67 protein-coding genes and 3 pseudogenes are annotated in these 50,832 nt (G+C 51.0%); 9 read left to right on the top strand and 61 right to left on the bottom strand.

Annotated features, from left to right (window positions below; genetic code table 11):
- From BH712_RS24245 to BH712_RS24210, 8 genes and pseudogenes are all read right to left on the bottom strand, one after another.
- Window positions 1-953, bottom strand: a 953-nt coding sequence (locus BH712_RS24245; protein ID WP_071850083.1) for a phage terminase large subunit, incomplete at its 3' end; no start/stop codon positions are given.
- A 2-nt stretch (window positions 954-955) separates the two neighbouring features.
- The gene (locus BH712_RS24240) at window positions 956-1,597 is read right to left on the bottom strand and encodes a hypothetical protein (protein WP_006812517.1); all 642 of its coding nucleotides are present in this window, start codon (window positions 1,595-1,597) and stop codon (window positions 956-958) included.
- A gap of 195 nt (window positions 1,598-1,792) precedes the next feature.
- Window positions 1,793-2,059, bottom strand: a complete 267-nt coding sequence (locus BH712_RS24235; protein ID WP_006812518.1) for a hypothetical protein — start codon at window positions 2,057-2,059, stop codon at window positions 1,793-1,795.
- A gap of 9 nt (window positions 2,060-2,068) precedes the next feature.
- Window positions 2,069-2,959 carry a hypothetical protein gene (locus BH712_RS24230; RefSeq protein WP_002211789.1) on the bottom strand — a complete coding sequence of 297 codons (891 nt, stop codon included), beginning with the start codon at window positions 2,957-2,959 and terminating at the stop codon, window positions 2,069-2,071.
- Between the two features lie 5 nt (window positions 2,960-2,964).
- Complete coding sequence (locus BH712_RS24225; RefSeq protein ID WP_001113021.1) at window positions 2,965-3,219, bottom strand: hypothetical protein; 255 nt, start codon at window positions 3,217-3,219, stop codon at window positions 2,965-2,967.
- Window positions 3,212-3,850 (bottom strand): ATP-binding cassette domain-containing protein, encoded by a 639-nt coding sequence (locus BH712_RS24220; RefSeq protein ID WP_006812519.1) that lies wholly within the window; start codon window positions 3,848-3,850, stop codon window positions 3,212-3,214. Before BH712_RS24220 ends, BH712_RS24225 begins: the two co-directional genes overlap by 8 nt.
- Window positions 3,847-4,515 carry a ParB/Srx family N-terminal domain-containing protein gene (locus BH712_RS24215; protein WP_006812520.1) on the bottom strand — a complete coding sequence of 223 codons (669 nt, stop codon included), beginning with the start codon at window positions 4,513-4,515 and terminating at the stop codon, window positions 3,847-3,849. The genes BH712_RS24220 and BH712_RS24215 overlap by 4 nt, the downstream gene beginning before the upstream one ends.
- A pseudogene (locus tag BH712_RS24210) lies at window positions 4,515-5,218 on the bottom strand (ParB/RepB/Spo0J family partition protein). The gene BH712_RS24215 and the pseudogene BH712_RS24210 overlap by 1 nt, the downstream one beginning before the upstream one ends.
- A gap of 59 nt (window positions 5,219-5,277) precedes the next feature.
- Here BH712_RS24210 and BH712_RS24205 point away from each other — a divergent pair.
- From BH712_RS24205 to BH712_RS24180, 6 genes are all read left to right on the top strand, one after another.
- The gene (locus tag BH712_RS24205; RefSeq protein ID WP_006812522.1) at window positions 5,278-6,837 is read left to right on the top strand and encodes a DEAD/DEAH box helicase; all 1,560 of its coding nucleotides are present in this window, start codon (window positions 5,278-5,280) and stop codon (window positions 6,835-6,837) included.
- Window positions 6,838-6,839: 2 nt separating this feature from the next.
- Window positions 6,840-7,118 carry a hypothetical protein gene (locus tag BH712_RS24200; RefSeq protein WP_001291547.1) on the top strand — a complete coding sequence of 93 codons (279 nt, stop codon included), beginning with the start codon at window positions 6,840-6,842 and terminating at the stop codon, window positions 7,116-7,118.
- A 59-nt stretch (window positions 7,119-7,177) separates the two neighbouring features.
- Complete coding sequence (locus BH712_RS24195) at window positions 7,178-7,600, top strand: hypothetical protein (protein ID WP_000683475.1); 423 nt, start codon at window positions 7,178-7,180, stop codon at window positions 7,598-7,600.
- A 4-nt stretch (window positions 7,601-7,604) separates the two neighbouring features.
- Entirely contained in the window at window positions 7,605-8,132 is a 528-nt protein-coding gene (locus BH712_RS24190; protein WP_006812523.1) for a transcriptional regulator, read from the top strand.
- A gap of 322 nt (window positions 8,133-8,454) precedes the next feature.
- On the top strand, window positions 8,455-9,105 hold the full coding sequence (locus tag BH712_RS24185; protein ID WP_006812524.1) for a hypothetical protein: 651 nt from the start codon (window positions 8,455-8,457) through the stop codon (window positions 9,103-9,105).
- Window positions 9,106-9,155: 50 nt separating this feature from the next.
- Window positions 9,156-9,359 (top strand): hypothetical protein, encoded by a 204-nt coding sequence (locus BH712_RS24180; protein WP_006812525.1) that lies wholly within the window; start codon window positions 9,156-9,158, stop codon window positions 9,357-9,359.
- A 644-nt stretch (window positions 9,360-10,003) separates the two neighbouring features.
- On the opposite strand, the gene BH712_RS24170 is transcribed toward BH712_RS24180, so the two are convergent.
- The 6 genes from BH712_RS24170 to BH712_RS24145 form a co-directional block, all read right to left on the bottom strand.
- Window positions 10,004-10,486, bottom strand: a complete 483-nt coding sequence (locus BH712_RS24170; RefSeq protein WP_006812526.1) for a hypothetical protein — start codon at window positions 10,484-10,486, stop codon at window positions 10,004-10,006.
- A 205-nt stretch (window positions 10,487-10,691) separates the two neighbouring features.
- Window positions 10,692-10,973 carry a hypothetical protein gene (locus BH712_RS24165; protein WP_023180884.1) on the bottom strand — a complete coding sequence of 94 codons (282 nt, stop codon included), beginning with the start codon at window positions 10,971-10,973 and terminating at the stop codon, window positions 10,692-10,694.
- 126 nt (window positions 10,974-11,099) lie between these two features.
- A complete protein-coding gene (locus BH712_RS24160) occupies window positions 11,100-11,495 on the bottom strand; it encodes a hypothetical protein (protein WP_006812529.1) in 396 nt (131 codons plus the stop codon).
- Window positions 11,496-11,623: 128 nt separating this feature from the next.
- Window positions 11,624-11,935: a hypothetical protein gene (locus BH712_RS24155; protein ID WP_006812530.1), complete on the bottom strand. Its 312-nt coding sequence runs from the start codon at window positions 11,933-11,935 to the stop codon at window positions 11,624-11,626.
- Between the two features lie 140 nt (window positions 11,936-12,075).
- Window positions 12,076-12,291: a hypothetical protein gene (locus tag BH712_RS24150; RefSeq protein ID WP_160859106.1), complete on the bottom strand. Its 216-nt coding sequence runs from the start codon at window positions 12,289-12,291 to the stop codon at window positions 12,076-12,078.
- A gap of 7 nt (window positions 12,292-12,298) precedes the next feature.
- A complete protein-coding gene (locus BH712_RS24145) occupies window positions 12,299-12,520 on the bottom strand; it encodes a hypothetical protein (RefSeq protein WP_032655918.1) in 222 nt (73 codons plus the stop codon).
- Between the two features lie 145 nt (window positions 12,521-12,665).
- On the opposite strand from BH712_RS24145, the gene BH712_RS24140 reads away from it, so the two are divergent.
- Window positions 12,666-12,908: a hypothetical protein gene (locus BH712_RS24140; RefSeq protein WP_006812532.1), complete on the top strand. Its 243-nt coding sequence runs from the start codon at window positions 12,666-12,668 to the stop codon at window positions 12,906-12,908.
- Between the two features lie 1,434 nt (window positions 12,909-14,342).
- On the opposite strand, the gene BH712_RS24135 is transcribed toward BH712_RS24140, so the two are convergent.
- From BH712_RS24135 to BH712_RS24120, 4 genes are all read right to left on the bottom strand, one after another.
- A complete protein-coding gene (locus BH712_RS24135; RefSeq protein WP_006812533.1) occupies window positions 14,343-15,533 on the bottom strand; it encodes a hypothetical protein in 1,191 nt (396 codons plus the stop codon).
- A 138-nt stretch (window positions 15,534-15,671) separates the two neighbouring features.
- A complete protein-coding gene (locus BH712_RS24130) occupies window positions 15,672-16,508 on the bottom strand; it encodes a GIY-YIG nuclease family protein (RefSeq protein WP_006812534.1) in 837 nt (278 codons plus the stop codon).
- 83 nt (window positions 16,509-16,591) lie between these two features.
- On the bottom strand, window positions 16,592-16,909 hold the full coding sequence (locus BH712_RS24125) for a DUF5983 family protein (RefSeq protein WP_006812535.1): 318 nt from the start codon (window positions 16,907-16,909) through the stop codon (window positions 16,592-16,594).
- A gap of 84 nt (window positions 16,910-16,993) precedes the next feature.
- Entirely contained in the window at window positions 16,994-17,260 is a 267-nt protein-coding gene (locus BH712_RS24120; protein WP_006812536.1) for a hypothetical protein, read from the bottom strand.
- A 186-nt stretch (window positions 17,261-17,446) separates the two neighbouring features.
- Between BH712_RS24120 and ydfZ the strand changes: the two genes are divergently transcribed.
- Complete coding sequence (gene ydfZ, locus BH712_RS24115) at window positions 17,447-17,650, top strand: putative selenium delivery protein YdfZ (protein WP_006812537.1); 204 nt, start codon at window positions 17,447-17,449, stop codon at window positions 17,648-17,650.
- Window positions 17,651-17,705: 55 nt separating this feature from the next.
- On the opposite strand, the gene BH712_RS24110 is transcribed toward ydfZ, so the two are convergent.
- The 30 genes and pseudogenes from BH712_RS24110 to BH712_RS23965 all read right to left on the bottom strand — a co-directional run bounded on the left by BH712_RS24110 (window position 17,706) and on the right by BH712_RS23965 (window position 42,438).
- The gene (locus tag BH712_RS24110; protein ID WP_006812538.1) at window positions 17,706-18,404 is read right to left on the bottom strand and encodes a lysozyme inhibitor LprI family protein; all 699 of its coding nucleotides are present in this window, start codon (window positions 18,402-18,404) and stop codon (window positions 17,706-17,708) included.
- A gap of 97 nt (window positions 18,405-18,501) precedes the next feature.
- Entirely contained in the window at window positions 18,502-18,858 is a 357-nt protein-coding gene (locus tag BH712_RS24105) for an HD domain-containing protein (protein WP_006812539.1), read from the bottom strand.
- Window positions 18,859-18,949: 91 nt separating this feature from the next.
- On the bottom strand, window positions 18,950-19,321 hold the full coding sequence (locus BH712_RS24100) for a hypothetical protein (RefSeq protein ID WP_006812540.1): 372 nt from the start codon (window positions 19,319-19,321) through the stop codon (window positions 18,950-18,952).
- Window positions 19,322-19,323: 2 nt separating this feature from the next.
- Window positions 19,324-19,605, bottom strand: coding sequence for a hypothetical protein (locus tag BH712_RS24095; RefSeq protein ID WP_006812541.1), 282 nt, complete (start codon window positions 19,603-19,605; stop codon window positions 19,324-19,326).
- Window positions 19,602-20,291 carry a hypothetical protein gene (locus BH712_RS24090; protein ID WP_006812542.1) on the bottom strand — a complete coding sequence of 230 codons (690 nt, stop codon included), beginning with the start codon at window positions 20,289-20,291 and terminating at the stop codon, window positions 19,602-19,604. The genes BH712_RS24095 and BH712_RS24090 overlap by 4 nt, the downstream gene beginning before the upstream one ends.
- 58 nt (window positions 20,292-20,349) lie before the next feature.
- Window positions 20,350-22,035 carry a DUF4942 domain-containing protein gene (locus BH712_RS24085; RefSeq protein WP_006812543.1) on the bottom strand — a complete coding sequence of 562 codons (1,686 nt, stop codon included), beginning with the start codon at window positions 22,033-22,035 and terminating at the stop codon, window positions 20,350-20,352.
- A gap of 141 nt (window positions 22,036-22,176) precedes the next feature.
- Complete coding sequence (locus BH712_RS24080; protein ID WP_006812544.1) at window positions 22,177-22,749, bottom strand: hypothetical protein; 573 nt, start codon at window positions 22,747-22,749, stop codon at window positions 22,177-22,179.
- A gap of 108 nt (window positions 22,750-22,857) precedes the next feature.
- A complete protein-coding gene (locus BH712_RS24075) occupies window positions 22,858-23,700 on the bottom strand; it encodes a Rha family transcriptional regulator (RefSeq protein WP_000462606.1) in 843 nt (280 codons plus the stop codon).
- 108 nt (window positions 23,701-23,808) lie between these two features.
- Window positions 23,809-23,997, bottom strand: a complete 189-nt coding sequence (locus BH712_RS24070; RefSeq protein WP_000872126.1) for a hypothetical protein — start codon at window positions 23,995-23,997, stop codon at window positions 23,809-23,811.
- 9 nt (window positions 23,998-24,006) lie between these two features.
- Window positions 24,007-24,501 (bottom strand): hypothetical protein, encoded by a 495-nt coding sequence (locus BH712_RS24065; protein WP_032666383.1) that lies wholly within the window; start codon window positions 24,499-24,501, stop codon window positions 24,007-24,009.
- A gap of 142 nt (window positions 24,502-24,643) precedes the next feature.
- Window positions 24,644-25,322: pseudogene (gene rnhA, locus BH712_RS24060) on the bottom strand (ribonuclease HI).
- Window positions 25,323-25,846: 524 nt separating this feature from the next.
- On the bottom strand, window positions 25,847-26,077 hold the full coding sequence (locus BH712_RS24055) for a hypothetical protein (RefSeq protein ID WP_000262979.1): 231 nt from the start codon (window positions 26,075-26,077) through the stop codon (window positions 25,847-25,849).
- A 202-nt stretch (window positions 26,078-26,279) separates the two neighbouring features.
- Window positions 26,280-26,873, bottom strand: a complete 594-nt coding sequence (locus BH712_RS24050) for a phage N-6-adenine-methyltransferase (protein ID WP_004109976.1) — start codon at window positions 26,871-26,873, stop codon at window positions 26,280-26,282.
- A gap of 185 nt (window positions 26,874-27,058) precedes the next feature.
- Window positions 27,059-27,901, bottom strand: coding sequence for a hypothetical protein (locus BH712_RS24045; RefSeq protein WP_032666382.1), 843 nt, complete (start codon window positions 27,899-27,901; stop codon window positions 27,059-27,061).
- Window positions 27,902-28,029: 128 nt separating this feature from the next.
- Complete coding sequence (locus BH712_RS24040) at window positions 28,030-28,587, bottom strand: 3'-5' exonuclease (protein WP_000208226.1); 558 nt, start codon at window positions 28,585-28,587, stop codon at window positions 28,030-28,032.
- A 9-nt stretch (window positions 28,588-28,596) separates the two neighbouring features.
- Window positions 28,597-29,016 (bottom strand): hypothetical protein, encoded by a 420-nt coding sequence (locus BH712_RS24035; RefSeq protein ID WP_004109992.1) that lies wholly within the window; start codon window positions 29,014-29,016, stop codon window positions 28,597-28,599.
- Window positions 29,017-29,079: 63 nt separating this feature from the next.
- On the bottom strand, window positions 29,080-29,724 hold the full coding sequence (locus BH712_RS24030; RefSeq protein ID WP_000386471.1) for an AAA family ATPase: 645 nt from the start codon (window positions 29,722-29,724) through the stop codon (window positions 29,080-29,082).
- A complete protein-coding gene (gene dfrA51, locus BH712_RS24025) occupies window positions 29,724-30,200 on the bottom strand; it encodes a trimethoprim-resistant dihydrofolate reductase DfrA51 (RefSeq protein WP_000781812.1) in 477 nt (158 codons plus the stop codon). The genes BH712_RS24030 and dfrA51 overlap by 1 nt, the downstream gene beginning before the upstream one ends.
- Window positions 30,197-30,592 carry an HAD family hydrolase gene (locus BH712_RS24020; protein ID WP_160859100.1) on the bottom strand — a complete coding sequence of 132 codons (396 nt, stop codon included), beginning with the start codon at window positions 30,590-30,592 and terminating at the stop codon, window positions 30,197-30,199. The genes dfrA51 and BH712_RS24020 overlap by 4 nt, the downstream gene beginning before the upstream one ends.
- Before the next feature lie 19 nt (window positions 30,593-30,611).
- A complete protein-coding gene (locus BH712_RS24015) occupies window positions 30,612-31,715 on the bottom strand; it encodes a thymidylate synthase (protein WP_032666381.1) in 1,104 nt (367 codons plus the stop codon).
- 189 nt (window positions 31,716-31,904) lie between these two features.
- The gene (locus BH712_RS24010; protein ID WP_032666380.1) at window positions 31,905-32,774 is read right to left on the bottom strand and encodes a pyrophosphohydrolase domain-containing protein; all 870 of its coding nucleotides are present in this window, start codon (window positions 32,772-32,774) and stop codon (window positions 31,905-31,907) included.
- A gap of 82 nt (window positions 32,775-32,856) precedes the next feature.
- On the bottom strand, window positions 32,857-33,999 hold the full coding sequence (nrdB, locus tag BH712_RS24005) for a class Ia ribonucleoside-diphosphate reductase subunit beta (RefSeq protein ID WP_002231164.1): 1,143 nt from the start codon (window positions 33,997-33,999) through the stop codon (window positions 32,857-32,859).
- A gap of 107 nt (window positions 34,000-34,106) precedes the next feature.
- Window positions 34,107-36,422, bottom strand: coding sequence for a class 1a ribonucleoside-diphosphate reductase subunit alpha (gene nrdA, locus BH712_RS24000; protein WP_006812551.1), 2,316 nt, complete (start codon window positions 36,420-36,422; stop codon window positions 34,107-34,109).
- Window positions 36,423-36,499: 77 nt separating this feature from the next.
- Window positions 36,500-37,069 (bottom strand): RuvC family protein, encoded by a 570-nt coding sequence (locus BH712_RS23995; protein WP_002214145.1) that lies wholly within the window; start codon window positions 37,067-37,069, stop codon window positions 36,500-36,502.
- Window positions 37,070-37,080: 11 nt separating this feature from the next.
- Window positions 37,081-37,827, bottom strand: coding sequence for a hypothetical protein (locus BH712_RS23990; RefSeq protein WP_006812552.1), 747 nt, complete (start codon window positions 37,825-37,827; stop codon window positions 37,081-37,083).
- Window positions 37,817-39,733: an AAA family ATPase gene (locus tag BH712_RS23985; protein ID WP_006812553.1), complete on the bottom strand. Its 1,917-nt coding sequence runs from the start codon at window positions 39,731-39,733 to the stop codon at window positions 37,817-37,819. The genes BH712_RS23990 and BH712_RS23985 overlap by 11 nt, the downstream gene beginning before the upstream one ends.
- Window positions 39,730-39,966 (bottom strand): hypothetical protein, encoded by a 237-nt coding sequence (locus BH712_RS25315; RefSeq protein ID WP_000107766.1) that lies wholly within the window; start codon window positions 39,964-39,966, stop codon window positions 39,730-39,732. Before BH712_RS25315 ends, BH712_RS23985 begins: the two co-directional genes overlap by 4 nt.
- A complete protein-coding gene (locus BH712_RS23975; RefSeq protein ID WP_006812554.1) occupies window positions 39,963-41,048 on the bottom strand; it encodes a metallophosphoesterase family protein in 1,086 nt (361 codons plus the stop codon). Before BH712_RS23975 ends, BH712_RS25315 begins: the two co-directional genes overlap by 4 nt.
- Before the next feature lie 175 nt (window positions 41,049-41,223).
- On the bottom strand, window positions 41,224-41,679 hold the full coding sequence (locus tag BH712_RS23970) for a GNAT family N-acetyltransferase (protein WP_223831801.1): 456 nt from the start codon (window positions 41,677-41,679) through the stop codon (window positions 41,224-41,226).
- A gap of 114 nt (window positions 41,680-41,793) precedes the next feature.
- Entirely contained in the window at window positions 41,794-42,438 is a 645-nt protein-coding gene (locus BH712_RS23965) for a hypothetical protein (RefSeq protein WP_006812555.1), read from the bottom strand.
- A 744-nt stretch (window positions 42,439-43,182) separates the two neighbouring features.
- On the opposite strand from BH712_RS23965, the gene repA reads away from it, so the two are divergent.
- A complete protein-coding gene (repA, locus tag BH712_RS23960; RefSeq protein WP_001293470.1) occupies window positions 43,183-44,238 on the top strand; it encodes a replication protein RepA in 1,056 nt (351 codons plus the stop codon).
- Window positions 44,239-44,443: 205 nt separating this feature from the next.
- Here the strand turns inward: repA and BH712_RS24965 are convergent, their stop codons facing one another.
- The 13 genes and pseudogenes from BH712_RS24965 to BH712_RS23895 all read right to left on the bottom strand — a co-directional run.
- A complete protein-coding gene (locus BH712_RS24965) occupies window positions 44,444-44,584 on the bottom strand; it encodes a hypothetical protein (RefSeq protein WP_154080930.1) in 141 nt (46 codons plus the stop codon).
- A 222-nt stretch (window positions 44,585-44,806) separates the two neighbouring features.
- Window positions 44,807-45,019: a hypothetical protein gene (locus tag BH712_RS23950; protein WP_006812558.1), complete on the bottom strand. Its 213-nt coding sequence runs from the start codon at window positions 45,017-45,019 to the stop codon at window positions 44,807-44,809.
- Entirely contained in the window at window positions 45,019-45,354 is a 336-nt protein-coding gene (locus tag BH712_RS23945; protein ID WP_004110033.1) for a hypothetical protein, read from the bottom strand. The genes BH712_RS23950 and BH712_RS23945 overlap by 1 nt, the downstream gene beginning before the upstream one ends.
- Window positions 45,351-45,482 (bottom strand): hypothetical protein, encoded by a 132-nt coding sequence (locus tag BH712_RS25275; RefSeq protein WP_255248576.1) that lies wholly within the window; start codon window positions 45,480-45,482, stop codon window positions 45,351-45,353. Before BH712_RS25275 ends, BH712_RS23945 begins: the two co-directional genes overlap by 4 nt.
- An 88-nt stretch (window positions 45,483-45,570) precedes the next feature.
- Entirely contained in the window at window positions 45,571-45,846 is a 276-nt protein-coding gene (locus BH712_RS23935) for a hypothetical protein (protein ID WP_032666376.1), read from the bottom strand.
- Between the two features lie 68 nt (window positions 45,847-45,914).
- Entirely contained in the window at window positions 45,915-46,325 is a 411-nt protein-coding gene (locus BH712_RS23930; RefSeq protein ID WP_006812560.1) for a DUF7238 family protein, read from the bottom strand.
- Window positions 46,309-46,680, bottom strand: a complete 372-nt coding sequence (locus BH712_RS23925) for a DUF2591 domain-containing protein (RefSeq protein WP_004110046.1) — start codon at window positions 46,678-46,680, stop codon at window positions 46,309-46,311. Before BH712_RS23925 ends, BH712_RS23930 begins: the two co-directional genes overlap by 17 nt.
- 162 nt (window positions 46,681-46,842) lie before the next feature.
- Complete coding sequence (locus BH712_RS23920) at window positions 46,843-47,673, bottom strand: SPFH domain-containing protein (RefSeq protein ID WP_004110049.1); 831 nt, start codon at window positions 47,671-47,673, stop codon at window positions 46,843-46,845.
- A gap of 3 nt (window positions 47,674-47,676) precedes the next feature.
- Window positions 47,677-47,877 (bottom strand): hypothetical protein, encoded by a 201-nt coding sequence (locus tag BH712_RS23915; RefSeq protein WP_000589750.1) that lies wholly within the window; start codon window positions 47,875-47,877, stop codon window positions 47,677-47,679.
- Window positions 47,878-47,967: 90 nt separating this feature from the next.
- On the bottom strand, window positions 47,968-49,044 hold the full coding sequence (locus BH712_RS23910; RefSeq protein WP_001051805.1) for a recombinase RecA: 1,077 nt from the start codon (window positions 49,042-49,044) through the stop codon (window positions 47,968-47,970).
- Window positions 49,045-49,046: 2 nt separating this feature from the next.
- Window positions 49,047-49,313 carry a hypothetical protein gene (locus tag BH712_RS23905; protein ID WP_000920226.1) on the bottom strand — a complete coding sequence of 89 codons (267 nt, stop codon included), beginning with the start codon at window positions 49,311-49,313 and terminating at the stop codon, window positions 49,047-49,049.
- Window positions 49,313-50,257 carry a 5'-3' exonuclease family protein gene (locus BH712_RS23900; protein ID WP_032666374.1) on the bottom strand — a complete coding sequence of 315 codons (945 nt, stop codon included), beginning with the start codon at window positions 50,255-50,257 and terminating at the stop codon, window positions 49,313-49,315. Before BH712_RS23900 ends, BH712_RS23905 begins: the two co-directional genes overlap by 1 nt.
- Before the next feature lie 60 nt (window positions 50,258-50,317).
- Window positions 50,318-50,832: pseudogene (locus tag BH712_RS23895) on the bottom strand (regulator); the annotation flags it as partial.

Here is a 50,832-nt window from a genome sequence, read left to right as displayed (position 1 = left end):
GATTCACCGCGTGCGTGCTGGCGATACGCACCTGCCGGGTCAGGGAAGATAGTGACCTGAGACTTCCAGCGCCAGAAACGACGCTCCAGCTCATCACACACTTCAGCCGTGTTGGATGAGAACAGCACAACCTCGTCCACGGCCCACAGCTCACCATTTGGCTGCGGCTGCAGGATGACCGATGACATAGGGTCGATGTTGAAGTCCTGACCAACCCAGATCGGCAGTTTCGGATTGAACTGGAGTGGCTTCACATGCACATTGCGGTCGAACGGGTAGTAAACGCGTCCGGACATGTTTTCGAAGCTGGCCAGGTATTCCTGCGCGAACGATTTAGGGTCCATATCGTTCTTCGCCGCTTCGATTTCCGCGCTCGGTACGAACGGAGAATCGGCCGTAACGAACTGCCAGCTCTTCCACTGCCCTTTGCGTTGCAAATCTTTGTTCTGACCGATAGTCCACAGCTTGTGGAACTCGGAGAAGCCTTTTGGCGTACCGATGATCAGCGCACCGCCACGGGTAGAGGACAGTGTCGGACGCAGTACCTTGTACCAGGTGTCAGGCTTCATATCCTGAAATTCATCGAGCACCACGAAGTGCAGTGCCACACCACGAAGCGTATCGGGCTTATCCGCACCTTTCAGCGCGATTTCAGAGCCGTTCTTCAGCACGATGGTCATCGTGGTGTCGTTTTTCTTACGAACCCATTTACGAGGCAGAACTTCCTGCAGGTCATCCCACAAGATCTGGCGAGCCATCTGGTAAGTCGGTGCGACGTACCAGACACGTTGCTTTTTCTCTTTGGCTGCCGCGCGGATGATGGTGGAGATCGACAACCGGGATTTACCCCAGCGTCGACCCGCACACACCACTTTGAAACGATGTGGCGACTGGAAGACTTGCATCTGCCCAGAATGCAGCTGTACGAGACTCAGAGACGACGGGATGGCCATAGTTAGACGCTCCCATCACTTTCATCACCAGACGCGTCAGAATCGCCCTCTGCTTCGCTCAGTGCTTCCTCTTCGAGTGACTCAAGCAGATCGTCATCAATCAGATCCGGCTCATCATCTTCCTTACGCAGCTGCGCCACCTGGGAAGGCGTAAGTTCGCCAAATACCAGGTTCGGGATTTCGTCTTCTTCGTTCTCAGCGCGATCCATACCGAGCGCTTTCGAGGATATTTCGAAGCACTTAGCGAGTGTGCCGCTGGCACGCTGGAGACTCTTCAGGTCATCTTCGATGGTTGCGAGTGGCTTGCCGTCCTTCTTGGCTGTGGCCACCTCATGCATCACCATCCGACCGAGTGCGAATGCCCAATCGTCGTAACGAGTCCGGCGCTCTTCGATTTTCTCTGCACGCGCCTTCGCACGCAGCTCTGCGTCGGATTTGAGCGACTCGCGCACCATCTTCCCAACGGAGTCCGCGCCTTTCTCTAATCCACGCTTTTTGAAATGTCTGGAGAGCGTTTCACGACGAATGCCGTACTCTTCCTCCAGCTTGGAGAGTGTGTATTCGCCGGAAGTCCACTTTGCTTCGGCTTCTGCCCACTCAGCTGGCGTCAGGCGAGTTTTGCTCTCGTCTTTTTCTACAGTCATAGATCCCTCTAAAACACTCAGAGCGCATCCTTGCGCTCCTAAACAACTTGTTTAATTCTGTGCCTAACCAATTTGTTTTCTGGGTGTTTAAAACCGGGCTGGGGAGTATTCAGAACCTGCTTCCGTATATATTTAATAAGTCACTTAGTATTTATATATACGGAAGCAGGCTCTCAAACTGGCTCCCAGACCGACTTACATCACCAGTAATTTGGCTCTGGCACGACCTAAAGTGGTCAGTCCCAGCGTGCGACGGTGGTAGCCGGAATCACCGCGCTGGCGGCACATTCCTTTCTCCACCAGCCCCTTTTTCACCAGTGCGCGGATAGAGAACTGCATACTCTGTTTGGTCGTTTTGTACGGCAGCACTTCAAGCAGCTCGTCCAGATCGAGCAGATACCCACGCTCATGGCCTAAATTGATGGTTTTGATGATGTCTTTTTGTTTGTCGGTCAACGTCATGGCAAATCCTTATGCCGGTAATGCAATTTCAAGAGGTTTATTCAAAGGCTGTTTGTCGAATGCCAGCAGTGGCAGCGTGTCCGGCAGCTGACGACCAAAGTCCGGGTTTCGGTACACGCCATACAGCGGAGACGTGAAGCTCAGGTTGTGAATGTCCTTGAGCAGCTTCACGATGCTGGCCTCGTCCACCAGACTGTCGGCAATGTCCTGAATCGTCGTGCCACGATTACGCCCGGCTTTGGCCAGGGAACTGTTCTTGTGGTAGTCAGCGACCAGATCACGCAGCGCACGACGACGGCGAGACTCGCTCATGGCGAACAGCTCTTTGACGATCGCTTCGTTGTCGCCAGGGTCGGAACGGAAATGACGCTGGAAGACGCGCAACGCACTCTCATAGCTCTTCGGACGCTCCGGACGGATGAACTGGAACCCTGCTTTCATGGCGAACGGGTTGTATTTGCTCATCGACGACTGGATCTCGATGATTGGCCGGTCGTGCATCCTGCTAACCAGGTTAATCATTCGATAGGAGACGCCGACGCCGCGGTACTGAGTGTCCACAACGGAACGGCTGATCACCGCAAAGTTGTTGTTCACGTACCGCCCCCAATACTGGTTGGCCACGGTGGTATTGGTGGTTGGCTTCAGCTTAGGAAACATGCGATGGCGAGGCGCCAGCAGCAGTTTCGGGTAAGCCATAACCACGACGCCCACCAGCCGGTCGTCCAGTTCGCAGCGATAATACGTTGGCGCGAACGGCTTACCATCCGTCTTGTAGTGCAGCGACTTCAGCGCGTGCCAGTCTTCAACCGTGCCTTTGGTAACGGTCATACGCTCCAGAAAGTCCAGATGACGCGGGAACTCTTCCGGGCGGTAGCGTTTGATGATGATGTCTGTCATGTCGATCACCTGCGCTCGATATTGGCATTGATGAAGTCCAGGCGAAGCGATTCCATCGCCCCAACCATGACGTATGGACGCCCACCGTTATGCCAGCAATCCAGAACACTGCCGTCGTTGTTGATCATCAGCAGCGCCAGGCTCTGGCTTTTGCCTTCTCTGGCGTACTGGAGTGCTTCTTCCAGCAGGCGGATGACTTCAACGTTGTTGTTGTCAGCCTCTTTCGATGGCTTCAGCTCTACGATCTTCAAATCAGGCATATTCCACCTTCACGCGTTCTTTGTAGTGCTTGGTGATCTGCATATCCGGGCGCAGCGCGTTCTTCAGGTCTTCGTGGGTCGTCGCCACCATTACCGTCGCACCAACCTTACGGGCGGCACGCTGGAGGTTCGACGCCACAACCTGAGCGGTTACACGGTCGAGAACAGCGCCAAATTCGTCGGCCGCCCAGACTTTCGCGCCGGACTCGATCAGCTTGGCGATCTTGAGACGGTATTTCTGGCCGTCAGACATCTCGGATGGCTTGCGCACAAAGAGATAGGCGTCATTCAATCCGGCCATAGACAGCAGCCCCAGCGCTTCGCTGGTGGTTTTGCCCAGCTGGTCGATGACGTTAACCTCATTGTCGAAGGTAAAGTCATCGATGGAGGCTACAGAAAGCCCTTCATCCTTCATCTGGCGTTGCAGCTCGCGCAGCACAACGGATTTACCGGAACCGGATTGGCCGGTGATGTACACCACATCGCCCTGCTTCACTTCCAGCTCCAGATTGTCGTAAAGCGTCCACTCTTTTTCGTCCAGGCCAAGACCGAACGATTCGGCAATCTCCAGCGTGCGCGTGGTTTTGTTCACGCGGGTCTGAAACGATACGTTGATGGTGTATTTGCTCATGCAGCCAGCTCCCCAGAAGAAACTTTCTCCGCATACGCCACGAAAGCGTCTACCCCGCTCTCTCCCGTGATTTCTTCCATGTGGGCAAGCAAATCCCCAACCACAATGGCAGAGCCTGCCGGGAGCGTTTTAAAGCCCAATACGTCGATGACGCGGACTTCTTCAGCGGCCACTTCGCGACTGATCTCGGTGTGCTCTTCTTTCTGACGTTCCGTCTCTTCGCCCAGATCGAGCACCAGAGAGCCGGTTTCCATCTCTTCGGTCATGCTACCGACAAGCACGTTCAGCTCGCGCTCTTCAAAACCGAAGACCTCGACCTCTCCCAGCACCAGGGATTCCAGTTCCTGCTGCAATTTGATGGCGTCGTAGTCAATACTGGCCAGGCGGTTGTCTTCCAGACGCTTCGCCTTCACTTCTTCTTCGCTCAGATCGTCGCGAACGATGACCGGCACACGCTCCAGACCAGCCAGAAGAGCCGCCTCGCGACGACCGTGGCCAGTAATGATGACGTCGTGCTTGTCGACCGTGATCGGCTGGTCAAAACCGCGCTTTTTGATGGCGGCCGCCAGGTCGCGGATCTGCTGTTCGTCATGTTTTTTGGCGTTCATCTCATACGGGATGAGTTCTGCCGGGTTTCGATAGACGATTTCAAAGTTTTTGGTCATTACATACGCTCCTTGTAGTAGTCGACCAGCCACACCAGGGCTTCCCCGGCGTTCTCCATTTCGTTACCGGTATTGATTCCCTGCTCTTTGATGATGGTTTTGATGGTGTCGGCGACGCGATCTGACGCATCAAACGTCACTTTGAAGCGCATCGTCTGGTGTTCAGCGCCGACTCGCTCGGTTTTATCGCGTTTGTCCTCATCGACCGGCTCGTCATCGCCACGGGAGAGCGCTTCCAGCGCTTCAAGATCGATAACGGACGCTTTGGCGAGTGTTGCCGCCATTTCGTCGTCATATGGGGCGATATCGGACAACCGGTAGTCGATTTCAGACTGGATTTCTTCGATTAAGCGCTGCAAAGCGACCTGATCGTCTTCGCCGTAGCGCTCGTTATCGACGAGGGACATCTGTTTGGCCACCAGGTCGTTAATTTTGCCCACGGAGATGACGGGAACCGTTGAAATGCCCTGCTCCATCGCGGCACGCCAGCGGTGTTCGCCACCGAGGATCTCAAAAACGCCCCCGTCCAGCTCCCGCGCCAGAATTGGCTTAAAAAAGCCCAATTTTTCGATAGAGCCTTTCAGTTTTTCGAAGTTTTGCGCCCCAACGGAGTTGGTATTCCAGGGATTCGGACGCAGGTTCGCGACTTCCACCTGCAGAATCGTAATTTTCACATCCATAATTCTGATACAATCCATTGTATAAGTACTTACTTACTATAATAGCCAATTACCATACAAAAGGCACGAAGGAAAGAGGTTTATGACAGTTCGGATTGTATCGAATGCAGTCAATGCGCTGATTTCTGGCGCTGATGACAACGTGAAACGGCTCGTTCAGGAGATGTTGAGCTATGAAGTGGAGGCTGGTGACTGGAAAGGAACCAGCACGATGTTCAACTGGAGCAAAAACGCATTCCCGGCTGGGTTTGCGAAGCCAGTAGCAGCCAACCTTCTGAAAGCTGGCATAAAATGCGTGCATGTGCGTAAGGAAAAAGCCCCCGCGCTGGGCAAGCCGAACCCGGTAGTTAACCCATTCCCGTATAACCCGGACTATGCGTATCAGGATCAGACTGTGGAAACACTGGTGCGCGAAGGGATGATGATTGCCCAGATTGCGACGGGTGGCGGTAAATCGAACGTAGCGTGTAAGGCAGCTGCTCGCATTGGTCGTATGACGCTGTTTTTAACCACGCGCTCGGTTCTGATGTTCCAGATGGCAGAGAACTTCCAGAAATCCATCGATTACCGCGCGGAGAATGGCGAGCCGTGGCTGAAAGGCCAGAAAGTTGGGGTGATTGGATCTGGTGAGTTCCAGGTCTCGCGCCATATCAACGTTGCCACGGTGCAGACCCTGGCCAGTTTTCTCGAAGAGCCACCGCGCGACGCATCACCGGAGAAAAAACAGTACCACCTGAAGCGCCGGGAACTGGTTAAGCGCTTTCTGTCCAGCGTTTCTCTGCTGATTCTGGAAGAGGCACACGAATCATCTGGTTCAAACTTCTACGATATCGCCCGGTTGTGCATCAATGCCGATTACCGTCTGGCGCTGACAGCTACGCCGTTCATGAAGGACTCGACCGAGGCAAATATGCGTCTCATGGCCGTTGCCGGCCGCATTGAGATAAAGGTAACGGAGAAATATTTGATCGATCGAGGTATTTTAGCGAAACCATACTTTCTATATCATAAAATCGCGTACACTCCAGACGAGGTGCGGATTAGGGCTGAACTTGCTTCGAAACACCTGAACTTTCGGGTTGGAATGAGTACGGCTTACCAGAAAGCCTATCAGTTAGGCATCGTTTACAATCTGGGCCGCAACGAGGCTATTGTGCGCGAAGCGTTAATGTACAAAAGTCACGGTCTGAACTGTATGACGCTGGTTCGTTTGAAGCGTCATGGTCAGATTTTGATGGAAATGATGAAGGAAAGCGGCCTGAAGGTCGATTTCATCTACGGAGAATCAAACCAGACTACCCGACAAGCAAAGCTCAACAGTCTGGCGGCAGGCAAGATAGATGTTCTGATTGGTTCAACCATTCTGGATGTTGGTGTCGACGTTCCAAGCGTAGGGGCGGTGATTCTGGGTGGTGGCGGCAAAGCCGAAGTTGAGATGCGCCAACGTGTTGGTCGCGGTCTTCGAGCCAAAAAGAATCAGGCTAACGTGTGCTTTATTACCGACTTTATCGACGTGAGCAACAAATATCTCATGTCGCATTCATATGAGCGGAAGCACATTATCGACACGACGCCTGGGTTTGCCGAGGGCGTTTTGCCGGTGGGTAGCACATTCGATTTCACTGTTTTGAATAGAGAGTAAGCATGAGCGAGAAACGCGCTATACACTGCCAGGTTCAGTTAACCGAAAAAGCAAACGACAAGCTGGAAACCTTTCAGAATCGACTGCGTGAACGCAATATTAAGCTGTCAAAGGCAGACATCATCAATCTGGTGCTGTCCAACATGACGATGGCTGATTTTGATAAGGCAGCTACGTCATTAGAGGCTTCTGCAAAGGCCCGTGAAAAGGTCATGAAGATTTACGAATCCTCTGGCATGACCAAAGAAGATCTGGCCGATATTCTCAAACGTCTCGATTAAGCATTAAGGGCGTCGCAAGACGCCTTGTTCGTTGAAGTGATAAGGATTTAGTTCAAGCCATGAAACACGTTCTACTTCCACTGATTACCATCCCCGTTTTACTCCTGAGTGCATGTTCATCCCGCCCTGTGTCTGTAGCCGATGCAAAACCGGCGCCGCAGGCCAGAGTTTTCAAATACCAGACGTCTGCACCAACCACGCTGGTGGTTATGAGGGACAAAGGTATGATAGGTGCGGGCTGTGACGCGTCCATCTTCATCAATGGTGAGACGGTTGCAAAGCTGGAGACCGGTGAAAAAGCGACGTTCCATCTGGATGCCGGGCAATGGATTGTTGGCGCTTCACTGGAAGGCGCCGGACTGTGCGCACTGAACCCTGCTCGTCAGGAACGCGAGACCATCACCAAAGCTGGCGAGACGAAAGTCTTCCGGGTGTTCACCAGCAACGCAGGTGACATCGATATCCTACCAACGACACTGTGACGATATGACGAATATTACTGACATCACCTACGGGATTCCTGCAGAAGTCTGGCCGCGCGATTACACCAACGTGGAGAAGGCGCTGATGTTCTGGCGTAAGTCTCTCATTCCTGTAAGGGTCACGATGGAAGATGGTCAGGTGTTCTGCATGTACGTTCAGGGTCTCATGTCGTCGCGCAACAAAGTCGATCTTTGCCCTGCCCCGTTCGACAAAGAAAATCGTATAAGGCTCCCACTTGAGCGAATCAGTACGATTGAATCAGGTGTGACAGAAGGCATTGCGCACGATTTCACGGGTCGGACAACGGTACACCCAGACTATGTGGACAATCGGCCATCTCGCCGTGATTTCTTCAAAATTTGTCGCCAGGCTCATGAGATGCAGAAGTCTATAAGGGTCTACATGGCGGATGGCCGTGAAATTGAGGGTGTGTCTTCAGGCGTTGACGCTTGCCAGGTCACGCTCAACATGGGGGACGGACGGAAGACAGTCGTCATGTTCGATTGGGTCGAACGGATTTTACCGTTTTAAATCTATAAGGGTAATAACCGGCTAAGTCCGGTTATTATTTTATGTGTCACTTCCCGTTATATTTATTTCCCCTAATCCCTATTCCATTTTAAATATATAAGGGTGAATGACCGAATAGGGAATTTATTTAGGCAACACCTTCGAGAAAACGCGTTTTATTTCTAAGACTTTGATTTTTATTGAAGAAAAATTTTTTCGTTCCCGCGTAAAAAACTCTTGATTTTAATTTCTGTATATCGATAATTAGTCACATCGAAAGCGAACACGCTAACGATAAACAAATAACAAATTAAGTTATCAATATTACATAAGGATTAAAATCATGTCTAACGTTGCTATCTCTAAAAAATCCATCATCGACGCTGCTGTAGTTATCGCTAATGAATTACAAGTTGCAGCCAATAACGCTACTCAGACTTATAACAATCATTATCAGAATGGTACGCACACAAAAGCAGATAAAGCTAACATGCTTGCAGCGACTACCAAACTTGCATACTTCACCAACAACGTTTTAAACGCTGTTAATGATGAGAAATTAGCTGGTGTCTTTTACTACGCGATTAAAGCAAGCAAACAAGCGCCAGAAGTGTTTTTCCGCGAAGCTATGACCAATAGCTATTCACTCGAAAAATTGGTTTATCTGGTTAAGTCTATCAAGTCTGGTAAATGCGTTTATTCCGTCGCTGATATGTCCGGATCTCGCGTATTCGCATTAATCGAAATGATTAATGATGAATTAGAAACATTCACAAATGGCGCTGTATTCGATTTAATGAATGAAGCTAAAAAAGCATGTGAGATTAAATTAGACGCTGGCTACACTCAAGCCAATCAGCTTATCAATTTGTGTGAACGTCTCGGACTGGTCGAGAAAATAAAAGGAATGGGCGCTGCTAAAAACGGATCGCAACAATATCGCTTTATCAAGAATGATTTTTATAACTATCTGGCTGATGCTTTCAAAGCGTAATTAGATGGATATAGCGCCCACTATGGGCGCTAGTTTTAAGGATAAAAATCATGATTAGTTATGACCAGATCCGCGCGGAATATCGCGCAAAATATCGCGCTTATAAACTTGAATTAATCGGCGACTTAAAAGCGCAACGTGACAAATTAAATTTTACGTTTTCTGATTTGCTTAACAGCAAAAGAGACTGTAAACGCAAACGTGAATATTTGCGCTTGTCTGAAATGATCGGAAAACTGCAAAACAGCATTTAAGCAATAGCGCCCATAGTGGGCGCTTTTTTCGTTTCAAGATCCGCACATCATAACGCGCCATTGTTGGCGCGTTTTTTATTGTCTGAAGTCAGCCAAAACAGACCCAAAATAAGCGCCATAAACGCGCCAATTTAACGCGTTTTTATGTGTGGTGGTCATACCCATTACCCACAATAAAAAACACGTTATAGCGCGTTTTACAGCGTTTTAGCGCGTGGTTTATTTTGTCGTGTCGTGGGCGTGATCGTCTGGCGATAGCTGGCGACGTGATCCGCGCTATCCTTCGGGACGTGTCGGCAATGTTGGCGCTATCCGTGGGCGCTCGCGTATCATTGGCACGTTGGCGCGACGTGTACGCGCTTGCAGTGGTTTACCCACGGATTCACATAATCACATAGCGAAAGCTATCTGGATGGCTCAGGGGCTGAAACTCCACCAGCGTTACCCCAGCGCCCCTGCGATATTTTCTGGCAGGATTCTGGACTTCTCCCGCTCTGTTTTCTACATAAAGGCAAACCCAGCCGTTTCCCGAAAATTCCCTGGCCGTTTCCCTTCGGTTCCCCGGACAGCCCTCTGGCCGTTTCTGAATATCCCTGCGGCAGCTGGTGGACGAAAAGAAAGGGGCGTTTCCAGCCCCTCCCCTCTTACTTGCCAGTCAGGATGTGAATGCGGTTCTTTCCGTACACCTCTTTCACGTATTCCCCGCACGAGACACTCCACGAGTCGATTCCTGCTTCGTAGGTGACGTTTTTGCACTTGATGGCATTGTTGGCGATACGCATCCCCTCCCCCACTGCTTCCTGTTCGCTGAAGTCGAACCCGGATTCTGTTTTAACCCATAGCGCGATCTGCGTGGCGAACTCGATGAGTTTTGACTGGCAGAAGCGACCGCTGCGTACCGGGAAGATGAATACGCCAAATCCCGAAGTGGAGACATACGCTTTTTCAAATACGCGTTTATGGCGACGGTTGCAGATAATGTCATTGGTGATCTGCTGTTTCTCTTTCCCGGACAGCTCGATGGTTACATTGTCACGCCAGGCGCCCAGCACGCTTTTCTCGTTATCAGAGAACGTCACAGAAATATGGCCATGCGCAGGGGTGTTAACAGTAGCGATAAAGTTCATGGTGATAATCCTTTAAACAACTTGTTTTCTTGTTGGTTTAATTATCGCTACGCGCATAAGGCGTCCAAGCGTTCTGTTCCGGCAGCTGGTGGCCGGCAGGGAGTCGGAGGGTTGTTCGGTAGCCTGGCGACAAGAGGTGGGTGTTTTTAGCCTGCGGGAAACAGGATGGTCATTTAAGGCCACCGGCGTGGGTGGCCTCGTTCTCTTAGTGGAGCAGACCGACGTCGATGGTATCGCCGGAGCCATCCACGCGGATCATCAGCATGGCGAAGGCATTTAATGGGTAGCCTGCGTGCCAGTCCGGGAAGCGGTCATCGCGCATGAAGTCGGCAATATCATAAACGCTGTCCTCAAAGCGGAAGAAGCGGGCATCACATTGTTCGTCCTGTTCAACGTGATCCATTTCCTGCTGTTCTTCCGGCGACAGGTCGAGCCAGGATTCCAGCCATACGTTTTCAGCTTTAGGGGAGATAGTGAAATCGGTCATGTGCATATCCTCAATGCGTAAACATCTTGTTTTCTTGTTGGTGTAATTATCGCACTGTGGATAAGGCAAAAAACATTTTGTTATCGGGGATAAGAAAATGGCGCGGGGTACGCGCCATTGGAGGGATTAAGCGAATACGCTTTCCGGGATGTAGTTTTCAACCGGTTCGTTGGACACGATGCGCAGACCGTATTGTCCAAGCCAGGTGTTGCTCGGGTTCAAGTAGGAGGTGTACAGCTCGTCTGCTTTCACCATCATCTTCTCAAACATCTCTTTGTCTACGCCGCGGAAATACGTTTCCAGTTTCAGCAGCATTGGTTCGGATGCGTCGCTGATGCTCTGGAAGCCTACGGTGTACACCCAATCCTCTTCTGTCCCGGTGCGGATCAGGGTGGTGGTGAGCACTTCAGTCCCGTTCGTGCTGTCACGCAGAATAGCGGTCAGTTTTGCAACTTTTCCGCCTGAGGTTGTTTCTGACGCATAGTACAAATCAAGAACCAGGTTTTCACGAATTACAGTCATTTTTGGTCTCCCTGTTGTTGACCTGATTATATTATTGTCATAGGTAAGCACTTACAATACGGGTAAGCAAAAAAGCCCCGAAGGATGGACGGGGCTGTCGTAGTGACGACTAATCGCTTTTGCACATGTCAGGCTGTCGCCAGGAGAGAGGCACGCTGGATTTCTTGCTGGGCTACTTTGTTCGCTTCCAGTAGCGCCTGTTCCAGCTCTCCTTCCGGCCAGATGATCTGTTTTGCCATCCACCCTCTCCCACTCTGGCGACGCACACTCATTACGTAACGCGTGCGGGAACCATTGTCGAACGAGACCAGCGTCTCTTTGAACAGGCGAATGGCAGTGCCGTTGGCGATGATATCGAGCAGGGTCAGCTGGCTCATTACGGTTGGTTTTTCTTTACGTGGCTGGCCCGCGCTCAGTTTGGTGATCATCGCGTTTTTCATAATTCACTCCGTAAACAACTTGTTTTCTTGTTGGTGTAAACAATACCAGCGAGAAAACGGCTACAAAGCATAGCGTTACGGTGCTGCGCTGCCCCGGAGGTTGCAAACAGCAAAAAGCCACCGTGCTGGTGGCCTCACTCTTAATCTTCGTCGTCCGGGAACTCGATGTGTACCGCGTCCACCAGCTCCCGCTGTTCATCTTCACTGAGCAGATGCCAGATATCCTTCCCTTTGGGTGATTCCCCTTCAGCCGGGACGAAAGACCACAACTTGCGGTACAACTCCGGCCCCACAGCATCCAGACACTCAGCCAGGGAATCCACGCTCCACACCTCAACCATCACAGGCATCTTAATCATCTCTTCACCCTAACTTCGTTTCTGACGTCGTGCAGTTCCACGCGACGGACATTGGGTTGTCCTCGATATGGAAATCAAACGTCCCTTTTCTATATCCTTCAGAGATGAGCGTCGCCACGCGACCAGCAACATCCTGGGAACGGATAACGTCATCGAGGGAGATCTCACACTCGGGGGACTCTTCCTCGCCACAGAGGGTGATGCTGATATTCAGATGCTTGTACATGTGTTTCTCCATTGTCTAAACATGTTGTTTTCTTGTTGGTGTTATTATCGCAATAAGAAATCGGGGAAAAAGAATTCCTTAAAGGCTGATGTGCTTGTGCCGATTTATTGCTATGTATGTATCTGGCTAACTCAGAGGGAATGTGATGAGCACTAAAGACTACACAGACGGGTACTTCAGCATCGACGCCGAAAGAGGCGAGTTGCTACATGGCGGCATCGCTGTCGGACGCGTCGTTTTGGTTAACGGTCAGATTTACACAGAGCTGGACGATACCAGTTCAAGCGCACCTGTCGTCTCCGGCCCCTTCGGGACAAGAGAAGAGGCGCTCGATGATTTGTGGGACAACAGGGACGATGCGAATCAGGGCAGTGAGATTTTCGAATAAACGTCCTCGGCGATTTCACCACCAAAACCCGTAACCCTTTACACTAGATCTAGCTTCCCGATATGAGCGTGCGAAGCTGATCTGGTCCCAACGCTCAACTGCGGGATTCACCAATTCCCGCACTCTTCAGGTGAATGAGGAAAAGGCATACTCCCGCAGCCGTCCCTCGCTCTGTACCGGGATGTACCCGTTTCCCGACCGGCAGCCAGCCTTTTCCCGGTTCGTATAGCGGGATTCCCACCGTTTCCCTGAAAACCTCCAGCCTTTACCCTGCGGCGATGCTCCCGTTCGTGAAAAGGGAAACGGCCTTTTCCCTGGATGGCCCGAAGGCTGACCGAAGGGGTGGAGAGAGACATTACGGGTGACAAAAACTATGGCTTGAATTTCTACGAAGAAAGTAGCGATACCTCTCTTCCCCTTCCCACTTATACCTCCAGTTAAATCTCTACGTATTTTCTCTCCTATGAACGTGCAAACCTTCCCCCTGATAACGCTCTATACGGCGAGTATTCCTTTGGGTGAAATGGGTGGTTTGTTCTCTCTACCGGCGTATGTGGTTTCGTTGTTCTTGAGGCGGTTTTTCTCTGTGTTTTCGTCTGGGTTGTTCTCGTCGTTTTGGTGAGTGTTCTTCTCCGTGTATGGAGTAATGGCAGGTGCGCTTTTCTCTTCGTTTACGTGAAATGATGGAAGTGTGGGTAATGGCAGTAGGGCGCTTTTGCTGTTCTCCGCATGTGAAGTAATGGCGTTCCCTGCTATTCAGGAATTTGCGCTCTCTTTCGGGGTAATGGTGGGTAAACGAGATGGCGACGGTTCCTGTTCTGGTCTGGGGTTGTACGGGGTTTCGTTCTGACTGTTCTTCTCCGTGTATTGGGTAATGGCGTGTAGAGGTTTACGTGCGCGAGCTGCGTTCTCGGTAGCCTGGGAAGATTAGGTGGGTGGTCTGTAGCCTGTGGCAAAGAGGTGGGTCTTTTCGGTAGCCTGACAGGAAGAGGTGGGTGTTTCCGGGATTGCGGCTAATGGCGTCTCTGAGTTTCCTGTGGGTGTGGTTAACTTGTTTTCTTGTGCATGAAAACAACTTGTTTAGACGTCCAATATAACGCAACGGGAGCGCTTCTGAGCGTGTTTGTTTTTGGGTGGTATCACTAGTCGTTTTTGACGTTTTGTCGCAGGGAGATGGATTCTGGTGCGCAGGATTTTGCGTATAAGAGATGGCGTGTGAAAACGTCAACTTTTTAGACCAAATCAGGGGGAAGCGTTGACTTTTCGTTGATGTGTTATTTATTTGTTTTCTTATGGGTGTAATTGGCTTAAATGCCTTGTCACGCCTGGGCCGGGGTAGGTTGGATGGGTGGGGAAAGTGGCGATCAACGGATTCTTATAGAAATCCTCAATTTGTGACCGCCAATGTCAACGGATTGATTAAGCTAGTTGTGCTCAAACATCTCCGTTCTTAATCCACTGCCTGATTTCCTCGTCTCGTGCGACTTCTTTCTCGTGTTGGGTAACATACAGGTCGGGTAAAAGAGGTGGAGCGAATTCTGGCTCTGTCGAACACCACTTTTCATATGCCTCACGCATAGATTTTTCTACATCCCAATGTTCCAACTCTTGGTATTCAATCGGCCAGTTATCCTGCAATTTCTTCACAGCTTTAGCCACGTCGTACCGGATGTAAGGGTTAAGACCAATGAAATTACCAGCCAGCATGTCATCAACCTCCTTCACTCTGGCAATCTTGGAAAACTTACCAATAGCAATGTTGAGGTCCCAATCAGACACGAATAACAGCAGTGCGGCAAATGCCAGAAACTTAGCCTCTCCATATGCTCTGTCGCTAACCGTTTTTGCCTTAAACTCAATGTAATTGCTCATCACAAACCCAGTAAGCTTGTAAGTCTTATTTATCTCATCTTCCAAAAGCGATGGGTCGAGAATTGTACGGCCACGATTATTATCTATGTGTTCTAAGATTGCCGAAATGTCTCTATGGGATACTGAAATTTTACGCAATTGCTGGAGAGTCTTGATGTGAACTCTTAGCACCTCTTTGTCAATTGCACGAGACCAAGAAAAACCAGGCACAGTAGCCTGAATGGGTGAGAAAGGCATAATATCCGGGTTTGTCCATGCCAAATATGATTCACGTAACCCGCTAATATAATCAAGCCAGTCCAAATGACCCTTTTCCAGCCATATTTCAAATGTGGAGTCCTTACGCTTATTGAAGAACCATTCCCTCATCTGCCACATTTTTTCTTGCGTAAAAATCCCTTCCTGTATGCCGGCGCATACCAGTTTTCGTATTACCTGCGAATACTTTGTTCGATCTTTCGTGAATGTGACAAGGTGCTGCCTTACCTCAGATGTTAGCCTATCTCCGTAGAAGTCACATGATGGATGGTGGCCTTGACCAGATTCACCGGTAAATCTGAAATGAGCCTTCTTGTAATAACCATCATTCCTGGAGGCTCTAACGAACGATCCACCTCCAACTTTGCAAATTGGACAGATGATGTCTTCGCGAGCGACAGCATGAATTGAGCTGTCATCTAAATTTTTAAGTGCCAAGTACTGCTCAGGGTCGACTTCCTTTTGTAGCGATTTTGAAAAAGCTGTATCCGTCATATTGTCCTCTCAAATGTCTCGTTTCAGTAATCGGTTGACTCGTGGGCCGATCAACTACTTAGTCAAGATATTATAGACCTTGTTATTTACTTGTTTTCTTATATGGGTAAACAAAAACGCTACAATTTCGACAATAACTCAATTCCTATTGTGTCCTACTGAACGAGAAAGCAGTATGCGTTTCCAGTGTGATTCTCGTCGGTTTATCTCGCAGGCGTCACTGTTAATGTCCATGATTTCCAGAATAGAGAACGTGACATTCTTGAGCCTTTCCTCATCGCCGGTTCCAAACGCTTCAATCAGGCCAGCATTCCCGCCGTGACCCGTTTTAAAGTAGGTCTTCCATCTTCCCCATATTCCGCCTTTGCCGTTTGCCTGGCCAACATACAACTTCTCGCCATCAACATCAGTCAGCAGGTAGATGCCTTTGACAATACTCAGTGCAGTTCTCCACGACTTTAACTCCTGCCGAATGATGGTTCCGAGACTGGCTCTGTCCAGAACTACGTCTTTGTAGCCGGGAAACTCGCCAAATGATAGACAGGATGGCGCAATCTCAACGACTCGCAGTTTTCCGGCAAGAGTTTCGCCGTTCAAAATAGATCTGCGAGGACGCTCCGCACTGACATACAAACGTCCACGATATTCATCCAGTTCAGGAACAGGTGTCAGTTGATAGAGATAGTAGTCTTCGTTCCGGCCAGGTACTGCATGTGATGCTGTCAGAGAACACCCAACGTTGAGATAGGTGCCAGCATAGAGAAATCGCGCCTTATCTTCAGTCTGAATAAGAGAGACAACGTAGGTACGATTGAAGCTTTTCAGCTTCTGCAGGCATTGCCAGTCGTCGAACGTCTCTTTCACGAACTCCTGTATCGGGTTTTCTTTATATTCGTTGGTGCTGGCTAAATGAATTTTGCTGTTATTTGGGGTCAGCTGCGGGTATAGCGACTGAAGGTACTGGAATAGTTCCATGCAGAAAATGTCCCTTATGAGATCGGCTCTGATATCTGGTATCTCACATGGAGAGCCGATCTGTCCACGACAAAAAAAAAGGCTTACCAGTCCCAGCCAGGTAATCCGTCCACCAGCTCGGCGTCGCAATCGAAGTGAACCGCGTCAAAGCCGGCATCCACTATGGTCTGTATGTTAGAGATCGTCTCTTCGGAAATGCCATACTCACGCAGCTCTTCTTTCCAGTCATTCCCTCGCATTCCAGCACGAACAATCCAGCCGTACTGTGTACCGTGTACCCAATTCAACCCGCGATCAGTAAGTGGGTCGAAGCAGGCAATGGGTAGCCGTTCTGAATCCGCTGCCGTTACATGAGCGGTGCTGATCACTGCCGTTTTGTAGACTTCCGTGAGCTTCAACATACCAACTCCTTAAACAAATTGTTTTCTTATATGCGTTATTATCTCAGATAACAAAAGACTGAAAACAAAATGTTTAAGGGGTAATTAGGTCAATTTAAAATCATCTATGTCGTCCACAAACTCCATATGTCTCGCTTCAACACTAGACAGACTGATCAGATACGCAAGCCCGTAACTAAGTGAAGTGGGTTGTTCCAGCACAAACTCGAACCCGTCCTCATGCGTTTTACCAAGCCAGAATCCATCGCCGTATTCTTTTTTACGTTGGAAGAAAACGAACTGTCCAGGTATTAAGTGCTCGAGTGCTTCGCCCCTATAGACGATCACATATTTGGAATTCTTGCTACCCATTGTTCACCCTCAACACTGTATGTATAAACAGTAGTATTTTTTACGGTACTGGTCAACTTTACTGGTTAATTGAATAACAAGGTGGTGAAAACAATTTGTTTCGGAACTTGAGATTTTGCAAACCGCACATACATGAAAAGCGGCAATTTTTGAAACCTGATTTGACCCAAGTGAAAGGAGGAAACGATGAAGACCTATGATCGCAACCGTAACGCTATCACTACCGGCAGCCGAGTGATGGTGGCAACGAATGGTGCAACGGGAGTCATCAAGGAAATCTGCGGAGAAGGCAAATCAGAAGAACAATTACGCCGTTCTGACTGCGTGTCTATCGAAGGTGTGGAGGGTCTGTTCTGCCCAATGGATTTAGTTCGCCTGGGGTTCCATTAATTTCACCACCTATAAAACAAATTGTTTAAGGCCACAAATAGTGGCCTTATCTGGCTTACGGAACAGCGGTAATCAGATCGCAAATGCCTGTTTTAGTTAAATCACTATTCAGCTTCTGAAAATTGGCATTCAGCATCGCGGTGTGTATTCGAGTCTCAAGCTCAAAGAAAAGGTCGATCTTGCCCTCTTTTGCTGCGTACTTCTTCCAGACATTAACTTGGTCATCGGCAATGCGACTGGCGCAGGTGAATAAGAACGAACTCCCTCCGGGAAGGGATGTCGTGCTGTAGTATTCACCGTCAACTTCAATATACTTAGCTCGGAATGACTCCAGAGTTAGCTCATCACCGCTCTTAGCCTGCTTTGCGTCTGCCTTGCTTGTCTTTTCCTGAACTTCAGGCTGCTTCTGCACCGGCTTCGGTGTCTCATTGACCACCGCTGTGCTGGCCGAACCATCCAACCCCTTGAGTCCATTAATTTGGATAAGATAAACCAGCTCAAGAGCCTTATCATCAGTGAGTTTTCCACGCATATTTATCCACTGACGTTGAACCGTCTTTAGGGTGTCTGCATCCCCCGGGTTCGCTTTGAGAGCAATAGAATAGGTAGAGCTAAGTTGTTCATCTAATTTTGACAGGCGTTCGTTATCGCAGATTTTGTGTTCGACTTCTGTCGAAGCCTTTTGGCAGTCGAAGCTGGCTGCAAATGCAGCTGGCGATGCCACCAACAATGATGCCAGTAGGATATTTTTCATATTCACTCCATAAATATAAAAGCGCCTGACTATAACACTTAACCGACTGCTTCTCTCGCTTGATCGTCAAGCGCTTTCAGTCCATCACGTACCGCGTTCACGATACGCTCAAGGTATTGGTATTTGGGGTTTGCTCCAGCTCCCGGACGTTGATGATGAAGCGCTGTATTCGATTGCCGTCTTCTGGTCTGGCAATGTTGGTCAGAGCCAGAACCATTTCGGCTACGTGCTCACCGAAGTGCTCACGAACCATCTCTATGGTGACATGGGTGTCTTCGACCACATCATGCAGCAGCGCCGCGATCTGCATCTCCACGGTTCCACCATGCCAGGCAACAGTCTCGCGGACAGCAACCGGGTGGTTGATGTAGTCTTCACCGGTATATTTTCTTTTCTGGCCAACGCCGCCATGAGCGCCAGCGGCAAACATATGGGCTTTGGAAATACTGGACATTCTTAACTCCGTTGTTTTCTGGATGCAGTTATTTTCACAGATAAGAAAATGTAGAAAACAAATTGTTAAAGGCCACAATAGTGGCCTTCATTTACTCAGCGATATGCGATCCAATCATCGTCTGTAGCTCTCGTTCTTTTTCTTTGGCTACGCGGAGTAATTCGGCATCTACATGACGTTGCAGCTTATCCATTACACGGAACGACGGACGGCGCATGACGCTCTCGTCGATGGCTTTGGTATTCAAGCTAATAAGATGCCCGAAGTGGTTGAAGCCAGCCCCGACGAACACTTCATATAGCTGGGCATCGCGCTCAAACAGAGCGATCCCATTTCGCACCTCAAGCAGCGTTCCTTCCTCAATAAGCGTATCCAGCGCCTTATCCCAGACCGGACAAAAGCGATAATTGAAACCTTCCAGTAATGCTGTAAAAAACAGCGAAACGGCATTACCCAACTTCATAGTTACTCTTCCTTACTCCTTGCTCTGTTAGCCTGCACTTCCTTAGCCAGCTCGTAGGTAATTTTGCACGGCACAATCATCGCCCAGCCTTTTTCGTGGCTGTTAATCACCTGCTGAACATGGCCGTCTGTAATGGGCAGATCCGGCAACTGTTTAAAAACTTCCATCTGCTCATGGATATGCAGAAACCACCTTGCCAACTCCATCTGCTCGCCACGGGTGAGGGGATTATCCAGCGGAGACTTAACAAAAGCGGAGACTCGCTCGACAAGCAGATCATTCATGCCGCGCACCTCTCTGCTTTCTCCTGCAATTCGCGAACGTACTCGACCAAAGAGCCACCTGGAGGGATCTGGCATTCCTCAACCAACTGGAAGTAGATGTCTGCGGCCGCGCGTGTGTTCGAGCCTTTATTCAGCTGTTCTTCGCGCAGCGCATCACGTTCGTTGATCAAACGGACGCACTCGCCGTTACGCTGATCCACAACGGCCTCAAGTTCAGCGATGCGTTCGCCTGGCGTCTTACCTTCTTTACGCTGGATGGTGACGGTAAACTCGCCCATTTCAGGAACGTTGTACCCCAGCTCCAGGTAATTTCTGGCGCCGCTGCGGACGAACTCACCTGCGAACATGGTGGCGAACATCGCAGAGGCCATCTCTCCTTTGAAAAGCGACTCCAGATCTAACGGAGTGCCGGCAGCCAGAGCCTCTTTTGCTGTGTCCATTGCGCCCATGAACCGGTCAAACTCATTGGCGCGTTTCTCAAGGTCTCTCCACTGCTGGCTCCAACGGCGTGCCAGATGTTCGATAAAAACCTGCGCCGATTCATCAAAGTTACCTTCGAACGTCACAAGCTCCTTGTCAATTTTGATGGTTCCGGCAGGCGTTCCTGCGTTCCCCTGTAGCACTAAATTAAATGGCAGCTTCGCCTGATTAACGCTGGCGAATGTAATTCTCGATTTTCCGCTCATGTGTTTACCTCTGATAAAGTGGCTCTATTCTTACATAAATTAGGTAAGTATTTACCTATCATTTTGCGCGTTTGAAAACGTATACGCTGACAGTGATTCCGGTGTCTTCAAACTCGTCAGTAAACGACTTCCCTTTGGCATAAACGTAATTATCCAGCGTCATCCAGTTCAGAACTGGCGCATCACCCGGCAGTACTGCCACCAGTCGCCCGCCGACTTTAAGATGCTCCAGCGCGGCCAGCGTATGCTCTCTGTGACGGCCAAGAGAGTAGGGCGGGTTCATGACGATTTTGTCGAACTGATAGCCTGCGTTGTCCTCAGACCACTTCATGAAGTCGCAGCAGACCGTATTTGTGTACCCCTTGCCAAGCAGTATATCAGCGAAGAGAGGTGCGACTTCTATGCAGGTAACGTCTTCCGGATTGGCGTCGATGCAGGCCAGCAGATCTCCACGCCCGGCTTCAGGCTCCAGCAGCTTCTCACCTGGCTTCAGCTCAATGGCTCTGGCAACGTACTCCGCTATCAAACGTGGGGTAGGGTAGAACTGGTGTGATTTTGTATCCGGTATTAAGCCGGTGGCCACAATCGTATTGAGCGTATGGCCTATCTCATACGGGAACTGCCAGTGCTTTTTCTCCTGTACGCCGCCAATGAAGTTCAGTGTGCGCTCAAGCTCTTCCACCTGCGACTTCTGGAGGTTGGAATCAGAAAAGTACCAGACGCCTTTGTCTTTGCTGAATCGCCCGTCGCGCAGCGCGGTACGAACCGGCTCGGAGATCGTCTTCTGGATTAACCCGAACTCTTTTGGTGCCCGTGTTTTGGGCGCAGTACGGCATGGCGCCGGGATTGCTGCAGGCATGCTGTAAGCCAGCACCTCATTCAGCTTCCAGGCCACGTCAGGATGTATTTCAAAGTGAACGTTGCCGTTCTTGAACATCTTCACACGCATCAGGTTTCCGTCGACATTCATCCAGTCACCGGTCTGGCAGTCGTTTGCCCGGTACGCAGCTGATAGCATCTCAGTTGTGCGGTTGATGGTGATGAACTCTTTGTGAGCGAAGAAATGAAGCATGACGCGCAGGTCGTCGATGTAGTCCTCTTTCCGGTAGTTCACGCTGACGCTGTCCCGCCAGAACTCGGAAATGCAGTTGGCGATGATCAGACGCTCGCTAAAGCCGTTCGTCTTATTGGTCTTGTGGGCAGGACTCAGCGCCTTAAACAAGCCATACACGCGCTCAGATAGATATTTGTGCCTGTCATTCAGCAGATTGAGCATCGTTGGGATGACCGTTTCTGCTTTGAACTCCGGCACACCAACGAACTCCTTAACCTTCATCTGGTAGCCGGTTCTGTCAGTCCTGATGGTCTCCTGCTTGCCCTCGATAAACTGCTCACGCCACTCGTCGCGGCGGGAAGCTGGCATGATCAGCAGAACGTTTGTCATATCCGTGACCTTCTTCCAGTACTCGGCCCAGATATTCTGTTTCACCCATTCCAGGTCGACTTTGTCCAGCCAGGCTCTGTTAAAGCGTGTGCGCTCGTCATCCGGCCGGTGGTTGAGTCGCAGCAGGCGGTTAATCATGTTGTGGCGTTCGTCGCCATAAACGAAGTCGTGAACCTGATGCATGAATGCGATCTCTTTCTCGCACTCGGCCACAATTTCGTGGATGACGTTCATTTCCTGCCGGTAGTCGATATCAGTGTTTGGGGTGATAGCGTCAATGATGGAAAGGGCTGTATTCATGATTGCACCATTAAACAAATTGTTTTCTTGTTGGTGTTATTTTCCCAAAGTTGAAAAGGCGTAAAAGCAGCATTCACAGGCGTTGCAGCTGATTTAAGGCGTAAAAAAGGGGGCTTTCGCCCCCTGTCGGCAGGTGAGATATTAGTGGTGTACGTGCTGCGTTTTGTGCGGCTGTTTGTTCAGGTCGTGGCGATGGGTCAGCTCGCGCATCATGTCTTCAAGACGGCTCTTGGTGTCGTCAAGCTGGTCGGCCATTGCCCCCAGCAGATGGCGAACGGCTATCGGATCGTCGCTGTTCAGCTCAGGCATTTTGAACCCAGCCTGGGAAGACATCAGTTTGAAGGCGGCCAGCAACATCGCCAGAGAAGACTTCAGCCCGGCGATTTCACGATCTTTGCTGGCGTTGGTTTCATCTGCCTTGACTGAATCCGGTGAGCACTTCGGCTTGCTTACCATTTCCAGCGTTGCCTGAAGTTTGTCGGCGCGTTCTTTCTCTTCCAGATACGCTTCGCCGAAATGACGCGCCAGCATCACAATTTCAATCGGATCATCAATCATGCTTGAGAACTTGAGAACGCTGAAAAGGCGGTCGATAGGGGAGGCGTCGTCTTCGTGACCAACCACAAGACCCATGATCTCAACCAGTTCGGCCGCACCAACTTTTTTAATCACGCTTTCAACTTTGGCATTAGTTTTTTTGCATTTTTCGCACATGTGTTTTTTCCTTATGTTTTTAAACAAGTTGTTTTCTCGATGGCGTTATTGTGGCGTGACTGAAAAGGTGGGCAAACGCTACGTAAAGGCGGACGCCCACACTGACGGTTAATGAAGACGTTTGGATTCCTTCATTTCGCGTTCGACATGCTCACGACAAGGCTCATACTCAATGGCGCTGGCGGTAATTTTCCCGGCAGCAATTAGCTTCACGGCAGCAAAGCAAAGTCCTTTAAAGGTGAACTTGGCCTGGTTGCGTCCGTTTCCGATGACAACGTTTTTGCCATATCCGCGGTCAATGAAGATCTTGAGGAACTGGCGGTTAACAGTGGTGTATTTGCGCTTAACGTACACATCACCCAGCGAGTCCATCAGCGCCCCCAGAACAGCCCCGGACGTTCCGAGAATGCGACCAGCTTCATTCAGCCCATAAAGCTCATCAGCAGTGCCGCAAATGGTGTCCATGAGAATGGCTTTTGGCCTTGCCACCGACAGCTTGCGCTCAAGATCAGCACGCTGTTCTTCAAGATCGGCTGCCAGTCGAAGTGCTTCTGAAAAGGTTTCCGGGATACTGGGGTAGGCACCGTAAAGCGCCCCGCTTGAAACACTCATTTCCAGCTCATGCCAGCGCTCAATGACAGCAGCGCGGTACTTCAACGAGTAGCCGGTAATGAGAACATCGGTATGCTTTCGGTCGAGCATGTACTCGCCTTCCATTCCCCGGTAATCGATGTTGACAACAATGCCTTCAACAATTGTAAGTAACTGATTTTTCTCATAACGCAATTTTGCGTTATGGTAATCGTCGGCATACAGCTCATTCAGCACGCTACGGATGTCGCGAAGAATGTCGCTGTGTCGTTTACCGGTCAGCTTTGAGATTTCTTTTGAGGACATCAATGGTCTGTCCGGGAGCACACCGGGAATCGATAAAGTAGTCATCTCAAACATACATTCTCCATTCAGTGTAAAAAGGGCCGTCAGTGGCCCTTGTTGTTAACTCTAATTGGTTAATTGGCTAAACAATTTGTTTTAACAGTGCCGAAAATGGATTCGGCATCAAAAGAACCCGAGAATGCTGCCCACCGGAACAACGAAAATTCCCACGACACGCGCAAGTGTCATTCCTGCATCAAACTGAAGATCGCCACCGTTCACGAGTTTCACCAGATTCATGATCCAGCCACCAAGCAGAAAAATGGCGAGGCCAACAATCATCGCGGTGACTTTCTGGAAGCTCCATTTCATGCAATAGCCTCAGTCACAGCAGAAGGAAGATCCGGAATTGCAGGTCGAGTTGGAATCGTGTCCAACAGCATCCCATCCAGAGAGACAGGAGGTCGTTCTGGCAGGGGTGTCGTCTGCAAGGTTGTGGTGGAAGTAGTTGTGTCCGGTATCAACAGACTCTGACCGGCTGGTACGGCTACCGCTGCCAGGGTTGCTAAAATTACTCCGTAGGCCATTGGCTTCAGTCGATTTCGTTGAAAATTTTCCATGAGAACTGTCCTTGTGCGTCTGGGATTCACGCAACACACGAGAGGCGACGGAATCACGCACCTTCTCCATGCCTACTGTCGCACCCAGATTTGCTATGGCGGTAGCTTGCGCATCAATGCGCTTCTCCAGCTCAAACACTCGTTCTTCCAGTTCCGCAAGGCGTGCAGAAACACGACCGCTAAACAGCTCGGTCAGAACCAGGCGAATTGAACGGGGACGTTTATTGAAAGAAGTGAAAGGCGTTTGACGTGCCATTTGGATTCCATTCAGTGTCAGAAAGAGTTGCGGCTGGCCAAGCCAGCCGCCTTTTGGCGTTCCATCCTGGAACAGTACCTAACCGGTACTTCGTCATCCTGACGAACGGTAAGATACCTGATTTAAAATGATAGGTAAATACTTACCTATCATTTTGTGACAAAAATCCAATGTCACGCTTGTGAGGCATATCAGCTGCGGAGTAGGCGGCGATCTTCGCCAGGCGGTCACACATTTCGTTCTCGCGATGACCGGCATGACCTTTAACCCACTTCCAGCGGACATTGTGACGGCTGGCGGCCGCATCGAGACGTTTCCAGAGATCGACGTTTTTGACTGGCTTCTTCTCAGACGTGATCCATCCGTTACGCTTCCAGCCTTTCATCCAGAGCGTCATGCCGTTTTTAAGATACTGGCTGTCGGAATGCAGGATCACATTGCAGGGGTACTTCAGACGCTCCAGCGCAATCAGGGCGCCCATCATCTCCATCCGATTGTTGGTCGTGCTGTGGAAACCCTCAGAAAGCTCGCGCTCTTCACCTCGATACTGGAGAACGATGCCGTAACCGCCAGGCCCGCCCGGATTTTTGAGGCAAGAGCCATCACTGAATACTTTTACGGTTTTGAGCTGGGGATTGAACTCGACTACGGGGGTTTTGAAGTTGGTACGGGATTGCTGGTGGGTTTGGTATCTGGCTTTGGACTTCGTGCGGCAGCCAGTATGTTGCCGGGCTGGGGTCTTGGTCGTCATTTTGGCTCCAGAATCGCGCGCCGCGACGATTTTTTTTCCCTCGCGCGTGTGCGCACGCGTGCGTGTAAATATTAAAAATTTTTAGAAAAGAAAAACTTACTTCCCAGAACAGGTTTTAATAAAACCTGAACTGAACGAACGAAGTGAGTGAAGTTCACCTCGAACGAAGTGAGAGGTTGTCTTTTCAGGTAATACTCTCCCAGGGAGGTGAGTACAAAATTTCCTCACCAACCTGGTCGTTACATAACCTGAAAAGTTATGACCTAAGTCTACTGCCAGCTTAGGCTTGGGAAGTTATGGATGACAGCACCCCAGAACCGAGATCTTCCCACACTTTATGAAGGGGAGTACTGGATTCAACCTCTCGAAACACTCCAGACTCGACAATCATAAAGTGACCCTTCTCTCTGCCCACTTTGGTTCCCCCTTCCCCAACCCCTAAACGGTGCCGGTTCTACGCTGGTAGTGAGCTTTTTAAACCTGACGCCAGTGACGCTATCCCCCACCCATCAGGTCGAGCTGCCGGAATCAATCCGGAAAGCGGGTAGATTTTATCACTGGCGATCTGCGTTTTAAATGGTAAGTACTTACCGATTATTTTGATTGATTATTTTCTCGACCATGAAGCTGGACGTTCAGGGCAAACACCTCATTGATGAGTTCCCCTAACAGCTGCTCCACCAGCTCTTTGTGCTCGCCTGAATGAAGACATTTGAGCGACCATTCGTAGAGACTGAAAGCCTTATCGCGATCTTTCATCATGTCGCGCACTTTGGCCAGAAAATCGCTCTCAACGAGCGCTACGACGTTCGTCGGGTATACCATGATAGTTTTCCTTACTGTGGTTCATAAAATCGATTCTAAAGCGTCTGAAGAGGGGTTCCAGTGGGTTCTGGAGGTGTAAAACGGTCTGGGAGTTGTTTGGAAATCACGTCTTAAAAAGCCTGCGTCTGTATATATTAATAATTAGTACTTAGTTATTTATATATACGGAAGCAGGTTCTCAAACTAACTCCCAGACTGGTGTTTACGCTGCCTTTTTACGTGGTCTCTTCTTCCTGACAACATTGGCAGGATCATAACCACCCAGCTTTTTCATCACCGCCAGCGGTATCTTGCTGATGGTGTGCCCAGCTTCCTGACAGTAGCCACGGAAGATAAGCAACATGCTGCCACCAGGGTTGATGTTCACCTCCACCAGCCCAAGTTCAACATCTGGCTCAACGAACGCCACGCGGCCGCCAGACAAGATGACGGTTTCGTTGGCGCATTCAGCCGCACGCTCGTACCACTGCGTATCGAGGGATTGTGGTATCAACATGACCGTCGTCACTCCACGCGCCTGCTCGCGGATGGCTGCGTCTATCCAGGGGGTGATTTTGGAGTAGGGCGGGTTAAGGAACGCCACAGTGCCAGGTTCTCCCCAGCTGCACTTGAGCGCATCACGCTCAACACCGATAAAGTTCGGCAGGAGAGCGTTATCTTTGTTGCAGGCGACGTCCACATCGAACTTTACGCCTATGTAACGTTGGATGGCGACAAACAACCACTGCGGTGTGCGCCAAAGGTCGCGAAGAGAGGCATCACGCTCTCGCTTTTTGATTTTTTCGGCTGCGATCATTATTTTGCTCTGATAGGTAAATACTTACCTATTTTTTCATTTAATCCAACGGATAGCAAACAAAGAAGAACGCGCCAGATTCGCAAACGGGAAGCTCTCTGGCGCGTTTTATCGATGCTGGGTATGCAATTAGCTTACCCAGCGTCCTAAAGCTCTCAGGGGGCTTTAGATCGGGTAGGGGAACATCATCCAATGGAATACTCCGCTATGAATTTTTTGACGATCGGCGACTCTTTATTAAGGCTTAGATTTCCACCTTCCCTGGTGGCAATGCCAGTAGCTGGAAACACAGCCATCATCTGGCCAGCCTGAGTCGAAGCGGTGTTGAGCGGATATGGTTTCTCCGGGTTGCTCATTAGCGCCAGTTTAATGCTATTGCTGGTCGCCGTGTTCGCGTCAAGGATATGGCGCATTGCGATTACCGTGTAGACGCTGATTTCCGGCCCACCACTAAACCAGTTCAAAAGGTTTAAGATCTTGTCTTTCGCTTTGACTGGCGCCCCTTCGAATGCGGCAGTAAAGCTCTCACTTTCCAGACCGGCTGTCGCATAGAACGATTCGTCCTTACCTTCCAGCGTGAAGCGAGGTTTGGCAGGGGTACGCTCTGATTTTGCCTTCTGGCGTTTTGGCTGCTCTTCTTCAGGTTTAGGCTCTGACGCCACTGAAGGTAAAGGGGTTGGATCTGTACCGGTAGTCTCAGTACTTCGAGCGTCAAGTTCAGGCGCTGGCTCGTTCACTATCTCCGCAACAAGGTCACGCTCTGGTTCCTCGACCTTCACCGATTCGTGCTCAATCTCAAGCTCTTCCAGAACGCTACTCAGATCGCCGGTAGAGCTGGCATTCATGACTTCATCCGCCACCGCCTCGACTGGTTTTGCGATTGCATCATCCAGACCAGAGAGAAGATCGTCGATCTCGTCGACGCCGCTCATTTTCGCAGCTTTCTGCACTGGTTCGTCGAGAGATTGCAACATTGCAGTCAGTTCGTCCAGGTCATCGTTTTTAACAGTGTTTGTAACTGCGCTCATTTTTAACTCCTTATGTTTTCGTTGGTGCGTTTCCGCGTTTTGGTTGAGCGTATTCTGGCAAAACCTATCAGGCGGAAAAGTCATAATTACAGGCAGTTAGAAGAACTGAAGGCAAAGAAAAAGCGCCATCAGGCGCTTTCGAATGGGAGTTTGAAGAAGCCGTATTTCTCTCGGGCTTTGAAGAAACACTGCATCATCAGGTCAGTATCGTAGAGAGCGCTGTGGGCCTTCTCACGGTCGTAAGTGAACCCAAGTGAGAACGCCAGCTCTTCCAGGCGTGGGCGCTTCCCATCCTCGGTAGCCCACAAGCCATCCAGCATGGAGTCAACCAGAGGGATATCTGGCAATTTCACCCCATAGCTACCGAACTCGTGGCGAATGAACGGAAGGTCAAAAGCCTCTCCGTTATGGGCGACTAACGCGCTACATGCGCCCATGTACGCAGCAATCTTGCCTGCGTGGTCAGCCAGTAGCGGTTCCGTCGCCAGATCTTCCAGTGAAATGCCATGCACTGCCTGCGCCTTCGGATCGATACTGCGACGCGGGTTGAAGCGCATCTCAAGGCTGTCGATGTGCTTCTGGGTTTCCAGTTCATAACGGGTTATCGCGATTTCGATAATTTTGTGGCCGGATGTGAAGTCCAGCCCTGTGGACTCAATATCGACGCCACCGACAATCGTGGTCATTCGTACTCCTTACAGCTTCTTCGCGCCTTTCAGCAGTGCGCCACGCACAAACTGAGCAGCCTTTTTCAGTGCGTCCTCGCCACTTTCGCAGACGACCGGCTCGCGCCATTCGCCCGTTGATGTGTTGAGGATCTGGATTTGGTTGGTCTCCAGGCAAACGGACACGTACAGAACCGTACCGCCTGAGAGTTTGAGGTGCATAGGAAACAGAGGGCGCTTGGTGCCGCCATTGAACTGCGACATCGCCACATTGATGGCTTCGCCAACCTCTTCCCCAACAAGTCCTTGAACGGACTCAAACACTGCGCGGATAGCCAGACGTGCTTCACGTTCACTCATCAAAGAGCGGGATTGTTCGTCAGCAATGCGGATCAGTGCTTCAATCGCTTTACGATCTAATTCATCCGAGAGGGGAAGTTCGTCTATCATTCTGTTTTTCCTCGATTCATTTCGCGTGTCTTATTGTCACACTGCCCAACAGGGGAGCAACATTCAGTGGAAGGTCACTCGTCCTGTTATACGGCGCTCGATGTTTTCAGCGGCTCTGTCCAGCACTCGCAATACCGATCTGGCTCGCGCTTCAACCGTGCGGCACTTTTCAGAAATAACGAACACCTGCAGATCGCCGGTTTGGGGAAGCGTGTTGATTTTCGTCAGCTCACCGCACATAAGTGCATCGATGCGAGCAACATAGAGACGGTCAAGCGATCCTCGCTGGGGACGCGCGAGATCTTTGCTGGAAAGCTCAACGCCCGGGCGAAGACCCGCGATAGCATTGAAGTTGGAAATGGCCGCTTTGTGGCAAAACTGCTCAATGTCGAGAGCCAGCTCGATGCAGCGGTCTTCGTTGGTCTGGCCGACCAGGTCAAGCGTATAAGCCATGACATCGGCTGGCGTGCGGTCGATAACAAAACCTTCAACGCCGCGGGTGATCATCTCGATGTGTCTGGCAATCTCCATCTGAACCTGAAGACGTTCGTAAAGGGGCAAACGCTCGCCAACCTTCACCCCCAGACTGCTCATCAGCTTGCCAACGCCGGCATCCACATACGGAATGCCATAATGCGCATCGATGTACCTTGCCAGGGTTGTTTTTCCACTGCCCTGTGCGCCAGTGATTCCAATCCGGTAATCCATTACGACCTTCTGTATACGATCTGCAAAAAGCCAGGCTCATCCTCATTTGCACGTTGGGTATAAGCCGTTTCGACTGGTACGAACCCTAAAGAACGCATCATTGGCGCCGGGAAGAACGCATCCGCGCCCGGCACATCCACGCCAATATGCGACAGCCAGATCTCTTCTACGTGTGGCATAAAGAGCGAGTAAATCTGCCCGCCACCAATCACCCAGACCGGATCTGGCAGTCTCAAAACGTCATCGATGCCAGCGGGGTAGAACCCATTGGGGATATACCCACGAGAGCGCGTCAAAACGAGGTTATGGCGCTCTGGCAGCGGGCGCTTGAGACTTTCCATCGTCTTGCGTCCCATCACGACAGTGGCGTTTTTGGTGAGTTGTTTGAACAGTTTCAGATCGGTCGGGCAACGCCAGGGAAGTTCGTTGCCAATGCCGATTTCATAGTTGCGGCCGACAGCTGCAATCATCTTCATTGGCTTACCTCATAGATGGTTGGTCGCTGGTGAGAATCTGCCAGCGCAGAACGCAGACGCGGATCATGAACCAGTGCGGCGATAAGTAAGTCGCCTTTGTGCTCTGCCAGCGTGCGCTTGATATGGGTTTCAAAACTGACACCGCGCGGAACCAGATGGAGCCAGTCATAATCAATGCCGAAGTCCTTCAGCCAGCGTTTGGTTGGGCCTTCGAGCGCTTCCGGACGACTACTGATAAGCACCACTTCAGCACCGGAGCGAGCAAAACCACGCAACATGCGGCTGGTGGGAAAGATGAGTTCATCACCGGCAATGAGAGCGCCTGCATCCGCATCAGACACTGCTTTGCGATGGCTGGCTCTCGCCAGCACACCCTCAATTTCACACAACACATACATCCCTCTGGCCATATCACACCGCCACTGGAACCTTGATCCACGGAAGAGGTCTGTAGCCGCACACCTGCACACCTTCCCATTTGAAGTCGTCCAGTTCGGCCCATTCATGCGGAAAAATGACAACCGGGTCGGACTCTTTGGGCGGCTCGCGCTTCATCAGCTCCTCAACGCCTTCCATGTGGTTGTCGTAGAGATGAACGTCAAAGCCAAAATGCACGAATGCGCCAGCCATGTGGCCGGTGATCTTCGCGAGGAAGTGGGTGAGAATGCCGTAACCGGCGATGTTGAACGGCATACCAACAAAGGTATCGACGCTGCGCTGCACCAGGCATGAGTTCAGAATGCGTTTCGGGATGCCCAGCTCGTCCAGCATGTTCTCAGTAATGCCGCCATCTCTTTCCAGAAGACACAGCATCTGGGTGTAAATGGACTCGTGGCCGTGGCGGTTGTGCTGAATGCCAATGTCGGTGGCCATCGTCAGTCGGGTCTCAAAGTCCAGCTCGCGACTCCACAGTGAAAACACGAAATGGCATGGCGGCAACTTCATGTCTTCCAGTTCGCCAACATTCCAGGCATTCAGCAGGATGCGACGATCTGTCGGGTTGGTGCGAAGCGTGTGAACGATACGCTGTAGCTGGTCGATTTCACGGGACAACACAACGCGATCTTCACTTACGCCCAGATACCCCTCGACCTTGTACCCGCGCTCACGGAACGTGTCGATTTTGCTCAAATACTCGCTATGGCTCACGATGCGGGTATCTTCCCACCGACGCCATTGTTTGCCATAGACCGGGCCTAAATCGCCATTTTCATCAGCCCAGGCATCCCAGATTTTGACGCCATTGTCTTTCAGGAACTGGATGTTGCCCGTTCCTTTGAGATACCACTCCAGCTCAACCAGTAACGGCTTCAGGTTGACGGCTTTTCCGGAGATAAGTGGAACAGAGCCGCCCGTTAGCATGTAGTAGGAAGGGACATATGAAACGCTTTTTGTGCCGGTTCCGGTGCGATCACCCGCGTGAACGCCAGTGTTGAGCACCGTTTCAACCACTTTGGCATACGAACCACTGGCAAACTGACCGTTCGTAAAGTCTCGATTCAGTAGGATAGACAAAATCAACCTCACACAAGATAAGTAAGTACATACATATTATTTTATACAAGTTTATCTGTCAGAAGTGTGTAAGACTAGGAGGGGAGTAAAAAAAATGGTGGCTCTTAGGCCACCATTGCAATGAGCAATTAAGAACTTGGACAATAAAACACGCCCAGGCAATATATAATGATAAGTAGATACTTACAATTATTTTTTTACCATCTCGTAAAGAGATGAGGTTTTCGCCTTCTCAACAAAGCGAGTCAGATCCACATCGCTGTAGGTTGGGGATTTGAGGATCTTGCCATCAGAAACTCTGAAGCCAATCATCATGTCAGTCCCTTCAGCGTGGCGGAAGCCCAGATCTCCCTTGTCGTATTTGCAATTCTCTACCGCCACACGACGCTCTTCGGCGTCAGCCGGCCACAGCTTGGTCATGTTGGAACGATGGATTTCTGCCACCAGCTCAACAATATCGATACCGAGAAAATCAGCCAGGCGGTAGGTCATCATGCAGGCAACGTAGATTTTATTCATCACGCGGCGCAGCTCCTGCACCAATTCGGAATCGCTAATCGGCTTCGCTTCGAGTTTGTCAGCCAGCGCATTCAGCATTAATGCAGCTTCTTTTGCTTCTTCAAACGGGATAGCCATGTCGTCAAAGACCGTGTTGCCTGGAACCATGATGGTGTGGATGAAGCGATCAACACTCTGCTCTTGGGTGTAGTAGCTCATGCCTGTAGAGATACCGCCTTTGATGGCCACCATTGTGCCGACGCCCACGTAAAGGAAGTCAGCCATCGCATCCAGCAGCGCCGTCATGTCCCCGTTTTTAGCTGCCGGGATGCCCTCGGTAACAGCTTCTTCGTGGATCAGCTTGGCACGCAGACGCAGTAGTGCAGGATCTGGAATGGCACGGCGTGGGTGCTGAAACAGTGTGTGGAACTGGTCAACCATCAGGTAGATGCTTTCCGTTGCCTTGCCAAAACCGGGATTCAACTCGTAAGGCTCTGGCTTAAATCCCACGAGTTTGTCTGCGGCAAGTTTCAGATGATCGGTCAGTTTCGTAAATTTCATGTCTTCTTTCTTTCCTTTGGACTTCATTTGATACGTCAATTGTGACCCAGCAGCGCCAGGCCACAAAGTGGTTAAACTCGGCTTAAAGGTCTGCGAACTGGCTCAGGCCGGAGCGATCGACAGCGGAGTCAATCTGGCCAACGAGGTAGTTGCTTTGTTCAGCTTCCTGCGGAGCGATCTGCAGGGTGTCTGACAGCAGCCATTTATTCATCCATACCAGTGGATCGTCTTTGATTTCCGGGAACAGCGGTCGCAGCCCAAGACGACGCATTGCCAGGTTGGTGCGGTATTTCACATAGCTTTTGAGGATGTCGGCATTCAAGCCAATCATTGAGCCGTCTTTAAACAGATAGTCAGCCCAGCGCATTTCCTGCCCGGCCACGTCCATCATGGTCTGATAGATGAAGCTCTCTTCTTCTGCGGCAATCATCTTCCACATCAGACCTTCACGACCGGTACGCATAAAGCGGATCATGCGTTCAGTACCTTCGCAATGCAAAGCCTCGTCACGCGCGATAAAGCGCATGATCTTCGTGTTGCCCTCCAGCAGCTTCCGCTCACCAAAGGCGAACGTACACGCAAAGCTCACGTAGAAGCGAATCGCCTCCAGTGCATTCACCGACACCAGTGTTCGGAACAGCTGGCGCTGGAGAGGGTAGGGCTTGCCATCAAACTCGCTGACATACAGCCGTTCAAATTCGTCTTCGCCAAGATGCTGGCGAGCGCAGGTCATTTCGTACAGCCTGTCATATTCGCTTGAGATGCTTACAGCCCGGCTGATGATCTCTTCGTCCGTGACGATGCCGTCGAAAACGATGCTCGGGTCATCCACCATACCGCGGATAATGTGGGTATAGCTGCGGCTGTGAATCGTCTCAGAGAACGACCAGGTCTCAACCCATGTCTCCAGCTCAGGAATGGAGATCAGCGGCAGCAGTGTTGCGTTTGGACTGCGACCCTGAACGGAATCCAACAGCGTCTGGTAACGCAGGTTGCTCAGAAAAATATGGCGTTCGTGCTCTTGCAGCTTGGTATTGAAGTCGATGCGGTCAGTGGTAATGTCGACTTCTTCAGGGCGCCAGAAGAACGAGAGTTGTTTCTCAATCAGCTTTTCGAAGTCACGGTACTTTTGCTGATCGTAGCGTGCTACGTTGACAGACTGGCCGAGGAACATAGGTTCCTTCGTTGCGTCGTTAGCGCCCAAACGGAAAGTAGAATAAGTCATGTGTTTCCCTCTGAATGTTATCGAGTGGCTTTAAACAAATTGTTATCTTATTGGTTTAAACAAGGTGCTCAACTCAATGAAAAGGTGGGGATTTCTCCCCACGCTCATCAGATTTTGCACGCGCCATCGCACTCATCTTCTGGCTCAACAACCTCCGCAGCGGAAGGTTCTGACACCTGATCGTCGTCATCACGCTTACCAGCGCCATCACGCGTGTTGTGGTAATAAAGCGTCTTCACACCTTGCTGATACGCAAACAGCAGGTCTTCCAGCAGCTTCATCATTGGAACCTTATCGCCAGGGAAGCGAGTCGGGTCGTAGTTGGTGTTCGCAGAGATGGCCTGATCGAAGAACTTCTGAATAATGGCCACCTTAGTCAGATAGCCGCGGTTATCCGGCATATCCCACAGGTACTCGTACTGGTCTTTCAGTTGCGCGAAGTCCGGAACGACCATCTTCACGATGCCGTCTTTGGAAGACTTCACGGACACCGGGCCGCGTGGCGGCTCAATACCATTGGTGGAGTTGGTGATCTGGCTGGACGTCTCACACGGCATTTGCGCTGTAAGAGTGGAGTTACGCAGACCATGCTCACGGATACGGCCACGCAGTTCTTCCCACGGCATTTTCAGCTCGAAAGAGGTCTCCGGGTTGGTATCCAGCGTTTTGCGATAGTGGTCGACTGGCAGCTGGCCCTGTGCATATTTGGTGTGGGAGAACCAGTCACATGCACCTTTCGCTTCAGCCAGTCGGCAGCTCGCATCGAGCAGGTAGTACTGAATGGCTTCGAAGGTCTCATGCACCAGCTGGTTGCCCGCAGCGTCAGAGTAGTTAAAGCCGTTCTTCGCCAGATAGTAGGCAAAGTTGGTCACACCAATACCCAGACTACGACGAGCTTTAGCCGGGATTTCTGCAGCAGCCATCGGGTAGTCCTGATAGTCGAGCAGAGAGTCCAGTGCCGCCACAGCGTAGAACGCCACGTCTTTCAGTGAGTCCAACGTGCGGATCGCACCCAGGTTAAACGCAGACAGAGTGCAAAGCGCGATTTCCCCGTTCGGATCGTCAGTGAACGCCAGTGGCTTGGTCGGTAGCGTGATCTCCATGCAGAGATTGGACTGGTGTACCGGTGCAATTTCCGGAACGAATGCGCCGTGATCGTTCATGTGGTCGACGTTGGCAATATAAACACGACCAGTGGAGGCACGCTCCTGCATCAGCGTAGAGAACAGGTCGACGGCCGGGATAGATTTCTTACGAATGCTCTCGTCGGCTTCGTACTTCAGGTACAGCTCTTCGAACTTGTCCTGATCAACAAAGAACGCGTCGTACAGGCCCGGCACATCGTGTGGGCTGAACAGCGTAATATTTTCGTTGCGCACCAGGCGGCGATACATCAGACGGTTAATCATCACGCCATAGTCGAGATGACGAACGCGGTTCTCTTCAATGCCACGGTTGTTTTTCAGTACCAGCAGACTTTCAACTTCCAAGTGCCAGATCGGATAGAACGCTGTAGCAGCGCCGCCGCGAACACCGCCCTGAGAGCAGGATTTCACAGCTGTCTGGAAGTGTTTCAGGAATGGAATAACGCCAGTGTGGGTGGCCTCGCCATTGCGGATCTCACTGCCCAGCGCACGCAGACGCCCAAAACCAATACCAATGCCCGCGCGACGTGACACGTAGTCGATGATTGCGGAAGACGCAGCGCTAATACCTTTCAGACTATCAGCAGCTTCAATCAGCACGCAGCTGGAGAACTGGCGAGTAGGGGTGCGCACGCCGGCCATAATTGGCGTTGGCAGAGACAGCTTGAATGTACTGGTCACATCGTAGAAGCCCTTAACCATCTCCAGACGCGTCTTACCGGCGCAGCCATCTTCCCAATTCTGGAACAGGCACATGCCGACCAGCATGTAGAGTTGCTGTGGCCCTTCGTAGATAGCGCCAGTTACACGGTTTTGAACGAGATACTTGCTCGCCAGCTGCACGGTGGCGGCATAGCCGAAGTATTCGTCGCGCTTAGGCTTGATGTACACGCCCAGCTCGGCAATTTCTTCCTGAGAGTAGTACTTGAGAAGGTCTTCATCGTAAACGCCACGACTGACGTTGCTGACGATGTGATTGTAGAAATTCGGGTAGTCATACTGGCCGAAGGCGTCCTTGCGGATCTTGAACAGGCTCAGTCGCGCGGCAACCTGCGAGTAGTTCGGGGTTTCCGGAGAGATCAGATCGGCAGCGGACTTCACCAGCGCCTCATGCAGCTGGCAGGTGGTCATTCCGTCGAAAATGCTGGCAGCAGCGCCCATAGCGACAGCAGACGCGCTAACGTTGCGAATGTTTTCGACTCCCCACATCACAACGCGGTTGTATTTTTCCTCTGACAACGGCTCAGTGGAACCGTTACGTTTTACGATGCTTATCATGTATCACCCAATAAAAAAGGCCACTAAATATAGTGGCCTCATGTTAATAGATAAGTACTTACCTATCAATTACCGACTTATAAAATTCCTGCAAGAACATCGCGAACCTGACGGAATTGATCTGTTTGCATACCGGTGTAAATCGACGCGACAGCGTCCGCAAGGTGCTCGTTTTTATTCACCAGCACTTCCTTACCAGATTGCTTCCGGCGCAACCACGGGGCGTTTGGCTGCTTCTGCGTAGCCCACTGAATGATCTCTTCCTTCGACGTGGTCAGCTTATTCCCGACATAGTGCTTAATCTCGTTTGGCGTGACCTGTATCAGTGGCTTATCCACGCACGCCAGTACACCAATGCAGATGCCGTATGAGGTTTGTGCGCGACTGGACTGGCTACCAACCGGCAACTCGCAAAACACCATATGAGCCTGCTCGATTATGGGCTTGGCGGTACGCCAGATTTCGTTAGCGCGGCGCAGATCGTCGCTGTTAACGCGAACCGTCTTCTTGTTTCCACCAGCTTTGGTTTCCACCAATGTCAGGCCATGAATGTCCAGCTTATCCGTTTCCAGATCCAGCGTGCCAATCGCCAGGCCAAAATTGCTCATTGAAGGGTCGACGCCGACCACACGAATGGTTTTACTCATTTTTGGTCTCCTTACCACGTAGCCCAGGTTGGGCATTCCATTAGTTTCTGTTCAAGTGTCTTCTCCGGCTCGCGAGTTGGCGGCTTCGGAATGTCGCTAACAACATGAATGCTATCGTTGGTTAGAACGCCTGCAGCAATATCTGCATCAATCATGCTCTGGCCGATGAAATGCCGCATGATGTCGATCAGATGGCGTGCAGCCGTTTCATTCGCGCTGAATACATGGGGGAGAAGAACTTCAATAACCGCTACTTCACATCCCTCCTCGTAAAAGCAGAGTTTCGCCCGCTTTGAAATTGGCGCGTGTCGGTCATAGTCAACAGAGAAGCTGGCGAAAGCAGCACCAGGCATTGCAACGTGATCCGCGCGTGCGTTAGCGTGTCGAATCAGATTAGTGAATGCGGTGCTGATGTGCGTCTCCATCGCATTGAAGAGCGCATTTTCTTGGATGTTCAGCGTTCCGGTTTCAGGAATCACAACGAACCCCGGCCCAGAATGTGGGAGATATCCACCTTCCGTAAATGGATTAATAAGGATCGGCGCAGTGCTTCCTGACGGCAGCATAGACAAACTCGGCATCAACGGAGTCGATGACAACAGACTGGTTAATACCGAGAACTGGTCGTCATTGATGTTTTCGTTTTTCCACAAAAGTGCAGGCGCAGCTGCTTTTGCCGTATGGTGGTTTATCAGCTTTATAGACTGCATCACGGCAAACATCTGCAAAAACTGCGTGCGGCTCAAGTTAAACGACATAGCTGCGACCCTCTTTGACTTCGACTGTGATGGTTTCCCGGAACCACGATTTCATCTCTTTGTGGGAGATGATCATCACTGTGCCGCGTTCACGCGCTTTGGCTTCCAGAATCCCCATGAGACGCTCCAGACCGGCAGTGTCGAGCGCGTCGTCAATTTCATCGCCGATAAACAGCTCGATATTCTTACTGGCGCGACTGGCAACCAGATCCTGCAAGGCAAGAGAGCACGCAATGCGTACCTTACGCTTCTCGCCACCAGACAACGTCTGGAAGGATTTGCTGGAGCCTGTTTTGGTTACGCTGATATTGAATTTGTCGCGATACTCGCCTTTCTTCGTTGTCTCCATTGTCGACCATTCGGCAACGATATTGCCGTCCGACAGCGTGTTGAGATACTCCGCAGTCCTGATGTTCAGGAAAGGCGTAACAGACGTCAGGATGTGTGAACGCACGCCTGCTGGGGAGTAAACCTGGCGAGCTTTCTCCAGCAACAGAGCCTGTTCCTGAATGCTTTTTAACTCTTTTTTAAGTACTGCATGATTAGATTTATTGGCAGCCAGGTTGTCTTCATGGCGCTTAATGACAGCCAGAAATGGGTTTACCTCTGCCATGATGCGATTCACGTCAGTACGCGCCCGCGCCACCATCGCTTCGACGGCCACAACTTCACGTTCTCGATGACGCAGCGCACTTAGCTCATTGGTCAGGCGTTCGATTCTGGCGATGATTTCTGAGACGTCGGGTGTGGCTGCGACCAGTGCAGACTCGATGCCGAGCGCTTTCTCAAGACGAGCTTTGTGTTGAGCCACTGCCGCTGCTGATGCCTGCGCCTGGCCGATCTCATTACGCGCTTGTTCAATGAAACTCTCCTTCACGGTGGACAAATCTTCTTCGCAGTAGGGCTTTCCGCACGTAACACAAGGTGCTCCGACCTTTGTGTTGACCTCTTCTGCTTTGGTTTTAAACGAGCGAGCACGGTTCATGGACTCGTTCTGTGCCGCTTCTGAAGTGCGGATGCTTGAGCGGATCTCCGTAATCGCACCGCGCACCTTCAGCAGTTTGGCGTCATGCTCTTCTTTGGAGGCCAGCTTGCTGCGTTCGCCAGCAATCGCGTTTTCCGTATCCCGGATCTGTTCCGGCAGCGAGCGAATTTCCATCACGACTTCAGACAGCGTTACCTCCGCGCCAGCCAAATCGACGCGGGCCTTGTCCAGACGTTCGCCGCGATCGCGCTCCCAACTATCAGAGGACGCTTTGGCCGCCTCAATCTCTGACTGCGCGGTCTCGATAAGCGTGAGACAGGCGTCCATTTTGGATTTGGTAACATCCATGCGTGCGGCAGCTGCATTAGCACGCTCGCGAGCAATGGCATAGGCTCGCGTTAACCGGTCGACGCCAGCGGCTTCTTCAACGATGGTTTTGAGGTTCTTGTCGGACATACCCGGCAGATCAGGCATTGCTTCCTGACTGGCGTAGATGGACGCCATGAACACCTCTTTCGATGCACCAATCAGGCGTTCAACGAACTCCTGCGTCAGTGTGTCTTTGCCTTTGGTCATATCACCGTCTTCGCCACGAACGATCAGCCGGTTCTTGAACTCTTTGTGTTTGCGGTGGCGAATGATGGCGTAACGCTTTCCTTCATCCTCAACAGTCACCATCACGCGACAGTTTTTCTCGTGGCCTGTAGAGAGCACGTCGTCACCTTTGACGCCATGCGCAGTTTCGCCATACAGACACCACATCAGGCTGTTCATCAAAGTCGATTTGCCCGCGCCATTGCTGGCAGCGGAAGAGTCGCCACTGTTAACCCCCTGAATGAGCACCAGACCGCGTTGGTCTAACTCAACTTCGGCGCTGGCTAACGCCATGAAGTTCTCAACCTGGAGCTTTAGAAATTTCATACAATGCCTCTAACTTTTTGATTCAAATGCTGGCCTTTTCGCAGTTGAAACTCCGTGTGGGCTGGGAAAGATCGGCGTTTCAGTACGCCTTGTTTGCTCAGTCTTCCCAGATAAAACGCCACAGGGTTTCCGTTGGGTGGGTAGGGCTTGTGGAACATCACCGTCTGGCCTCGTTCAAGTCTTTTCATCGTGGAGATGAAGTCCCGAAAGCTCCCAGAATGGCTCGTACTCACATTGCCTCCGCACTCTCCGCTTCGGTCAGGATCTCCTGACACAGCATGTCCAGCTTGCTCAGGTCGAAGCCGCCGTCAGTGTCGTGAACGATCTTGCAGTACGCCGCGACGGACTCGCCCAGGCTGTCTATTTTGCTGGTCTCCGCAGTACTGGCAGTGCCTTCCATCATCGATGCCTTGCGGATGAAGTTGCAGACGACACCCTTCGCGCCCATTGTTTTCAGGACGTTCTGGATTTTGATGCCCTCTTCATCGCTCTCCACAACGGCACGGAAGCGCACGTAGTTACCGCGAATTTGGTCGTCTTCCACATCGTCCTCAAGGTTGACGAACTTGGGTGCGGAGGTTTCGTGGTGGGTGAATGTGCCGTCAGGGTTGACGATCATGAAGCCAGCCAGAGAGCCAACATCGCCCCAATTCTGGTGCGTCAGCGCCCCGATGCTAACCACTCCAGGCAGCACTTCTTTGTGGTTGTGGTAGTGTCCGGACAGCAACAAACGGAAGCCGATATCTTTCAGTTCCTGTGCGTCGATGCCGACATCAGGCATGGTGGGGATCGCTTTGTTGATCGAGGTATGCACAACAACATCGTGGTTGTCGCCATCAAGCCCGGAACGCAGTGTTTTGAGGTCGCTGATAAGCTCTGCGTGGTTGTTACGCCAGCTAATCAAGTGGACGGTAACGTCGCCCATTTTGATGGAATGGGGACGTTTGCCGCAGACGATTTCCACACCGATTGAGCGCAGAGAGGCCGCTGCATTGGCGCTGTATACGGAATCGTTGGTTTCGAGGTCGTGGTTGCCGGCCAGCATTACCACTTCGAGGCCCAACTCTTTGATGATCCACTCGTAAGTTTCAGTCACGAAATGCAGGACGGAAGGTGATATAGCACCACGAACATGGAAAGTATCACCAGCCACCAGCATGTACTTACAGCCCGCAGCTTTCATGGCTTTGGCTGCTTCTTTCGTGGCGTCCAGTTGGATCTCCAGTCGAGAGTTCAGCCCGTCAGCGTTTGTTGTCGCAAAAGCATCCCAACGATGATAATGGGGATCTGATATCACCCCGTATGGCAATGTCATGTGTCTTTTCCTTTGTGGTTATTTTGATACAGATGTTAAGCGTGCTTGAGAGGCGAGCAACCCAGACAACACGGCACAGAAGAAAATCTACAGGCACACGATTATGACAAAATATATAAGTAAATACCTACTTATTTTTATGGTGATGACAATATCTCAACCGTATGGGGGCTTATTACTTCGGATCGCGAAACAGCATCTGCGTGCCTTTGGGGGACGTGTCGAAAAGGTGAAAACCTCTGCGTTTTAGCATGTCGGCCATTTGCGAGGATTTGACGTAGCACTTCGCCATCATCGGCTGGCTCGGGTTTGAATCGATCATGTCGGACACCAGCATTGACCCATAGCCTTTCCCGCGCAGCTCTTTGACGATACTGACGGCACGGAGTTCAAGTCGTGGCGCACCGGTTGGATCGAGTGCGGCACAGAACCAGATTAGCCCTGCTTTTTTGTCATCAGAACGGCGCAGCAGGATGTAGATATAATGCCCGGAGTATTGGCCCTGCTCGTTCGTCTGGATGGCCAGCCTGGTCTGCTTCTCAAAGGTTTTACCACCCTTTGATGTGAGGATCTCTTCGTAGAAGTGACCCTTGCGTGCGCCGTCTTCGAACTCACCCATGATAAATGGCATGTCTGCCACAGTTGCTGCCCTTGAATAAAATTCACTCATGTATTAATCCCTAAAGCTCTCAGTGTCTTTCTAAGACACCATATTTTATGCCCCGGTAAAACCATGAGTTTACGTTTAAAACGTCTCAGGGGGCTTCTGACGCGCTACGCTGATGTCGATTACCCCAGCTTTTGGGCGAGGGTCGACAAGATTCAACTCTTCAGCACTGTGATACTCCGTATCGAACTCCCGATCGACATGGCGAATGTAGATGGCCGTAAGAAGGCTGTCGTCGTTCAGGAAGTGTCCGTAGGATTTGCGGATCACTTCGCCAACCTTCTCGATCTTCTCTCCACCCATGCAGAGATGGTTAAACCGGCTGTGTTTCCGCAGCATCTCATCCACCGGGCCGGAGTAGACCTTATCGACTCTCCCGAACCGGATGATATTTCCAGTATCAGCCTCAACCAGACAAACGAGCTTGCCAGGTTCGACCCGGTCTCGCCATGTTACGCCAGAGCGGAATGTGTTGAAGTAGGGTGCGTCTAATCCGATGATCGGTTTACGAAATGCCAGCAGTGGCACGTAACGTATGCAGCTGTTCAGGTGGAAGTGCGCCCCGGCGTCGTGGAGTTTGAGCCGGGTTTCGTTAATCGGGCACTTCGACGCAATGCCGCACAGGTCGCAGAGCAACTTCTGTTTGTTCAGGCTAGTGTTCGATTCAATGGTGTAGGAGCCATCTTCAAGACGGCGAACCCAGCGCGTGCGTTTGAGATCCATAATTCTTATTCAAATAGTTTTGTCCGGGGCAACGATAACTGACAAGGCGCACCGATGTTTGCAAATGCCTGTTTTACTTATACCCATTATTCACAGGACCGATCCAATAATTAGATCCCCAGAGAGATCCTACAGAAGATCAAAAGAGATCCCCGATCGTCTCCAGCCGTTGCGGTTACTGGCCTGAGAGGGGTTTACTATCCACTATGGGGAGGAAAGTAACCTCTGTAGAGAGCATAATAACCGCTATGAAGAGCAAAACAACCTCTCTGGAGAGTGGTCGGTATCCACTGTAGTGAGTAGGATACATTGTCTTAACTGGATAACTCAGTGCCTGTTTTTCTACGTCAGGTGGCTGATATTCATAGAGATGTTGAAAGTTTTGCGTTCAGGCGTGTTTGTTTCGACCACACATTATCCCCAGAAGGGGAGTGATGGCTGGTTTTGCAATTACCTGATTTTTATACACAGGCCCGATCCAGTAATTCAGATCCCAAAGAGAACCAAAGAGACCCACAAAGACCCAAAAAGATCCCCGCACCCAGCAAACCGTTGTGCCACATGGCCTTAGAGGTGATCGATATCCACTATAGAGAGAAGATCAGCCACTATGAAGAGCAAGCCAACCACTGTAGAGAGTAGAAAAACCACTATAGGCGGTAGGATAACCGCTGTGATGAGTGCTACTATCCACTGTAATCAGCAAAGGCCACCAAAGCGGTCGAATAAAAAGAGACACTTGGAATGAGCGAAAACGGCAATAAAAACATAGCGATCGTTGAAGCATTCTCAGAAACAGACAAAAAGACCGGTGAAGTTGTTACGTTAGTTCCTAACACCAACAACACAGTTCAGCCTGTTGCTCTGATGCGTCTTGGTCTCTTCGTTCCGACGCTGAAATCGACCGCCAGGGGCAGAAAGGGGCAAATGGTCTCTATGGACGCCTCTGCTGAACTCAAACAGCTGTCTCTGGCCAAAGCCGAAGGGTACGAGGACATAAGGATCTCCGGCGTTCGTCTGGATATGGATAACGACTTCAAAACGTGGGTAGGCATCATCCACGCGTTCGCCAAGCACAAGGTTGTTGGCGACACCGTCACGTTACCGTTCGTCGAGTTCGTCAGGCTCTGTGGCATACCAACGGCCAGATCGTCCGCGAAGTTACGCAAGCGCCTGGACAGTTCTCTAACTCGTATTGCCACAAACACTATCTCATTCCGCAGTAAAGGCTCTGATGAGTATTACGTGACGCACCTTGTGCAGACAGCAAAGTACAGCACAAAGAACGACACGGTCTCGCTGCAGGCTGATCCTAAGATTTTCGAACTCTACCAGTTCGACAAAAAGGTTCTTCTGCAACTCCGGGCAATTAACGAACTCTCCAGAAAAGAATCCGCGCAGGCGCTCTACACCTTCATCGAAAGTTTGCCACCTGACCCGGCACCAATCTCGCTGGCTCGCTTACGCGCCAGACTTAACTTAACCAGCCGCACCATTACCCAGAACGCGACAGTCAGGAAGGCGATGGAGCAGCTGCGTGAGATCGGCTATCTCGATTACACCGAAGTGAAGCGCGGCAGCTCGGTCTACTTCATCATCCACTATAGGCGGCCGAAATTACGCCCAGCACTGCCACCAACTAAAGCTGCGCCTGAAGAACCAGAAGACATCTTGCCTGGTGATGATCAGGAGGACATTATCGATGTTGTTCCTGAAGAAAAAGAGGGTGAGATGGTCATGTTGAGCAAGGAAGAACTGGCGATTCTCGAAGAGCTACGCAAGGCAAAAGCTCGCAAATAACCCAACCACTGTAGAGAGTAGAAAGGCTCACTATCCACTGTAGTGAGCCTTTTGTTTATCTGAAATCCGCTATCCACTGTAGTGAGTAACAACAACCGAAGAGTAACCACTGTAGGCAGTAGCGCTCAAATAACGAAATAAATGTTAGTGGTTACTAACCTAGATGAAACAAGGGCTGCGAGGTTAGTGGTCACTGGGTATCTTGTTAAATCCACTCTCTATAGTGGTTATCGTTGTTCCCGTCGTTATTGGCTATCCACTGTGGAGAGCAGAATCGGTTGGCCGGATTTACTAACCACTGTAGTGAGTAGATATCCGCTGAAAACAGTGAAGGTTTACTCTCCATAGTGGATACCCGCTGGAGAACGCATTCCATCACTCTCTATAGTGGTTGTTTGCTGCGAATGAACGCCTGTTTACTCCCTACAGTGGATAGCGACGTCGATAATCTCCACTTTACTCACTACAGTGGATACCGGATGTCACGGCAGGCGTTTTACTCACTACAGTGGTTATGGGCCGGATACGCACGCGGTGAGCTGGCTACTCACCGCAGTGGTTAGGGTCATCAGTGGATTTTCTTCAGCAGACCCCAGAGTGTCCCGGCCTTCGTCGTGAGCTTACCTGTTTCCGGATCGTACATGCGCCATTCGCGACGCTGGTGGACAATGACACCGTCCTCACGCTCCAGACGCTCCAGCACGCCGGGTTGCTTAAACCCTTTGGCACGCCAGTAGCCACTTGTTTTTTCGATTTCCAGACCTGCCAGTGTAACCGCCATCAACCAACCTCCTTGCAGTCATCGAAAAGGTAGCTGGCGTTCTTCGCGTGAACGCCGTAGACATCACCTGATTTGTTGTAAACGAACTTATCTTCACCCACGCCAGACAGTTTGCCGTTACGTTTGGTGAGATAGGGGGAAGACAGGACGCGATCATCGCGAACAACATAAAACTGTTCGCCGCTGTCCACAACCATCGCGCCGTAGCTGGCTTTGACGACATTGCGGATCACGTCGTTTTTCACTTCGGCCACTGACATCTCACACTCATAGACGTGCGTGTCCGCGTAGACAGGGAGGGAGAGCAGCGCCAGAGCCAGGGCTAGTTTCTTCATGCCACGACTCCTTTGATAACGCCGAATGCTGAGTCGAATACCAGCACTACGGCCAGCGCATTAACCATCGCGCCATTAACAGGTGCCAGCGCTTTACGGATTGCTCCGGTGAAGATGCAATCGAGCACAAAAGCTATCGAGACAATAAGTAATAAAGTGTCTAATACAGTTTTCATGATAGGTAGATACTAACTTATATATTTTTTGCTGTAAATATCACTCAAAAGTGCTGATGCCTAAGATACGCTCAAGATGAGCCGCGTCTTCATCGCTTACCGGCATCGTGTCGTCGACGTACCAGCAACTACCGTTGTGCCAACAAACACCGTCATCATCGACATACACAGAATCTGCATCAATGCCTGTGTACTCAACGAGATTGCGCTCAATTGCCGCTTGAATTTCTTCATCGTTCAGCCCATCGCACTTGACCATGAATAGCGGGTAAACGTCATAGTCGGTGCTGGCTGAAATTCGAACCAAAATCTTCATGTGTCTTCTCCTTGTTGGTAAGTACTTATTTATATTAATGTGCGCCATGCGGCGCACAATCATTGTGTTCAGGCTGGTGAAAAGAACTTCTCCAGCGTGCGGTCGACAGCTTTATCGATGTGCATCAGATGCCAGACGACCATATCTTTACTTCCCATACCGCGGGTGTAGATCACGTCGAACTTACGCCAGGCGGCGTGAAACCAGTGCGGTGTATCATCAACCGGCAGATTCTCTCCAGCCTCCTTGAAGTACTTGAGCAGCATGGCCTGTTCAGCGGTGGGCGTCGGGCCAATCTCTTCCGCGTACATTCTGATGAAACGCTGCCAGTCGGCTTCATCTTCTGAAGGTTCCGGTGCGTTCATCTCTGCAATCGCCTCACGCAGCTGCGTCGCCCATTCTGGCTCCGGGAAGCCCTGGGCAATTTCGGTATCCACTACATCCAGCGCAGCGTTGGCCGCGTCATACAGTTTCTTCACGCTTTTTCTCCTGCATTAAAAGGAACACGGTCATTGCCGCTCTGAAAGGGTTAGGGTTCTGGATCAGATGTTGTGGCGTTGAGCTATCCACCTTTCTGTGGGCCGCTCTCCACTCGCCAGGCTGTCTGGCGGGGATTACGCCGATTCTGTGTCGATAAATAATGTCCCACGCATCTTCCGGATCGTTACACCAGTCGAAGGTTCCGGCTCCGTTCGGGCCGATTGCGACCACTGCTGTGTAATCGCCTTCCTGTGAGCCTTTCCAGCCATATTGTGAGATAAGCGGTCGATGGCCGGTGGCTTCCGCGACCAGGCAGTTAATCTCAAAGTCCGTCATCTCGCTGTAATTTTTCATTCCCGATCTCCTTCTCATCCGTTGCCGAACAACTATGTGGCGTTGTCACTTTGTACTTCTACGGATGCTAATTCCGTATTAGTAACCAATTTGTTTTCTTGTTGGTGATAATACGGAAATAAAAAAGGCGTCCAAGTGGACGCCGTATCTTTGAAAAGGCTGTTACTTCAACGCGATAAACGGAGTATTAGCCCCTTCAGTCATGTACTGAGGCAACTGGCCATTCCATTTGTTGATGGCTTCCAGCTCCATGACGTTCGGGTTCTGACGTAATGCTTCACCGCGCAACTTGATGGCATCAGCTTCTGCTTGAGCACGCTTGCGGATAGCGTCGGCTTCACCTTCGGCTTGTTCACGCAGCATGTTCGCTTCTGCCTTGCGCTGCTCAACTTCCTGCTGGCGCTGGAGCGTTTTCTGGTTCGCGGTCACTTTGGCATTGATAGATTCGATGACAGTGTCCGGATAGTCTGGTTTGCCCACCCATGACAGGCTAATAACCTCAATACCTACCGGTGACATTTCTGCCTGAATGTCTTTCAGCGCATTGTCGAGCAGAGACGCCTTGCCACCGTCGATGAACGTGTCGGTAGTCATGCGGCTGGCCAGACGGTTCAGTGAGTCCGCAATCTTCTGGCGCAGATCAGTGTCGGTAATGTCATCAACACCTTTGCGATAGGTCTGGAATACGGTAGTTACTTTGTCGCGATTAACCAGATATGCCACACCAATTTTGTGGCCGATGGCTGTACCGTCGCTCATCTGGAATGTGAACGGCTCATCGTAGGTTTTCATCTGTTTGAAAGTGGGGAAGGTGTACAGCTCGGTATTCAGACCAGTCCACTGACGGCCAACGCCGACAACTTCACCGATACCTTTGTCTTCACCCAATTTGTTTACCTTAATGCCAACGTATCCCGGTTCCACGCGATCGCAGCCGGTCAGACCCATTGTGCAAATAGCAGCCAAAGCCACCGCCAGTAAACCTTTCTTCATTACTTACTTCTCCTTAGTTTTGTTGAGTGAGTTGATATACCTGCGGCCAGCTTTTAACAAGGCAACCGGGAAGACTACAGCGATGGCAAGTCCGATAAATAAGGCCAGATCGCTTTTAGCTGAGATAAGCGATGGAACCAGTAAACCGTAGATAAAGCAGACTGATATCACCGCTGAAACAGCCATGAGATAACCCTTGATCATGTGTTTCCTTTTGTCGTTTTGGTGTAGAAATGATAAGTAAGTACTTATATATTTTCAAGTATAAAAAGGCGTCCAACGGACGCCTTGTGATTACGCTTCTTCTGTCTCTGCTGGGGACGACTCTTTCGCTCGCCGTTCGTCTATCGCCTGGAGTGCTGCGATGATTTCCGGGAGTGGCTTCTCGCGGTACATCTCGACGATCTGCGATTTGGTGTATTTCTTATCGCCAATTTCCACACGCCCGCTGGCGTTCTTGGGCAGGTATCCTTCCTCCAGCATGTACTCAACCAGCGATTCGATGACGTCCAGCCCGCGAGTCGGGTCGAAGTAGAATTTCCATGAGCATTTGCCAAACGGAGGCGCGACTTTGTTTTTAATGCACTCGGCGCCAACGTCCTGTCCGATCTTCTCTTTGCCATCCTTCATAACGGATGCGCCCAGACGGATGCGCACCGACGCGTAGAACTTCGGAGAGTCGCCACCTGGAGACGTCGTCGGATCGCCAAACATCACGCCAATTTTGGTACGCACCTGGTTCAAGAAGATGATGCACGCGTTGTACTTACGCGCCCAAAGCGCCAGAGTAGGGAAGTTCGCACTCGTCGCGCGCGCCAGCGCCGTGTTGTCGTTCATGTTCAGCTGATCTTTGTCCTTCGCAGTGCCTTCTGCCATCTTGTCGAACTTCTCAGCCTTCGAGTTCGGAACCATCGACGCCAGAGAGTCGGCAACGATGCAGATAGGGGCTGTTTCCGGGATAAGCTCTTCGTCGCGCACCAGCTTGAGGATTGTGCCGATCAGCTCGACGGAATCTTCGAAGGTATCCGGCTGTTTGTAGACCCACTGACCGTCGTCTTCGTCGGCGTTCAGTCCGTTCGCTACCGCCAGACCAACGTCGAAACTGTTTTCGTGGTCAAGGAATACGGCCAGACCATCCTGTTTCTGTGCTGACACCATTGCAGCCGTCGCCAAAAAGGTTTTACCGGCGCTTGGTGGCCCGAAGACTTCAACGATACGCCCACACGGAAAACCACCGTCGTAACGTCCGGAAATGGCTTTGTTCAGTGGAGGGAAACCGGAGTCAATCCAGTGGGAGACCTTCTGGATCTCGTCATTGCTGCCGATTTTCTTTTTCAGCGCCAGTGCCAGTGCGGATTTGCCTTTTGCCATGATTAGGCTCCTTTTGATTCGTTGATTCGCTTCGAAGCAGCGGCTTCGTCAAACTTGATTGCGTCGTGGTTCAGGTGTTTGGCGACGCGAGCGATGATCTTCACGACCTGCTCGCTGACCAGCGCGAACTCACGCTCAGTAGCAGAAATGCCAGCAGCGCCCAGAATGTTCGGCAGCGCCACCACAGCGTGCTCGCCGTGGCAGAAGACAATCTCTTTAGCCAGCATGGTTGGCGTAGTTGCCCCGCCATTAATGATGGATTTCAGCATCAGCAGTACCTCTCAAATGGCAGAACAAACACTTCCAGATCTTCCAGAAACGACCGGAAATTCAGCTCGTAACACATCTGTTCGAAGGCATTCATGTCGCGTGCGCCTTTAATCGACTCGATTTCGCTGGGTGGGAATTTTGTGTCGATAAGGTTCATCAGCATCATGTTGCGCTTAAAGGCTTCGAGCATCCGGCAGCCCGTCTTCTCGTTGAAGGCGTTCTTTGCCAGCTTGTTGAATGCCGTCTTATAGCGACCTTTGTTGATGACAATGGAGCCGTCGTTAATGCCGCGTACCATTGCGGCCACGCTTCCCCATTCATGAAGCAGCTCTTTCGCGCCACCATCACCAATGCCGCCGACGCCTTTGATGTTGTCCGAGTTATCGCCCTGCAACGCTTTCGCTTCCAGAAACGCTCGTGGCGTTGGCAGACCGGTCAGCTCTGCGAACTGTTCGAAGTTCACCTGCTTGTGCTTGGCATCTTCACGCAGGCTTACCCAGCTCACATTCTCGCGAACCAGCTGGAGCCAGTCGCCATCGCCAGTCAGCAGGTAGATGCGATCGACGGTCGGCTGCGGAGCCAGGCGAGAGACCAGCATTCCAGCCAGGTCGTCCGCTTCTGCGTCCTTTGCAATGAGTTGGTTAACGCCCAGCGCGGTCATCATTTTCAAGATGTACGGCTTCTGGATGGCAAAGCCTTCTTTCATCTTCTTCATATCCGGGTCGTCATCGCGATTCGCTTTGTACTCCGGGTAGAAGTCGCGACGTTTGTCGCTGAATCCATCCCACAAGATCATTGGGCGGGCATGGAGAATTGAGGCGTAACGACGAACGTTCTTCACGAAGCCAAAAGCCGCCTGAACTTCCATCTCGCCGTTGTGTAATTTGTCGGATTGCTGGTGGTAATAGCCCAGGCTGTTACCGTCCACAAAGAGATAATTCACCGGTACACTCCTTCCAAAAAGTAAGGCGTCCGTAGACGCCTTACTGGTCACGTTATGGGATTACAGAGCGTCCAGTTCAGCCAGCAGGTCGTCGAGACCTTCGTCAGCTGGTGCAGATGCAGCGGCAGCAGATGCTGAAGCACTTGCAGCTGCGGCGGCTTCCGGAGCTTTAACTTCTTCCGGTTTAGTTTCCGGTTTGAACTCAGCTTCAGCGGCACGCAGGATCTCTTCATCAACCAGGCTGGTGGACTCTGGAGCCGGAGTGTGTGCTGTAGCGACAGCAGCTGCGCCTTCCGTATGACCAGTGATAGAGCCAAAGCCTGGCAGTTCAGCAGCAGCTGATTTTGCAGCGGAAGAAATGGCCGGAGAGGACATTGTTGCTGCCGGAGCCGCAATACCAATCAGACGACCCATAGTGCGAGCCGTAGACAGCAGACGAGTTTCGTCAGCCTGGTTCGCGTATGCGATCAGATCGTGTTGGGTAGTCCAGAGCTTCTCAGGAATGTCGCCTTTGTAGACTTTACGTTTCGGGGATACGTCGTACTTGGTGTCACGACCGGAACCGGTACGCTTAA

It is taken from the genome of Enterobacter hormaechei ATCC 49162 (assembly GCF_001875655.1).
GTDB lineage: Bacteria > Pseudomonadota > Gammaproteobacteria > Enterobacterales > Enterobacteriaceae > Enterobacter > Enterobacter hormaechei.
This window is presented reverse-complemented; position numbering and strand designations above follow the sequence as displayed.

Excerpts from the sequence above, each read along its gene's own strand:
- BH712_RS23910 (WP_001051805.1), bottom strand. The coding sequence starts at position 49,044 with ATGGCAAAAGGCAAATCCGCACTGGCACTGGCGCTGAAAAAGAAAATC.
- BH712_RS24110 (WP_006812538.1), bottom strand. The coding sequence starts at position 18,404 with ATGAAAAATATCCTACTGGCATCATTGTTGGTGGCATCGCCAGCTGCA.
- BH712_RS23950 (WP_006812558.1), bottom strand. The coding sequence starts at position 45,019 with ATGGCGGTTACACTGGCAGGTCTGGAAATCGAAAAAACAAGTGGCTAC.
- BH712_RS24095 (WP_006812541.1), bottom strand. The coding sequence starts at position 19,605 with ATGAATGATCTGCTTGTCGAGCGAGTCTCCGCTTTTGTTAAGTCTCCG.
- nrdA (WP_006812551.1), bottom strand. The coding sequence starts at position 36,422 with ATGATAAGCATCGTAAAACGTAACGGTTCCACTGAGCCGTTGTCAGAG.
- BH712_RS24010 (WP_032666380.1), bottom strand. The coding sequence starts at position 32,774 with ATGAAATTTACGAAACTGACCGATCATCTGAAACTTGCCGCAGACAAA.
- BH712_RS24120 (WP_006812536.1), bottom strand. The coding sequence starts at position 17,260 with ATGGGTAGCAAGAATTCCAAATATGTGATCGTCTATAGGGGCGAAGCA.
- BH712_RS24050 (WP_004109976.1), bottom strand. The coding sequence starts at position 26,873 with ATGATCGCAGCCGAAAAAATCAAAAAGCGAGAGCGTGATGCCTCTCTT.
- ydfZ (WP_006812537.1), top strand. The coding sequence starts at position 17,447 with ATGAAGACCTATGATCGCAACCGTAACGCTATCACTACCGGCAGCCGA.
- BH712_RS24055 (WP_000262979.1), bottom strand. The coding sequence starts at position 26,077 with ATGGTATACCCGACGAACGTCGTAGCGCTCGTTGAGAGCGATTTTCTG.
- BH712_RS24125 (WP_006812535.1), bottom strand. The coding sequence starts at position 16,909 with ATGTTGAAGCTCACGGAAGTCTACAAAACGGCAGTGATCAGCACCGCT.
- BH712_RS23920 (WP_004110049.1), bottom strand. The coding sequence starts at position 47,673 with ATGAAGAAAGGTTTACTGGCGGTGGCTTTGGCTGCTATTTGCACAATG.
- BH712_RS24200 (WP_001291547.1), top strand. The coding sequence starts at position 6,840 with ATGAGCGAGAAACGCGCTATACACTGCCAGGTTCAGTTAACCGAAAAA.
- BH712_RS23945 (WP_004110033.1), bottom strand. The coding sequence starts at position 45,354 with ATGAAGAAACTAGCCCTGGCTCTGGCGCTGCTCTCCCTCCCTGTCTAC.
- BH712_RS23970 (WP_223831801.1), bottom strand. The coding sequence starts at position 41,679 with ATGCCATTTATCATGGGTGAGTTCGAAGACGGCGCACGCAAGGGTCAC.
- BH712_RS24065 (WP_032666383.1), bottom strand. The coding sequence starts at position 24,501 with ATGGCACGTCAAACGCCTTTCACTTCTTTCAATAAACGTCCCCGTTCA.
- BH712_RS24035 (WP_004109992.1), bottom strand. The coding sequence starts at position 29,016 with ATGATAGACGAACTTCCCCTCTCGGATGAATTAGATCGTAAAGCGATT.
- BH712_RS24030 (WP_000386471.1), bottom strand. The coding sequence starts at position 29,724 with ATGGATTACCGGATTGGAATCACTGGCGCACAGGGCAGTGGAAAAACA.
- dfrA51 (WP_000781812.1), bottom strand. The coding sequence starts at position 30,200 with ATGAAGATGATTGCAGCTGTCGGCCGCAACTATGAAATCGGCATTGGC.
- BH712_RS24080 (WP_006812544.1), bottom strand. The coding sequence starts at position 22,749 with ATGTGCGAAAAATGCAAAAAAACTAATGCCAAAGTTGAAAGCGTGATT.
- BH712_RS23990 (WP_006812552.1), bottom strand. The coding sequence starts at position 37,827 with ATGTCGTTTAACTTGAGCCGCACGCAGTTTTTGCAGATGTTTGCCGTG.
- BH712_RS24135 (WP_006812533.1), bottom strand. The coding sequence starts at position 15,533 with ATGACGGATACAGCTTTTTCAAAATCGCTACAAAAGGAAGTCGACCCT.
- BH712_RS24180 (WP_006812525.1), top strand. The coding sequence starts at position 9,156 with ATGATTAGTTATGACCAGATCCGCGCGGAATATCGCGCAAAATATCGC.
- BH712_RS24205 (WP_006812522.1), top strand. The coding sequence starts at position 5,278 with ATGACAGTTCGGATTGTATCGAATGCAGTCAATGCGCTGATTTCTGGC.
- BH712_RS23975 (WP_006812554.1), bottom strand. The coding sequence starts at position 41,048 with ATGACATTGCCATACGGGGTGATATCAGATCCCCATTATCATCGTTGG.
- BH712_RS24045 (WP_032666382.1), bottom strand. The coding sequence starts at position 27,901 with ATGAGCGCAGTTACAAACACTGTTAAAAACGATGACCTGGACGAACTG.
- BH712_RS24040 (WP_000208226.1), bottom strand. The coding sequence starts at position 28,587 with ATGACCACGATTGTCGGTGGCGTCGATATTGAGTCCACAGGGCTGGAC.
- BH712_RS23915 (WP_000589750.1), bottom strand. The coding sequence starts at position 47,877 with ATGATCAAGGGTTATCTCATGGCTGTTTCAGCGGTGATATCAGTCTGC.
- BH712_RS24220 (WP_006812519.1), bottom strand. The coding sequence starts at position 3,850 with ATGAGCAAATACACCATCAACGTATCGTTTCAGACCCGCGTGAACAAA.
- BH712_RS23935 (WP_032666376.1), bottom strand. The coding sequence starts at position 45,846 with ATGAAGATTTTGGTTCGAATTTCAGCCAGCACCGACTATGACGTTTAC.
- BH712_RS24090 (WP_006812542.1), bottom strand. The coding sequence starts at position 20,291 with ATGAGCGGAAAATCGAGAATTACATTCGCCAGCGTTAATCAGGCGAAG.
- BH712_RS24155 (WP_006812530.1), bottom strand. The coding sequence starts at position 11,935 with ATGAAAAACGCGATGATCACCAAACTGAGCGCGGGCCAGCCACGTAAA.
- BH712_RS23985 (WP_006812553.1), bottom strand. The coding sequence starts at position 39,733 with ATGAAATTTCTAAAGCTCCAGGTTGAGAACTTCATGGCGTTAGCCAGC.
- BH712_RS24240 (WP_006812517.1), bottom strand. The coding sequence starts at position 1,597 with ATGACTGTAGAAAAAGACGAGAGCAAAACTCGCCTGACGCCAGCTGAG.
- BH712_RS24160 (WP_006812529.1), bottom strand. The coding sequence starts at position 11,495 with ATGACTGTAATTCGTGAAAACCTGGTTCTTGATTTGTACTATGCGTCA.
- BH712_RS23925 (WP_004110046.1), bottom strand. The coding sequence starts at position 46,680 with ATGAAAAATTACAGCGAGATGACGGACTTTGAGATTAACTGCCTGGTC.
- BH712_RS24190 (WP_006812523.1), top strand. The coding sequence starts at position 7,605 with ATGACGAATATTACTGACATCACCTACGGGATTCCTGCAGAAGTCTGG.
- BH712_RS24165 (WP_023180884.1), bottom strand. The coding sequence starts at position 10,973 with ATGACCGATTTCACTATCTCCCCTAAAGCTGAAAACGTATGGCTGGAA.
- BH712_RS24075 (WP_000462606.1), bottom strand. The coding sequence starts at position 23,700 with ATGTTTGAGATGACTACTTTATCGATTCCCGGTGTGCTCCCGGACAGA.
- BH712_RS24230 (WP_002211789.1), bottom strand. The coding sequence starts at position 2,959 with ATGACAGACATCATCATCAAACGCTACCGCCCGGAAGAGTTCCCGCGT.
- BH712_RS24145 (WP_032655918.1), bottom strand. The coding sequence starts at position 12,520 with ATGTACAAGCATCTGAATATCAGCATCACCCTCTGTGGCGAGGAAGAG.
- BH712_RS24185 (WP_006812524.1), top strand. The coding sequence starts at position 8,455 with ATGTCTAACGTTGCTATCTCTAAAAAATCCATCATCGACGCTGCTGTA.
- BH712_RS24215 (WP_006812520.1), bottom strand. The coding sequence starts at position 4,515 with ATGACCAAAAACTTTGAAATCGTCTATCGAAACCCGGCAGAACTCATC.
- BH712_RS24235 (WP_006812518.1), bottom strand. The coding sequence starts at position 2,059 with ATGACGTTGACCGACAAACAAAAAGACATCATCAAAACCATCAATTTA.
- BH712_RS23965 (WP_006812555.1), bottom strand. The coding sequence starts at position 42,438 with ATGGATCTCAAACGCACGCGCTGGGTTCGCCGTCTTGAAGATGGCTCC.
- BH712_RS24170 (WP_006812526.1), bottom strand. The coding sequence starts at position 10,486 with ATGAACTTTATCGCTACTGTTAACACCCCTGCGCATGGCCATATTTCT.
- repA (WP_001293470.1), top strand. The coding sequence starts at position 43,183 with ATGAGCGAAAACGGCAATAAAAACATAGCGATCGTTGAAGCATTCTCA.
- nrdB (WP_002231164.1), bottom strand. The coding sequence starts at position 33,999 with ATGACTTATTCTACTTTCCGTTTGGGCGCTAACGACGCAACGAAGGAA.
- BH712_RS24100 (WP_006812540.1), bottom strand. The coding sequence starts at position 19,321 with ATGAAGTTGGGTAATGCCGTTTCGCTGTTTTTTACAGCATTACTGGAA.
- BH712_RS24105 (WP_006812539.1), bottom strand. The coding sequence starts at position 18,858 with ATGTCCAGTATTTCCAAAGCCCATATGTTTGCCGCTGGCGCTCATGGC.
- BH712_RS24225 (WP_001113021.1), bottom strand. The coding sequence starts at position 3,219 with ATGCCTGATTTGAAGATCGTAGAGCTGAAGCCATCGAAAGAGGCTGAC.
- BH712_RS23905 (WP_000920226.1), bottom strand. The coding sequence starts at position 49,313 with ATGCTGAAATCCATCATTAATGGCGGGGCAACTACGCCAACCATGCTG.
- BH712_RS24085 (WP_006812543.1), bottom strand. The coding sequence starts at position 22,035 with ATGAATACAGCCCTTTCCATCATTGACGCTATCACCCCAAACACTGAT.
- BH712_RS24195 (WP_000683475.1), top strand. The coding sequence starts at position 7,178 with ATGAAACACGTTCTACTTCCACTGATTACCATCCCCGTTTTACTCCTG.
- BH712_RS24130 (WP_006812534.1), bottom strand. The coding sequence starts at position 16,508 with ATGGAACTATTCCAGTACCTTCAGTCGCTATACCCGCAGCTGACCCCA.
- BH712_RS23995 (WP_002214145.1), bottom strand. The coding sequence starts at position 37,069 with ATGAGTAAAACCATTCGTGTGGTCGGCGTCGACCCTTCAATGAGCAAT.
- BH712_RS24140 (WP_006812532.1), top strand. The coding sequence starts at position 12,666 with ATGAGCACTAAAGACTACACAGACGGGTACTTCAGCATCGACGCCGAA.
- BH712_RS24965 (WP_154080930.1), bottom strand. The coding sequence starts at position 44,584 with ATGGAGAGTAAACCTTCACTGTTTTCAGCGGATATCTACTCACTACAG.
- BH712_RS24070 (WP_000872126.1), bottom strand. The coding sequence starts at position 23,997 with ATGAAATGGAGCTTCCAGAAAGTCACCGCGATGATTGTTGGCCTCGCC.